54 protein-coding genes (2 of these 54 only partly in view) are annotated in these 56736 nt (G+C 70.7%); 28 read left to right on the forward strand and 26 right to left on the reverse strand.

Features of this window, described 5'->3' with window-relative positions; all coding sequences use genetic code 11:
* The 17 genes from RISW2_RS08325 to RISW2_RS08405 all read left to right on the forward strand — a co-directional run.
* On the forward strand, positions 1-1621 hold the 3' portion of the coding sequence (locus tag RISW2_RS08325; protein ID WP_043769046.1) for a PAS domain-containing protein. The gene continues 128 nt to the left of window position 1, outside the view; only the last 1621 of its 1749 coding nucleotides appear in the window; its start codon lies beyond the left edge, outside the window; it ends in the stop codon at positions 1619-1621.
* Positions 1618-2601, forward strand: a complete 984-nt coding sequence (locus tag RISW2_RS25805; protein ID WP_051491872.1) for a methyl-accepting chemotaxis protein — start codon at positions 1618-1620, stop codon at positions 2599-2601. The genes RISW2_RS08325 and RISW2_RS25805 overlap by 4 nt, the downstream gene beginning before the upstream one ends.
* Before the next feature lie 161 nt (positions 2602-2762).
* Entirely contained in the window at positions 2763-4178 is a 1416-nt protein-coding gene (locus tag RISW2_RS08335) for a chemotaxis protein CheW (RefSeq protein WP_043769049.1), read from the forward strand.
* A 100-nt stretch (positions 4179-4278) separates the two neighbouring features.
* Positions 4279-5202: an AAA family ATPase gene (locus RISW2_RS08340; protein WP_043769051.1), complete on the forward strand. Its 924-nt coding sequence runs from the start codon at positions 4279-4281 to the stop codon at positions 5200-5202.
* Positions 5203-5248: 46 nt separating this feature from the next.
* A complete protein-coding gene (locus RISW2_RS25020) occupies positions 5249-5473 on the forward strand; it encodes a hypothetical protein (protein WP_043769053.1) in 225 nt (74 codons plus the stop codon).
* 4 nt (positions 5474-5477) lie between these two features.
* Positions 5478-5786 carry a gas vesicle protein GvpO gene (gene gvpO / locus RISW2_RS08350; RefSeq protein ID WP_043769055.1) on the forward strand — a complete coding sequence of 103 codons (309 nt, stop codon included), beginning with the start codon at positions 5478-5480 and terminating at the stop codon, positions 5784-5786.
* A complete protein-coding gene (locus tag RISW2_RS08355; protein WP_043769057.1) occupies positions 5783-6103 on the forward strand; it encodes a gas vesicle protein in 321 nt (106 codons plus the stop codon). The genes gvpO and RISW2_RS08355 overlap by 4 nt, the downstream gene beginning before the upstream one ends.
* A complete protein-coding gene (locus RISW2_RS08360; protein WP_043769059.1) occupies positions 6100-6672 on the forward strand; it encodes an Hsp20/alpha crystallin family protein in 573 nt (190 codons plus the stop codon). The genes RISW2_RS08355 and RISW2_RS08360 overlap by 4 nt, the downstream gene beginning before the upstream one ends.
* A complete protein-coding gene (locus RISW2_RS08365) occupies positions 6669-7430 on the forward strand; it encodes a GvpL/GvpF family gas vesicle protein (protein ID WP_043769061.1) in 762 nt (253 codons plus the stop codon). Before RISW2_RS08360 ends, RISW2_RS08365 begins: the two co-directional genes overlap by 4 nt.
* Positions 7430-7663, forward strand: coding sequence for a gas vesicle protein GvpG (locus tag RISW2_RS08370; RefSeq protein WP_043769063.1), 234 nt, complete (start codon positions 7430-7432; stop codon positions 7661-7663). The genes RISW2_RS08365 and RISW2_RS08370 overlap by 1 nt, the downstream gene beginning before the upstream one ends.
* An 8-nt stretch (positions 7664-7671) precedes the next feature.
* On the forward strand, positions 7672-9747 hold the full coding sequence (locus RISW2_RS08375) for an AAA family ATPase (RefSeq protein ID WP_043769190.1): 2076 nt from the start codon (positions 7672-7674) through the stop codon (positions 9745-9747).
* The gene (locus tag RISW2_RS08380; RefSeq protein ID WP_051491874.1) at positions 9744-10595 is read left to right on the forward strand and encodes a GvpL/GvpF family gas vesicle protein; all 852 of its coding nucleotides are present in this window, start codon (positions 9744-9746) and stop codon (positions 10593-10595) included. Before RISW2_RS08375 ends, RISW2_RS08380 begins: the two co-directional genes overlap by 4 nt.
* Complete coding sequence (locus tag RISW2_RS23460; RefSeq protein WP_051491875.1) at positions 10592-11284, forward strand: GvpL/GvpF family gas vesicle protein; 693 nt, start codon at positions 10592-10594, stop codon at positions 11282-11284. Before RISW2_RS08380 ends, RISW2_RS23460 begins: the two co-directional genes overlap by 4 nt.
* Positions 11277-11501, forward strand: a complete 225-nt coding sequence (locus RISW2_RS08390; RefSeq protein ID WP_084615297.1) for a gas vesicle protein — start codon at positions 11277-11279, stop codon at positions 11499-11501. The genes RISW2_RS23460 and RISW2_RS08390 overlap by 8 nt, the downstream gene beginning before the upstream one ends.
* The gene (locus RISW2_RS08395) at positions 11498-12121 is read left to right on the forward strand and encodes a hypothetical protein (RefSeq protein WP_043769065.1); all 624 of its coding nucleotides are present in this window, start codon (positions 11498-11500) and stop codon (positions 12119-12121) included. Before RISW2_RS08390 ends, RISW2_RS08395 begins: the two co-directional genes overlap by 4 nt.
* Positions 12118-12450 (forward strand): gas vesicle protein K, encoded by a 333-nt coding sequence (locus tag RISW2_RS08400; RefSeq protein WP_043769067.1) that lies wholly within the window; start codon positions 12118-12120, stop codon positions 12448-12450. The genes RISW2_RS08395 and RISW2_RS08400 overlap by 4 nt, the downstream gene beginning before the upstream one ends.
* Before the next feature lie 53 nt (positions 12451-12503).
* Positions 12504-14081, forward strand: coding sequence for an HAL/PAL/TAL family ammonia-lyase (locus tag RISW2_RS08405; RefSeq protein ID WP_051491876.1), 1578 nt, complete (start codon positions 12504-12506; stop codon positions 14079-14081).
* A 199-nt stretch (positions 14082-14280) separates the two neighbouring features.
* Here the strand turns inward: RISW2_RS08405 and gvpA are convergent, their stop codons facing one another.
* Positions 14281-14493, reverse strand: a complete 213-nt coding sequence (gene gvpA, locus RISW2_RS08410; protein WP_043769069.1) for a gas vesicle structural protein GvpA — start codon at positions 14491-14493, stop codon at positions 14281-14283.
* 132 nt (positions 14494-14625) lie between these two features.
* Complete coding sequence (locus RISW2_RS24530) at positions 14626-15741, reverse strand: hypothetical protein (RefSeq protein WP_156943802.1); 1116 nt, start codon at positions 15739-15741, stop codon at positions 14626-14628.
* 173 nt (positions 15742-15914) lie between these two features.
* Between RISW2_RS24530 and RISW2_RS08420 the strand changes: the two genes are divergently transcribed.
* A complete protein-coding gene (locus tag RISW2_RS08420; RefSeq protein WP_043769073.1) occupies positions 15915-16124 on the forward strand; it encodes a hypothetical protein in 210 nt (69 codons plus the stop codon).
* Between the two features lie 10 nt (positions 16125-16134).
* Here RISW2_RS08420 and RISW2_RS08425 read toward each other — a convergent pair whose 3' ends face one another.
* From RISW2_RS08425 to minC, 6 genes are all read right to left on the reverse strand, one after another.
* Positions 16135-17343: a vWA domain-containing protein gene (locus RISW2_RS08425; RefSeq protein ID WP_043769075.1), complete on the reverse strand. Its 1209-nt coding sequence runs from the start codon at positions 17341-17343 to the stop codon at positions 16135-16137.
* Positions 17340-18446 carry an AAA family ATPase gene (locus RISW2_RS08430; RefSeq protein WP_043769077.1) on the reverse strand — a complete coding sequence of 369 codons (1107 nt, stop codon included), beginning with the start codon at positions 18444-18446 and terminating at the stop codon, positions 17340-17342. Before RISW2_RS08430 ends, RISW2_RS08425 begins: the two co-directional genes overlap by 4 nt.
* Position 18447: 1 nt before the next feature.
* Positions 18448-19155, reverse strand: coding sequence for a hypothetical protein (locus RISW2_RS08435; RefSeq protein WP_051491877.1), 708 nt, complete (start codon positions 19153-19155; stop codon positions 18448-18450).
* A 134-nt stretch (positions 19156-19289) separates the two neighbouring features.
* Complete coding sequence (gene minE / locus RISW2_RS08440; protein WP_211238684.1) at positions 19290-19559, reverse strand: cell division topological specificity factor MinE; 270 nt, start codon at positions 19557-19559, stop codon at positions 19290-19292.
* Entirely contained in the window at positions 19556-20401 is an 846-nt protein-coding gene (minD, locus tag RISW2_RS08445; RefSeq protein WP_043769079.1) for a septum site-determining protein MinD, read from the reverse strand. The genes minE and minD overlap by 4 nt, the downstream gene beginning before the upstream one ends.
* Positions 20398-21213 (reverse strand): septum site-determining protein MinC, encoded by an 816-nt coding sequence (gene minC, locus RISW2_RS08450; protein WP_244437530.1) that lies wholly within the window; start codon positions 21211-21213, stop codon positions 20398-20400. Before minC ends, minD begins: the two co-directional genes overlap by 4 nt.
* Before the next feature lie 235 nt (positions 21214-21448).
* On the opposite strand from minC, the gene pyrF reads away from it, so the two are divergent.
* From pyrF to RISW2_RS08475, 5 genes are all read left to right on the forward strand, one after another.
* Complete coding sequence (gene pyrF, locus RISW2_RS08455) at positions 21449-22261, forward strand: orotidine-5'-phosphate decarboxylase (protein ID WP_043769083.1); 813 nt, start codon at positions 21449-21451, stop codon at positions 22259-22261.
* Positions 22262-22470: 209 nt separating this feature from the next.
* Positions 22471-23484: a TRAP transporter substrate-binding protein gene (locus tag RISW2_RS08460; RefSeq protein ID WP_084615300.1), complete on the forward strand. Its 1014-nt coding sequence runs from the start codon at positions 22471-22473 to the stop codon at positions 23482-23484.
* Positions 23485-23575: 91 nt separating this feature from the next.
* Positions 23576-24226: a TRAP transporter small permease gene (locus tag RISW2_RS08465; RefSeq protein WP_084615301.1), complete on the forward strand. Its 651-nt coding sequence runs from the start codon at positions 23576-23578 to the stop codon at positions 24224-24226.
* 3 nt (positions 24227-24229) lie between these two features.
* The gene (locus RISW2_RS08470) at positions 24230-25516 is read left to right on the forward strand and encodes a TRAP transporter large permease (RefSeq protein WP_043769085.1); all 1287 of its coding nucleotides are present in this window, start codon (positions 24230-24232) and stop codon (positions 25514-25516) included.
* Between the two features lie 11 nt (positions 25517-25527).
* On the forward strand, positions 25528-25971 hold the full coding sequence (locus tag RISW2_RS08475) for a universal stress protein (protein WP_043769088.1): 444 nt from the start codon (positions 25528-25530) through the stop codon (positions 25969-25971).
* A gap of 16 nt (positions 25972-25987) precedes the next feature.
* Here RISW2_RS08475 and RISW2_RS08480 read toward each other — a convergent pair whose 3' ends face one another.
* Entirely contained in the window at positions 25988-27988 is a 2001-nt protein-coding gene (locus RISW2_RS08480) for a hypothetical protein (RefSeq protein ID WP_043769090.1), read from the reverse strand.
* Positions 27989-28027: 39 nt separating this feature from the next.
* Entirely contained in the window at positions 28028-29254 is a 1227-nt protein-coding gene (locus RISW2_RS08485; RefSeq protein WP_043769093.1) for an ATP-grasp domain-containing protein, read from the reverse strand.
* A 294-nt stretch (positions 29255-29548) separates the two neighbouring features.
* Between RISW2_RS08485 and RISW2_RS08490 the strand changes: the two genes are divergently transcribed.
* Positions 29549-30274 (forward strand): SHOCT domain-containing protein, encoded by a 726-nt coding sequence (locus tag RISW2_RS08490; RefSeq protein ID WP_043769095.1) that lies wholly within the window; start codon positions 29549-29551, stop codon positions 30272-30274.
* 45 nt (positions 30275-30319) lie between these two features.
* On the opposite strand, the gene RISW2_RS08495 is transcribed toward RISW2_RS08490, so the two are convergent.
* The 4 genes from RISW2_RS08495 to RISW2_RS08510 all read right to left on the reverse strand — a co-directional run bounded on the left by RISW2_RS08495 (position 30320) and on the right by RISW2_RS08510 (position 34651).
* Positions 30320-30619, reverse strand: a complete 300-nt coding sequence (locus RISW2_RS08495) for a hypothetical protein (RefSeq protein ID WP_043769098.1) — start codon at positions 30617-30619, stop codon at positions 30320-30322.
* An 834-nt stretch (positions 30620-31453) separates the two neighbouring features.
* The gene (locus RISW2_RS08500; RefSeq protein WP_043769100.1) at positions 31454-32983 is read right to left on the reverse strand and encodes an aldehyde dehydrogenase (NADP(+)); all 1530 of its coding nucleotides are present in this window, start codon (positions 32981-32983) and stop codon (positions 31454-31456) included.
* A gap of 41 nt (positions 32984-33024) precedes the next feature.
* Complete coding sequence (locus tag RISW2_RS08505; RefSeq protein ID WP_043769102.1) at positions 33025-33729, reverse strand: GntR family transcriptional regulator; 705 nt, start codon at positions 33727-33729, stop codon at positions 33025-33027.
* A 7-nt stretch (positions 33730-33736) separates the two neighbouring features.
* Entirely contained in the window at positions 33737-34651 is a 915-nt protein-coding gene (locus RISW2_RS08510; protein WP_043769105.1) for a dihydrodipicolinate synthase family protein, read from the reverse strand.
* Positions 34652-34965: 314 nt separating this feature from the next.
* On the opposite strand from RISW2_RS08510, the gene RISW2_RS08515 reads away from it, so the two are divergent.
* From RISW2_RS08515 to RISW2_RS08525, 3 genes are all read left to right on the forward strand, one after another.
* A complete protein-coding gene (locus RISW2_RS08515; protein WP_043769106.1) occupies positions 34966-37821 on the forward strand; it encodes a Hint domain-containing protein in 2856 nt (951 codons plus the stop codon).
* Between the two features lie 51 nt (positions 37822-37872).
* On the forward strand, positions 37873-39069 hold the full coding sequence (locus RISW2_RS08520; protein ID WP_043769108.1) for a winged helix-turn-helix domain-containing protein: 1197 nt from the start codon (positions 37873-37875) through the stop codon (positions 39067-39069).
* A gap of 301 nt (positions 39070-39370) precedes the next feature.
* On the forward strand, positions 39371-40651 hold the full coding sequence (locus RISW2_RS08525) for a DEAD/DEAH box helicase (RefSeq protein ID WP_043769110.1): 1281 nt from the start codon (positions 39371-39373) through the stop codon (positions 40649-40651).
* A gap of 55 nt (positions 40652-40706) precedes the next feature.
* Here RISW2_RS08525 and RISW2_RS08530 read toward each other — a convergent pair whose 3' ends face one another.
* The 12 genes from RISW2_RS08530 to RISW2_RS08585 form a co-directional block, all read right to left on the reverse strand.
* Positions 40707-43349 (reverse strand): TRAP transporter large permease subunit, encoded by a 2643-nt coding sequence (locus RISW2_RS08530; RefSeq protein ID WP_043769112.1) that lies wholly within the window; start codon positions 43347-43349, stop codon positions 40707-40709.
* Positions 43350-43368: 19 nt separating this feature from the next.
* Positions 43369-44337, reverse strand: a complete 969-nt coding sequence (locus RISW2_RS08535) for a TRAP transporter small permease subunit (RefSeq protein ID WP_043769114.1) — start codon at positions 44335-44337, stop codon at positions 43369-43371.
* Between the two features lie 106 nt (positions 44338-44443).
* Complete coding sequence (locus RISW2_RS08540) at positions 44444-45529, reverse strand: TRAP transporter substrate-binding protein (protein WP_043769116.1); 1086 nt, start codon at positions 45527-45529, stop codon at positions 44444-44446.
* A 259-nt stretch (positions 45530-45788) separates the two neighbouring features.
* Positions 45789-46385 (reverse strand): glutathione S-transferase family protein, encoded by a 597-nt coding sequence (locus RISW2_RS08545; protein ID WP_043769118.1) that lies wholly within the window; start codon positions 46383-46385, stop codon positions 45789-45791.
* A 61-nt stretch (positions 46386-46446) separates the two neighbouring features.
* Complete coding sequence (locus tag RISW2_RS08550) at positions 46447-47712, reverse strand: MFS transporter (protein ID WP_043769120.1); 1266 nt, start codon at positions 47710-47712, stop codon at positions 46447-46449.
* A gap of 113 nt (positions 47713-47825) precedes the next feature.
* Positions 47826-48542, reverse strand: coding sequence for a ThuA domain-containing protein (locus RISW2_RS08555; RefSeq protein ID WP_043769122.1), 717 nt, complete (start codon positions 48540-48542; stop codon positions 47826-47828).
* On the reverse strand, positions 48539-49411 hold the full coding sequence (locus RISW2_RS08560) for an NAD(P)-dependent oxidoreductase (RefSeq protein ID WP_043769124.1): 873 nt from the start codon (positions 49409-49411) through the stop codon (positions 48539-48541). Before RISW2_RS08560 ends, RISW2_RS08555 begins: the two co-directional genes overlap by 4 nt.
* Positions 49411-50922: a sugar ABC transporter ATP-binding protein gene (locus RISW2_RS08565; protein ID WP_043769126.1), complete on the reverse strand. Its 1512-nt coding sequence runs from the start codon at positions 50920-50922 to the stop codon at positions 49411-49413. The genes RISW2_RS08560 and RISW2_RS08565 overlap by 1 nt, the downstream gene beginning before the upstream one ends.
* Positions 50919-51968 (reverse strand): ABC transporter permease, encoded by a 1050-nt coding sequence (locus RISW2_RS08570; RefSeq protein ID WP_084615302.1) that lies wholly within the window; start codon positions 51966-51968, stop codon positions 50919-50921. The genes RISW2_RS08565 and RISW2_RS08570 overlap by 4 nt, the downstream gene beginning before the upstream one ends.
* A gap of 11 nt (positions 51969-51979) precedes the next feature.
* Positions 51980-52954, reverse strand: coding sequence for an ABC transporter permease (locus RISW2_RS08575; RefSeq protein ID WP_043769128.1), 975 nt, complete (start codon positions 52952-52954; stop codon positions 51980-51982).
* 33 nt (positions 52955-52987) lie between these two features.
* Positions 52988-53785, reverse strand: a complete 798-nt coding sequence (locus RISW2_RS08580) for an SDR family NAD(P)-dependent oxidoreductase (protein ID WP_043769130.1) — start codon at positions 53783-53785, stop codon at positions 52988-52990.
* Positions 53786-53899: 114 nt separating this feature from the next.
* Positions 53900-54853: a sugar ABC transporter substrate-binding protein gene (locus tag RISW2_RS08585; RefSeq protein WP_043769132.1), complete on the reverse strand. Its 954-nt coding sequence runs from the start codon at positions 54851-54853 to the stop codon at positions 53900-53902.
* A 262-nt stretch (positions 54854-55115) separates the two neighbouring features.
* On the opposite strand from RISW2_RS08585, the gene RISW2_RS08590 reads away from it, so the two are divergent.
* Positions 55116-56736 carry the 5' portion of an ABC transporter substrate-binding protein gene (locus tag RISW2_RS08590; protein ID WP_051491883.1) on the forward strand. It continues 134 nt past the right edge of the window, so 1621 of the gene's 1755 nt are visible here — the first part of the coding sequence; its start codon is at positions 55116-55118; its stop codon lies off the right edge, out of view.

Raw genomic sequence — 56736 nt, forward strand, 5'->3', positions numbered from 1 at the left:
CGAGGCGGCCCTTTTCCTCCTCGAACTTTGCGAGGACGGGCTGAGCCACTATCGCTTCGAAACCCTCTGTGCCGTCGATGGCGCGGACGCGGAAACGCTCTGGAGCGAGGTGCGCGACGGGCTCAGGATCCGCTGGCAGGGCACGCTGACCGCTGTCCTGTCGGGCGACGCGCATGCTGTCGAGATCGTCGCGGCCCGCCTGGCAGACGAGGGCAAGCCCGCGCGCGTCGCCGTGCATGCGACGCCCGGTCGCCGGGCGAGCGGACCGGCCGCGCAGGCAAGTGCCGCCTCCGGACCGTTCGACGCAATCGCCGACGTGATCGGTCTCATCGAGTACGATGCCGACGGCATCGTGACCAATGCGAACGATCGCGCCTGCATGGCGCTCGAGTTCTATGGCACCGGGATGACCGGGCGCGGCCATGACACGCTCTGGCCTCCGTCGATGAGCCAGTCGCCGGATTACGTGGCCTTCTGGGAAAAGCTGCGACAGGGCCGCATCGTCGAGGGACGTTACCTGCACGTGGGCGCCGAAGGCGGCCAGATCTGGCTGCAATCGACCTACGTGCCCGTGCGCACCGCCGACGGCCACGTCACGCGCGTGATCCAGTGCCTGATGGACGTGACCGACGACAGCGTCAGCGCCACCCGGAACCGGGCACAGGTCGAGGCGGTCTGGGCCGCGCTGCCCATCATTGAATACGATGTCGAAGGCTTCGTGCAGCGGGTCACGCCGCGCATGCTCGACCTTCTCGGCCGCAAGGAGGAGGAGGTCATCGGCAAGAATTCCCGCCGCCTCATGGATCAGGAATTCGCGCTCGGGAAGGACTTCCTGGCGACCTGGGAAGGCGCGTTGCGCGGCATCTCGACGTCGATCGACGTGCCGCATGTCGATACCCAGCGCGGCCGCCACTGGACCCGCAGCCGTTTCGTCCCGATCGTCGACGGCGCCGGCAAGGTCGACCGGGTGGCCGAGATCGCCGTCGACATCCATGCCGACCGGGAAAGCCTCGATCACCTGTCCCTGCGCTACGAGGCGATGACGCAGGACATGGCGCTTGTCGACTGGGATCTGTCCGGCAAGCTCGTCCACGCCAACAAGAACTACCTCACTCTCATGAGCATGGACCCGGCCCAGGCGGTCGGGCGCGAACATCGCACCACCGTGCCGGCCGAATTCGCGTCCTCGCGCCGGTACACGCAGTTCTGGGACCGGCTCGCCCGCGGCGAGACGATCACGGGCGAGTTCCGCCGCATCACCGACGACGGGCAGGAGGTCTGGTTGCAGAGCAGTTACGTCCCGTTGCGCAACGGAGTGGACGACGCGCTTCAGCAGATCTTTCTCTTCGCGCGGGACATCACCCGGCTCAAACGCCAACAGATCGACGCCCAGGCGCGGATCGACGCCATCGAGCGGTCGATGGCCGTTGTCGAATTCGACCGGGACGGCACCGTCCGCACGGCCAACCAGAACTTCCTCGACACGATGGGATACACCCTCGAGGAGATCAAGGGCAGGCGCCACGCCATGTTCTGCGACACCGAGATGGTGAACACCGACCAGTACCGGACCTTCTGGGAACCCCGGTCTTCGACCTGTCGGGGCAGACAAGCCGCGTGATCAAGTTCGCCACCGACATCACCCAGGAAAAGCTCCGGACGACCGAGCTTGAAGAGAAATGGGCGGCGGCGCGGCGCGCCCACGCCATCTGCGAGTTCGACATCGAGGGCAAGGTCGTCACCGCGAACGACGCCTTCCTGCGCATCGTCGGCTATTCCCTGCGCGAGATCGTCGACCAGCACCACAGCATGTTCTGCACCGCCGACCATGTACGCACGCAGGACTATCGCGGCTTCTGGCTCGAGGTCGCACGCGGGGAGGCCCGGACCGGAATCTTCCATAACGTCGGCCGCTTCGATCGCGACATCCACCTGCTGGCCCACTACGACACGTTCCGGGATACGGCGGGGCACGTGGCCGGCGTGGTGATGCTCGCCATCGACGTGACCGAGCACGTCGCGCTGCGCCGGGAAATCGAACAGCGCGCGATCGCGGTGCGGACCGAGGTCGAGAGCATTCTCGTCGCGAACGACCGGATCCGGACCGGCGCGCAGGCGCTGGACCACGCCCTCGGAGCCCACACCGCGACCCTGTCCGAGGGTGGCGCCCTGCTCTCTGCCGGGGTCGAGAGCATGTCGGGCGCGAGCCGCGCGATGGAGAAGATCTCGGAAATCGTGAAGGTCGTGGGAGAGATTGCTGTCCAGACGAACCTCCTCGCATTCAATGCCGCGATCGAGGCCGCACGCGCAGGCGAATACGGCGTGGGCTTCTCCATCGTGGCGGACGAGGTCCGCAAGCTGGCGGAGCGGAACGCCGATGCCGCGCGCGACATCGTGCGGGAACTCGAGATCGCCTCGGACAGTCTCGGGCGCACCACCGGTGGCGCCCGGCAGACGATCGACATCGTCCGCCAGACCGCGGCACAGCTCGGCGACAGCAAGGGCAGCATCTCCGGGCTTTTCGAGAACTGCGGGCTTCAGACGGTCTCCATCGACCGGATCAGTTCGGTCGTGCGGGCGATCGGGGACACTGCCACATGAGAGGTACAGCAGAACCGGCTCCCCCGCTTCTCCCACAGACCGCCCCGGACGCAGGCGCGCCTTCGGCACCCGCGCCACGTGAGGCCGGGGTCGGCCCGGACGCTTCGGAGACCGTTCCGCCGGCGCAGCCCTCGACGGAGCTGCCAGGCCCGGCTCTTCCGGTGCCGCGGCTCGATTTCGGACTGCTCGACATCGGTCGGCACCGGATCGCGATCGGCATCGAACACCTGTCCGAGGTCTGTCTCGTCCAGGGGATCGTTCCGATGCTCTGCGGCCGTCCGGAGGTGTTCGGTCTCATCAACCTGCGCGGCGCGATGATCCCGGTGCTCGACCCCCACGTCCTGTGCGGCATGCCCCGCGCGGAGCAACCGCCGACCATTGCTGCCATCCTGGAACGTGACGGGCGCGCCCTGGCTCTCGGCATCGACCGGATAAACGGGATCGCTGAGATCGCGGCGGACGACATCCAGACACTCTACCACGACGCGGACCGGGCCGGGGTCATGACGGGCGGCTTCCTGCACGAGCGCGACACGGTCAGCATCCTCGACCCCGCGCGCATCTTCGCCAGGCCAGACCTGCCCGCCTCGGGCGCCGTCCTGCGCGCGCGCCGCGTGGCCGCCAGCGAGGACGCGCGTGCCTTCCTGATCTTCGCCGTCGGCGGGGCGCAGTTCGGGCTCGAGGCGATCCGCATCTTCGGAACCGTGCCGCGGCAGGCCATCACCCGCGACGCGCTGACCTGCGGCGCCTGCCTCGGATCGATCCGGTACCACGACCGGCGCGTGCCGGTCATGGCCGCGGGCCAGGTCTTCGGCCTCGGACGGCGCGCGGTGCCGGACCGGCCCGAAGTGGTCGTCATGCGCTTTCCGGGCGAGCGGCTCGTCGGTTTTGCCGTCGACGTAATCTGCCGCATCCGGCTCGTGCGCGACGGCGAGACGCGCGGAACCGCGGGCATCTTCGGGGGCACCGGCCGCCTGTTCTCGAAGGCTCTCGTCGACCCTGACGGCGAACAGACCTTCCTGCTCGACGCCGATGCGCTCGAGCAGGACACGGACCTGCACCGCGCGGCACTGCTGTCGGACCCTCCGGTTCCGGACGCAGGCCGCGCCGCGCCGCCGGACGGCACGGTGCAGGTCGCGGGCGGGACCGTGATCCACGAGGCACTGCGGCACGTGGTCTTCCACGCCGGACGGCTGCTGGCCACACCGATCCTGCAGCTCGTGCACATCGTCGAGCCGCCGACCAAGCTGACCCCGGTCGAGGCGCACGGCAGCCCGCTTCTCGGCCTCTTCTCGGTCGACGGTCTGATCGTGCCGCTGGTCTCGCTCGCGCGTCTTATCGGCGCACGTCCCGCCGTCGATCCGCCCCGCGCCCGCGTGCTGCTCGTCGGACCCGCCGCGCGACGCATCGGCTTCCTGGTCGACAGCGTCGACGGGATCGAGACGTCGACCTGGTGGGCGGAGAAGGACACGGACCTCCTCGCGGCGCACGGCGTCGTCAAGCTGCGCTCGCCCGATCGCAAGTCGCTCGTCCCGCGGGTCGACCTGGAACGCCTGGCGACGGAGCTCGTGTTCTAGCGCCCGTATCCTTGCCCGAGATCCTGCGGGACGCGGTTAAGACGCCGGAAATCAGAATCATCCTAGGCTGACACAGCCTGCAACCTGACGGGACACGCCCTTGACCGATCCAGTATCAAACACGGCAGATGCGCCGCTCGTCACAGATGGTCCGTGGACCGGCCTCGACCGCGGCCGCCATTTCTTCGAAAATGTCGAGATCGCGTCATTGCTCGACCGGGCGCGGCGCTACGTGCGCGCCGGCGTGTGCGTGCATTTCAGCGGCCCCGCCGGGCTCGGCAAGACCTCGCTGGCACTGCGTCTCGCGCGGTCGCTCGGACGACCGGTCGCGTTCATGGCCGGAAACGACTGGTTGAACGCGCAGGATTTCATCGGCCGCAGCGTCGGCCAGTCCATGTCGACGCTCGTGGACCGGTACGTCCAGACGGTGCGGCGCACCGAGAGCGACGTGCGCGCACACTGGCGAGATTCGATCCTCGCCAGCGCCATGACGCGTGGCGACACGCTCGTCTACGACGAGTTCACCCGCGCCGCGCCCGAGGCGAACGCGATCCTCCTGTCCGTCCTCGAGGAAGGCGTGCTCGTCTCCACCGATCCCGCGAATCCGCGCACCTACCTGCAGGCGCATCCCGACTTCCGCGTCATCCTGACCTCGAACCCCCACGATTATGTCGCGGTGAACGGCGCCCCGGATGCGCTTCTCGACCGGCTCGTCACGTTCCCCCTCGACCGCCTCTCGTCCGAGACGGTCGCGGGCATCGTGGCCGCGCGGAGCGGACTGCCGCCCGCGGAGACGCGGCGCATCGTCGCTCTGGTGGATGCGCTCCGCCGCGATCGCGCCGACCGGCATGCCGCATCAATGCGCGCCGCCATCCTCATCGCGCGCATCATCGCGTCCGAGCGGACGGGCTTTCGTGGCGAGGACATCCTGCTGCAGGTCGCCACGGATGTCCTCGTCGGTCGCGGTCTCGCCGCGACGGCGGCAGAGGTCGCCGCCGCCCTGCGTCCCGGGGCGGCCGCGTGAACCCGCTCCGGCTTCCCGATCCCGTCACGACGAGGAGACGCCTGCCGTGAACCGCCCGATTTCCGCCCTGCCGAAACGCCCGGCGCGCGGCACCGCGCGTACCGCCCGCACGCGCAAGGATGCGGCGATCCACCTTGTCCGGCTCGAGTTCGACATCGGCCGCCTGGCCGACGGGATCGCTCAGGTGGAACGGCGCCGCGACCTCTATGCCGCGGAGCTCGCCGTCAAGACGCGCGAGCGCTCCCGCCTTCTCGGCATCCTCGGGGCCTGACCGCATGGTGGAGCAACCGAGGACCGATGCCTTCCGCGCCGCGGGCGCGCGCCCGCTCACGCTGGCGCAGGCCCTTGCCCGCGGGCGCGCGGCCATGGCGGAGATCACGACCGCCCCGATCGATGCCGTGACCCGGTTCGAGGCCGAATCGGACGGAGGTTGGCACGCGGTGATCGACGTGATCGAGGTGCCGGCGCGCATGGGCGACAACGACCTCCTGTGCACCTACGACATCGCCCTCGACGCCCAGGGCGACCTCGCGGGCTTCAGACGGACCGCGCGTTACCACCGCGAGGACGGGATCCCGGCATGAGCTTCCAGATGCAGAGCCCGATCCATCACGACAGCCTCGCCGACGTGCTGGAGCGCATCCTCGACAAGGGAATCGTGATCGCCGGCGACGTGTCGATCTCGCTGGTGGGAATCGAACTCCTCACGATCCGGCTGCGCCTGTTGATCGCGACGGTCGACAAGGCTCGCGAGCTCGGGATCAACTGGTGGGAGCGCGATCCCGCGCTGTGCACGAACGCCGAGGAACTTGCGACCAGGAACGCTGCGCTCGAGGACCGGATCGGGCGTCTCGAGGCGGAACTCGCGCGCCGCGATGCAGCGTCGGAGGTCGCGCGATGACCGAGGATCCGAAGCGCCGTTTCGACGAGGTGCGTCAGGAGATCGACCTGCGCCTCAATGGGCTCCTTGGGGAACTCGGCCGCTCGCTCACGGAGGTGCTGGGCCGGCTCGACGATGGTCAGGGCGAGATCCGCCGCGAACACTTTTTCCAGTCGGGAGACGGCGGCGTGCGGGCCAGCGCAGGCCTGCGCGTCCGGGTGGGCGGCCTCGCCGCGGAGCGCACCACCGCCGCGCACGCGCAGCGCTCCCCGGCACGGCAGGCCCGAGCCGCCGAGGCCGGGGACATGCCCCAAGGTCAGCCGTCGGCGCCGGCCGCACGCGACATCGCGGCGACGGTGCTCATGGAACGCGGGCTCTGGAGCCTCAGCGCCGACCTGCCAGGAATGACCGAGCGCGACGTGACGCTCTCGGAAAAGGACGGACGTCTCGTCATCACCGCGGCGTCGCGCGGCCGGCGCTACGAGGGCACGTTCGACAAGCCCGCCGGGCTTGCGCTGGATGACATCGCGCTGTCGGTCCGCAATGGCATCCTCGACCTGACGGCATCGCTGCCGGAGGACACGGAATGACCTATCTCTACGGCCTCCTGTCGCCGGACGCGGACCCGGGCCCGGCGCAGTTCGACGGGATCGAGGGCGTGACCGGCGAAGTCCGGCTGAGCCGGCTGCCACAGGGCGTGCTGATCCACGCAGACCACGACGGGTCGGACATCCGTCCGAAACGGCGCAACCTTCTCGCCCATGCCCGCATCCTCGAACGGGCACTCGGCATGGGAACGGTGCTGCCCATGCGCTTCGGGATGGTCGCGCACGACCTGCCCGCCGTGGCCGCGGCGCTCGCAGGTCAGCAGGACCGGCTCGCCGCCGAGATGATCCGCCTGCAGAATGCCGTCGAGTTCGGCATCCGCGTGGAGTTCGAGCGAGCGCCGGCCCTGCAATGCCTTGTCGACGCATCCGCCGCGTTGCAGGCGGAACGCGACCGGCTGCGCGGCGACCCGCGCACGACCGAACGGGACCGCGCCGCCTTCGGCAGCCGGCTGGCGGCGGCGCTCGACCGGGCGCGCACGGACGCGCAGCGACGTGTCCTCGCCGCGCTGCGACCACGCCTGCGCGACCATGTGATCCGGGTGCCCGACTCGGACGTGCAGGTACTCGCCCTCGACGCGCTCGTGGAGACCGGCGCCGAGACCGACCTGCCGGCCGCGATCGACGCCGCCGCGCGGACCTGCGGCTTCGCGACGGGGCTTGAACCGATCGTGCGCATGGTCGGCCCCGTGCCACCCTATACCTTCACGCGGCTCGTCCTGCCCTGCACGGAGGCCGCCTGATGGGCCTCCTGACCGGCCTCCTGTCCTTGCCCGTGCGCGGGCCGACCGGCGCCGCGCTCTGGATCGCGCGGCAGATCGCCGCCGCCGCGGAGGCGGAGCGCAACGATCCTGCGGCGCTGCGCGCGGCCCTCGCGGAGGCCGAGCGCCGCCTCGTCGCGGGCGAGCTCTCGGAGGAGGACTACGACCGGATCGAGGACGAACTGCTCGCGCGCCTGGCAGAGGCAGGCCGATGAGCGCCGCCTTGACAACCACGATCGGCGAGCGCGGCGGGCGCGGGCTCGTCCGGCTGGCGCGCTCTCGCCTCGCCCTGTTCGGCCTCGCACCGGGCGAGACGGTTCGTGTCTCGGCAGCCGCAGGAGGTGCGCGCGCGACGCACGGTCGGGTGGTGCCCGCGGCGCTGCCCGAGGACGTGGCGGAACTCGACCCGATCCTCGCGGGCAACGCGGGTCTCGGCACCGGCGACACGGTGGCGATCGCTCCGGCCTCCCTTCCGCCCCTCCAGACGCTGGCGCTCCGCATCGATGGCGGCACCGCCGCGCACGCGGACATCAAGGACGCTCTCTTCGACATGGCGCTCACCCTCGGCGACCGGATCACGCTGACCCTGCCCGCCGCCCGAGCCTCCGCCGCAGAGGTGATCGCGACGACGCCGGGACCGGCGGGTGTCGTGGATGACGCCACTGCCCTGTCGGTCGAGACGACGGCGCCCGCCTATGACGGCATCGGCGGCATGTCCGAGGAGATCGCGCGCGTTCACGAGATGGTGGCTGCCCCCCTCACGCGGCCCGACCTTTACGCAGCCCTCGGGATCGAGGCGCCGCGCGGCGTGCTGTTTGCCGGACCGCCCGGGTCCGGAAAGACGCTGCTCGCCCGCGCGGTCGCGGCGCGGACGCGCGCGGCCTTCTTCCAGATCGACGGCCCCGAGATCGTCTCGAAGCACTACGGCGACAGCGAGGCGGCGCTGCGCAGGACCTTCACCGCCGCGCAACGGGCCACGCCCGCCATCATCTTCATCGACGAGATCGACGCCATCGCGCCGGCGCGCGCCTCCCTGTCCGGCGACCGCCAGGTGGAGCGGCGCATCGTGGCGCAGCTCCTGACACTGATGGACGGCCTCTCGGATCGCGGACGGGTCATCGTGATGGCCGCGACCAACCAGCCCGATGCGCTCGATCCCGCGCTGCGCCGTCCCGGCCGCTTCGACCGAGAGATCGTCTTTCGCCCGCCGCAGCCGTCGCAGCGCCGTGACATCCTCGCGGTCCACCTCGCGCGCGCGCCGCTCGGGCCCGACGCGGACCTGGAGCGGCTCGCGGCGGTGACCCACGGCTATGTGGGGGCGGATCTCGCGTCCCTTGCGCGCGAGGCCGCGGTTGCCGCCCTCGCGCGCGCCTCCCGCGAGGCGGGCGGAGAGGCACATGTCCGCGCGGAGAACCTGCGCATCACCGCGGCCGATCTCGATCACGGCCTCGCCGTCACAGGGCCGAGCGCCCTTCGCGGTGCAGGTCCCGACCTGCCGCCGGTCGCCTGGCGGGACGTGGGCGGCCTCGACGCGGCGAAGGCCGCGCTGGAACTGGCCGTCCTGCGCCCCCTGCGGCACACCGTGCTCCATGACCGCCTGCGGGTAGCCCCCGCGCGCGGCATACTCTTGTCGGGTCCACCCGGCACCGGCAAGACGCTGCTCGCGCGCGCGCTGGCGGCGGAGGCCGGCATGAACGTGATCGCCGTGCGGCCGCCGCGCATCCTGTCGCGCTATTTCGGCGAGGCGGAACGGGCGATCGCCGAGGTCTTCGCGACCGCCCGGGCGACCGCGCCCACCCTCCTCTTCTTCGACGAGTTTGACGCCCTCGCGCCGCGCCGCGGCGGCGGTGGCGAGGTGCACGACCGCATCGTCGCGCAGCTCCTGACCGAGTTCGACGCCGTGTCCGTCACGCGCGGCGTCGTGGTGCTGGCGGCCACGAACCGCGCCGGTGCCATCGACTCCGCGCTCACACGTCCCGGTCGTTTCGACCTCGTCGTTCCCGTGCCGTTGCCCGACATGGGGGCGCGGGCCGCGATCCTTTCCGTGCACCTCAAAGACCGACCCGTGGCGCCGGACGTGAACCTGGCGGAGCTCGCCGAGATGACCGGCGGCTTCAGCGGCGCGGACCTCGCGGGCCTGGTCGACATGGCGGCGCTGGGCGCGCTCGAGCGCGCCCTTCTGTCCGGCGAGACGGAGCCCTGCCTCACGCGGGAGGACCTCGTGGCGGCCTGCGCCCGCATCGCGGCAGCCGAGGCGCTGCGCCGTCAGGATTTTATCAACGGGGAGTCCCACCGATGACCACGCGTGAGCTGATCGCCGTCCGGCACGCCGGGCTGCCCTACCCCAGAGAGGACGGGATCGAGATCCGACGCGAGGGGGCGCTCGAGGCCGTGCTGGCGCCGCCCGCGCGCCGGCTGCTCGCGGGACGCCGGGCCGCCCTCGGGGCCGCCGCGCGCCATATGCGGCGGCTCGAGGCGCTGATGGTGCACGGAACCGTCCTGCCCGCGCTGCCGGGCACCCGGCTTCCCGAAGCCCTCGTCGGCGCCACACTTTGCGGCAACGCGGCCGTGCTTTTGCCTCCGCTGGAGCGCGTCGCCGGCCGCGTCCAGTTCCAGGTGACTGTGGCCGCGCCGGACGGCCTGGCCCCGGACGACGTCCCGCCGCCCCTGCGCGCGGCGATCGCCACGCGGCTCGCGGGCCCCGGGTTCGACCGCATCGCGCTGCCTGTCGCCTCCGGCGTGATCGCGAACCACGTTCTGCTGATCAATCCGGCAGAGATCGACACGCTCGACGCGGTGCTCGAGGACATCGACCGGCTCGGAGGCGGCGCGTTGCGGATCCGCAGGATCGGCCCTGCGCCGGCCGTCTCCTTCGCCAGCGTCGGGCTCGCCCGCCTGCCCGCCCGCGCGGTGAACGCCGCATTGCGCCGCTTCGGACTGCCGCCCGATGCCCGCGCCGAGGACCTCGGGAGCGCACGTCGCGCCGCCCTCCGTGCCGATCCCGGGGCGCAGGCGGCGATCAGCACGGCCGCGGAGATCGCCGCCACCGCGCTTGCCGCGAGCTGGCGCGACGGTCCGCTGTTCTGCGCGACCCTCTGGACCGAGGCGCGCGCCGAATCCTCTGACACCGCCCGGAGGGTGGCATGAGCGCGGTCGTCCTCGTGGGGCTCGTGCCGCGGGAGGCCCCGGCGCCGACGGACGCGCCCGATCACGCCCGCCTGCCCGCGGGTGGCATGACGGCCCTGGCGCTCGGGGTCGACCGGGACGCGCTTGCGGACGAGGTGACGCTCACCGCCTGGGCGCTCCGGCAGGATCACCTGCTGTCCGCCTGCATCGCTGTCGGCGACGTCATGCCCGTGGCGCTCGGCGCCATCTTCTCGGACATGGCGGCGCTTGTCCGTCACGTGGAGAGGCATGCCGGCTCCCTTTGCGCCGGGCTCGCCAGCGTCGCGGCACGGGTCGAGTGCCGGCTCGACATCACCGACGTCGCGAAGAGCGCGGTCCGTTCGGCGGAGCCTTCCTGCAGCGGCAGCGAGTTCCTGCACCGACGGGCGCGCCACCGTTCCCGCGCGTCGGACCTGGATGCGCGCAGGTCCGAGCTCCTGGCCGCGCTCGACATTCGTCTCGGAGGGATCGTGGAGGCGCGGCACGACCTGCCGGGCCGCGCCGGCGCGGCCCGCCGTACCGCGCTTCTCCTGCGACGGGACCGCGTCCGCGACCTCGTCGCCCTGGTGGCCGGTGTCGCCGGCGACGCGGCGGCGCTCGGCGCACGGATCGCCCTCGTCGGCCCGCTCCCCCCGCATTCCTTCCTGAGAGAGGAGCCGTGTCATGGCTGAACCGCTCGATGTCGCCCTCCTCGACCCGGAGGACATGGGCGCGGATCACCGGGATCGGCTGGTGGATCTTGTCGACAGCCTCCTCGACCATGGCGTGGTCATCCGGGGCGAGGCGTGGCTCACGGTGGCGGGCGTCGATCTCGTGTTCCTCGGCATCGACCTCGTGCTCTCTACGCCCGACAGGATGAACGCGGCGCGCGCAGGGGCTGCCGCATGATCGCGCTCGGATGGACGGACCGCGCGTCGATCCCGCCGGAGCCGTGTGCGGCGTTGCCCGGACCGGCCGGCACGCTTGTGACGGCGCCGGCCCGGCACGCGGCCACATCCGCCGCACGGCTTCGCCTCCAGTCCGCCTGCGCGGTCTCCTGCGCCGCGTTCCTGCCGCTTGCCCCGACGCTCGAGCGCTCGCCGGACGCCGCACATGCCTGGGCCACGGCGGAGGGGCACGCCCTGCCGGACCGGATCGACGCTGTGCGCGGCATGGCGCAGGCAACCTTGCTCGCCGTCGCTCCGCCCGACCCTGCGCCCGCATCCGAGGCCACGTCGGGGGCCGCGTGGCTTTCGCTCCGGACCCGCGTGCAGGCGGACCGCGCCCGCCGCCGCGCTGCTGCGGCACAGGCACTGCGCGGGCGCGCGGGGCAGGACATCTCCGTGCGAGCATGGCCGAGGGGCCTCGCGCTGGACCTCGTGGCGCGGCGCGACATCCTGCAGGCGCAGATGGTCGAGCTGCTGGCGCACCTCCGGCAGGCAGACGAGCCTGCCCTCGCCGGCTGGCGGCTCACGCTCGCAGGGCCGCTCCCCGTGTTTGCGCTCTCCTTCGCGGACCGTGCGGCATGATCGCGAACCAGGGCCTGTCCGCCGCGGACGCAGTCCTCGATCTTCTCGCACGTTCTGGCGACGCCGATGGCCGCGTCAGGATCGACCCCGAGACGGTGGAACAGGATCTCGCCCGCCTCCTTCTCGGGCTGATGGAATTCCTGCGGCAGCTGATGGAGCTGCAGGCGATCCGCCGGCTGGAGGCCGGGCAGTTGAGTGAGGAGGAGCAGGAGCGTCTCGGCAAGACGCTCATGCGGGCCGAGACGGCGATCCACACCCTCGCCGATCGGTTCGGCCTGTCGCCCGGGGACCTCTCGCTCGATCTCGGCCCCCTCGGGCGCACCATCTGACGACTTGTTCTCCGCCAAGGGCGGCACCGAAACCCGGCACGCGGGAGGCCAGAATGGCGCGCGACCTCGACCCCGACCCCCCCGTCTTCGACTTTTCCGTGCCGCTTGATCTCGCGCTGGCGAATGCCATCGCAGAAGGTCGGCTGCGACCGGTCTTCGGCGCGGCGGCGACGGCCCGGTGTCGTGCGGCCGAGGCGCGCCTCGAACGCGTGATTGCCGAGCGCCGGCACGTCTACGGGTTGACCACCGGCTACGGCCCCCTCGCGGACCGCCTTGTCGCACCGGCAGATGCAATGGCGCTGCAGCAGAACCTCGTGCATCACCTGGCCACCGGCACCGGCGCGCCCTTCGACTGGGCGACCGGCCGCGCGGTGGTCCTAGCACGGCTCGCCTCGATCGCGCGGGGGATGTCGGGCGCCTCGACGCGCACCATCGCCGCACTTCTCGCGGTGCTGGGTTCGGACCTCGCGCCGGCCATCCCGGAACGCGGCACTGTCGGCGCCTCGGGCGACCTGACGCCGCTCGCCCACATGGTGCTCTGCCTGCAGGGGCGCGGCGCGTTTCTCGACCGCTGCGGCACGGTCGTGCCGCCCGACGCGGCGCTTGCCCGGATCGGCATGGCGCCCCTCGACCTCGGCGGACGGGACGGGCTCGCGCTCGTCAATGGAACCTCGGCGATGACAGCGCTTGCCCTGCGCAGCGCGCAGACGTCGCGTCGCCTCGTGCTCTGGGCGCTCGCCCTCACCGCCGCACTGGCCGAGGTGCTGGGAGGGAGGTCCGAGGCATGGCATCCTGCCTTCGCCGAGCTTCGTCCGCACGAGGGCCAGCGGCTTGCCGCCAGCGTGCTGCGCGCCCGTCTCGGCGGCAGCCGCCGGGTGGTCGAGGTGCCGATCGCCGCGCGCCGGCTCGACACCGCGCCCGAGAGGCCGCCCGAGGGTATCGCGCAGGACGCCTACACCCTGCGCTGCGCGCCGCAGGTGATCGGCGCCGTGCTCGACAGCCTCGCCTGGCATGACCGCCTCGTCGAGACCGAGCTCAATTCGGTGACCGACAACCCGATCTTTCCCGAAACCGGCGAGGCGCCGGCACTGCATGGCGGGAACTTCATGGGCCAGCACGTGGGCCTCGCCTCGGACGCGCTCGCCAATGCGCTGAGGGTGCTCGCGGGCCTCGCGGAGCGGCAGATGGCGCGGCTGACCGACGAACGGCTGAACGGCGGCTTGCCGGCCTTCCTGCACCGGGGGCGGGCAGGTCTCAACTCGGGGTTCATGGGGGCGCAGGTCAGCGCGACGGCGCTCGTCGCGGAGATGCGCAGCGTGGGCGCAGCCAGCCCGCAGTCGATCTCGACCAACGGGGCGAACCAGGACGTGGTATCCATGGGCACCATCGCCGCGCGCCATGCGCGCGATGCAAGCAACCGCGCGGCAGAGGTCGTGGCGATCCTGTCGCTCGCGGTGGCACAGGCGATCGAGCTCTGCCGCGACGCAGGCACGGACGGGTTCTCGCCGGCGGCAGAGGCGCTCCGGCGCAGGGTGCGCGGGATCAGCCCGGCCCTGGTAACCGACCGGCCGCTCGCCACCGACATCGCGGACATGGCACACCACATCCTCGAGACCGAGGCGCCCGCCTGATCGCCAGCCGCATCGCGGCACGTGGCGGGACGCGATCCGGAAAACTCTCGTCAAAGTTGTATCTTTGGAGCCGTGACTGCGTTGTTGCACCCCGGCCACGCCCTGCCGCACCGCCTGTGCGGCGCCGCGTGCAGGCGGCCGCGCCCCGTGCCGGGCAGGTCTGCCCGGCCGGTCGGCCGGGCACCCGGGCGTCGCAGGATCAGGCCGTCGCGGGATCGACCGTGAGGCCCACGGCCTCGGCGTATTTGAGCCAGCTTTCGATCGACGCGACGACCGCGCGCACCTCGATCGCGATCAGTTCGATGCCGACCAGCGAGACCCGCACGAAGGCGTCGATCACGACGCCCTTGTCGAGGATACGGTCGACCACTTCGGCGATGGAGGCCGAGGCGACGCTTTTTTCGATTGCCATGAACAGGTTCCTTCTGTGAATGCAGGGCCGCCCCTGCGGCAGCCCGCCCAGATTAGTGCGAAACCCTTTAAGCCGGCGTGAACCGAGTCAGGATCGGCAGGGAATTTTCCAACAATCCGAACGTCTTCCGCGTCATTCCGCGTGTCGCACCGCGTCGGCGAGCGCCTCGGCCAGATCGCAGCGCAGCGTGCGCAGGGCCGCGTCCATCCGGCGATCGTGATCGGCGGGCGCGCCCTGTGCGAGCGCGGCCAGGCGGGCATTCGCATCGGCCAGTGCCGCGAGCGACGTCAGGAGCGCCGCGGGCGGAGCGTCGGTCGCGGCCTCCGGGTCACCGATCGTCTGAACCGGGGCCGCAGCCTCCTCGATCCGCGCGGCGAGCCGGACATATTCGCCTGCGAGGCTCGCCACGAGCGCCTCGAGGCGGCGCAGGAAGATGCCCGCGGCGGCGTTGAAGCGGGCGAAGCCCTGCCGTTGCGCGGTGAGGTCCAGCACCGGGTCGGGCCGCGTCGCAAGCCGGTCGATGCGTCCCGAGAGGGCGCCGAGCGCGGCCTCGACCCTGTCCCCGAGGGCGGGCAGCGCCGCCGCCGACATGTCGGAAAGAGCGCTTGCGAGGGCCGCCGACCAGGCCGGCTCCGCGTCGCCCTGCCGCTCGCGCAATGCCGCGATGTCGCCCCGCAGATCATTGATATCGCGTGAAACCTCCTGGAACCGGCAGGCCAGTGCCCCGGGCAGCTCGTCGACCGCGTCGCGCAGCGCGACGATCGCCGGCCCGTGATCCGCAGGGTGCGCCGGCAGGTCCGCCAACGCGAGGCGCAGGGACGCGACGAGACGATCGGCCTCGGCCACCCCGTCCTCCTGCCGGGTCACCAGAAGGCGCGCGGCGTCGCGGTCGGCAGCGAGCGCCTGCAGCGCGGCCGCGAGCGGCGCGGCATCCGGGGCGATCCGGCGCGCGGCTGCCATCGCCTCGAGCTGGCGTTCGAGCCGGCCCATCCGGTCGTCGAGGTGGGCGAGCATCTCGGCCACCTCGTCGCGCGGCGGACCCGCCTGCAGCAGCGAGAATTCGAGCCGCTCGAACCGGTCACCGAGCCGTTCGATGCGATCGGCGAGATCCGCGGCCGACGCCGCGTCCGGGGACAGGCTCCGCGCGAACGGATCCGCCCGGCGGTCCGGACCGGCCTGGCCCGCGCCGAAAAGCCCCGGCAGGTCGTTCCCGTGATGGTCCTGCACCCCCTGAGAGCCTGTCTGCACGTCCCGCTCCTCTGGCCAGAAAGTGCCACCGGATTAGCCCATCTGCCTTAACAGACCGCTTATCCCGGAACGCTTTGCCGCGCGGCCCGTTTTGCTGCCATGCAGCGTGACTCCGCGCGCCGTTGCACGTAATAGTTGCAGCGGAGCCCCTGCACGAATCTCGGAGAGACGACATGATCCAGAAGACTGCGGAAGCGCGCGCCCGGCTGAACGAACTTGTCGAGGCACGTCTCGGCGCCGACGAGGCGGGCACGTTCATGTCGACGCCACATGCCCTGCTGGGCTGGCAGACCCCCGAGGAGATCGCGGCGACCGGTCACCTCGGGCTGATGAAGGTGACGGTCCTCGTGACCTCGCTCACCTCGTCCGGCCTGGCCGCCTGACCGGGATCCGTCACAGCGGATCGAGGCGCAGCACGCGGCCATAGGGCGGCGCCGGCGGATCCCCTGGCACCGCCCACAGGACCGGGCACCCCGGCGGCGGACCGAAGGTGCCGTCGAGATCGGTCAGAACGACCAGCACCGACGGCCGCAGCGCGCCGGCGCGCAGGCCGAGATCAACGAAGGATGTCCCCCCGCCCGTCCGCAGGTCGAGGTCGCGCAACAGCGCATCCGCGCCATGGTCGAGGCGGCGTGCGGCGTGCACCTCCTCGTCGAAGGCCAGAAGGTGTGCCTCGGCCCCCGTGCGCCGCGCGATCCCCGACGCCTCGGACAGGAACAGCTGCAGGGTATGCGGGTCGATCGAGGCCGAAGTGTCGAGGCCGACGACGACCCGCGGTCGGCGGGTGCGACGCTGGCGGCCGGGCTCGAAGACGGGCACCGGGCCGCCGCGCGCAACCGCGTCGGTCTCGGCCGCGACCCAGCGCCCCGCGGGCCTGCGGAAGGTGCGCGCGGGCCGTCGCGCGAGCGCGGTCGCGAGTGCCCCGCGCAGGCGGCGCTCCCACGGCACCCGCGGCGGTGCGAGGTCCGCGAGGATCGTCGAGAGCGTGCCGATCCCCTCGCCCGCGCGACGCCCTGCCCCCATCGCACGCACGAGATGGCCGCGCCATTCGGCCGCGCTGTGGCGCGGCGCTCCCTCCTCCGGCACGAGGTCGACAGTGAACTGCCGCTCGGCGCCGTACGCGCGCGCGGCACGCCCCGTCGCGGCGTCGCGGTGAAGCCGCATGGCCAGACGGTCGGCGTCCCACTCGGCCAAGCCGCTTCGCGCCTCGCCCGGACCCTCACCCATGCGCTCCAGCAGCTCGACAAGCCGCACGCAGGGCCGCGGCAGCGCGTGCCCCGCGAGGATGAGCGCGTCATTCACGATGGCGTCGGCCGCAAGCGCGTACAGGTCGGGGCGGAAAGCCGGGCCGAGCCGCTCGGCCAGCGCCTCGGCCCGTGCCGCGTGACGCAGGGCCACGTGCAGGACGTGGTGCGCAGCCAGGCCCGCCTGCTCGTGCACCGGCAGCGCCGCGAATTCGGGGCCGTAGCGGATGGTCTCGCCCGCGGTGGCGGTCGGCCCCGCGCCGTCGCGGTGCTGGCACCAGAGCGCGAGCGCGCCGAGCGCCGGGTCGGTCTCGGCCAGCCGGGCGAGCGCGTGCCGGGCCCGGTCCGAATGGCTCACGGCAGGCCCGCCGCCTGCCGCGCGCGGGCATGATCGGCATAGGCCTCGGACCGGGCGAACGCCTCCTGCCAGCCATGGTCCAGCGCCTTGCGGATCAGGAGCTCGAACCCGAAGGTGGCGAGTTCCGCCAGCGGCAGCGCGGCCTGCGCGGGGCTGTCGAGACGGCGGATGTCGGCCATGACCTCGATCGCCGCGTCGAGCCGACGGGCGTCGGCGGCACCGACCAGCGCATAGACCAGCGCGGTCAGCCCGTGCAGCGTGTCCGGGTAGAGGGTGCGCCGGTCGCGCCGCGACGCCGCCAGCATCTCGTCGACCGCGACGGAGGCCGCGATGTCGTCGGCCACGAGGGCGAATTCCGCTGCGGCCGCCTCTCCGACCGTGCCCGCGACCATGGTGTCGCGCAGGCGCCGGTCCCTCACCGCGCCGACGATGGCGCTCACACGCTCCCAGGACCGGGGCGTGCAGGCGATGGTCTCGCCCCGCCGGAGCGCCGCCTCCCCGGTTTCGAAGAGGTCCGGCCGGGCACGCAGGAACGCGCAGACTGCCGGGTGGATGCCGGCCTCGACCGCGTAGCCGGTCAGCCAGTCGTCCGCATCGGCACGCAGGTTCAGGTGGATTAGCCGGTCGGAAAGCGCGCTGCCCATCTCGTAGGCGACCGCGCCGTCCTCGACCGTGTTGCCCGCGGCGACGACGAAGCAGCCGTCGGGCAGCACGTGCCGGCCCACGCGGCGTTCCTGCAGCAGCCCGTAGACGGTGGGCTGAAGGGCGGGATCGGCCGCGGTCAGCTCGTCGAGGAACAGAAGCGTCGGGCGGTCGGGATCGTCGGGCAGGTCCTCGGGCCGGTACCAGACGGTCCGCCGCGCGTCATGGTCGTAATAGGGCAGCCCGCGCAGGTCCTGCGGCTCGATCGTCGTGAGCCGCAGGTCGAAGAGGCGCGCGCCCCGGCGCCCAGCCAGCGTCTGCACGATCTGCGTCTTGCCGATGCCGGGCCGGCCGTGCAGCATCCACGACGCGGTCATCACCCCCGCCGCCTGCGCGTCCCAGCCGGCCGCAAGCGTCGCGAGCGCCTCGCCGGCCGAGACGGGGGGCGCGTTGACGCCCATGTCAGGCCCCCTCCGCCGCGGGCGCTGCGCGCGCGCCCTCGCGGTCGATCCAGGCCGCGAGGCGGGCATGGGCGGACACCGACCGCGCCTCGAGCGGCACCTCGCGCAGGAACGCGCCCTCGCGCAGGTGCACCGCATGCAGGTCGCGCTCGGTCAGGTCGGCATCGAAGAGCCCGGCCAGCACCGCCCGGTCGGCGTCATCGAGATCGAGAAGCCGCGGCGCGGGATGCGCCGCCTGCACGCTGACGAGCGTCAGCGGCGGCACGCGGGCCAGTTCCGACTGCTCGACCACGAGGTGCAGCCGCCCCTCCTCAAGCCCCTGCCGCGCGGCGATCCGGCGCAGGCAGGCACGCGCGCGCCAGGCGAAGAGGTCGGAGCGCCGCGCCGCCTCGTCCGCCGGGATCAGCGTCGCGCGGCGCACGTCCGACAGCCGCAGCACCTTCATCTCGACCGCCGCCAACACGACCACCATGGCGAGCGGCGCCTGTGCGATGGGCATGGCCAGCGACGGCCAGACCAGCATCGGCGCCACGAACGGCAGGAGCGCGCCGACATAGCGCAGGAACTGCGCCTCGAAGAGAAGCCGCGCCCACAGACCCGCCCCGCCCCGGCGCGGCAGCGGCATCGCGCGCCCGAGGAACCGGCGCGGCAGGCTGCGCGTCTCGAGCACGGCGGGGTTCAGAAGCGTGGCACGCGTGACGACGAACATGATCCCTGGCGATCGCGACCCCGACGGGGGCCTCAAACGCTGAGGATAACGCGCGGACGCGGCGCGTCCACAGCGGGACGGCGCGGCATTGCGCATGTGCGCCGGCCCCGGGGTCGGGGCCGGACGCGGACCGCTCAGCGCGCCGCGGCGCGCTTCGGCAGCTCTATGTTGATCTCGAGGCTCGAGAGGTCCGCATCGCGTTCCATGCGGATGTCGACCGCGTCGCGGTCGACCTTCACGTGGCGGGCGATCGCCTCGAGGATGTCGCGCTGCAGCAGCGGCAGGTAGTCGGGCCCGGGCGCCCCGCTGCCGCGCTCGTGCGCGAGAAGGATCTGGAGGCGCTCCTTCGCGGTGTCCGCGGACGAGGACTTGCGCGCGCCGAAATTGAAGCCGAACACCTTCATGCCGTCCGTCCGAAGAGCCGCTGGAACAGGCCGGGCTTTTCGTCGCCCGCGATCTTCATCTCGACGCTGTCGCCGGCCAGCCGCGCCACGGCGTCGCGGTAGGCCCGGCCCGCGCCCGAGGTCTCGTCGTGCACGACCGGCGTGCCGGTATTCGAGGCGCGCAGGACCGCCGTGCTCTCGGGCACGATGCCGAGAAGCGGGATCGCCAGGATCTCGAGCACGTCCTCCACCTTCATCATCTCGCCGCTCTCGATGCGCTTGGCGTCGTAGCGGGTGAGCAGGAGGTGCGCCGGGATCGTGCCGTCCTCCTCGGCCTTGCGGGTGCGGCTGTTCAGCAGCCCGAGCACGCGGTCGCTGTCGCGCACCGACGAGACCTCGGGGTTGGTGACCACGATCGCCTCGTCGGCGAAGTACATGGCCAGCTGCGCACCGCGCTCGATGCCGGCGGGGCTGTCGCAGACGATGTAGTCGAACTCCTCGCGCAGCTCGCCCAGCACCTTCTCCACGCCCTCCTGCGTCAGCGCATCCTTGTCGCGCGTCTGCGAGGTCGGCAGGATCGACAGCGTGTCCACGCGGCGGTCCTTGATCAGCGCCTGCTTGAGCTTGGCGTCGCCCTGGATCACGTTGATGAAATCGAACACCACGCGGCGCTCGCATCCCATGATCATGTCGAGGTTGCGAAGGCCCACGTCGAAGTCGATCACGACCGTCTTGTGGCCGCGCAGCGCGAGACCCGCGCCGATGGCAGCGGCCGACGTGGTCTTGCCCACGCCGCCCTTGCCGGATGTGACAACGATGACTTTGCTCACTTGTGGCTGCTCCTGTTGCTGTCCCGGCCTCATCCCAGACGCTCCACGCACAGGCGCTCGCCGTCGAGGAAGACCGTGACGGATGACTTGCGAAGCTCGGGGCCCAGCGTGTCGCTGGTCCGGTAGAGCCCGGCGATGGCCAGTAGCTCGGCGTCGAGGCTCTGGCAGAAGATGCGCGCCTCGAGATCGCCGTTGATCCCGGCCATGGCGCGGCCGCGCATCTGTCCGTAGACATGCACGTTGCCGGCGGCGATCAGCTCGGCGCCCGACGACACCGGACCGACGATCGTCAGGTCGCCGTGCTCGGCCACGACGGTCTGGCCGGACCGCACGGGCCGCGTGATCAGGCGGTTCACCTGCGGTGCAGGCTCGGGCTCGGGGGCCGGGGCCGGTTCCAGCTGCAGGGCCGGCGCGAGGTCGACAGGCGGGCGCGCGGTGCGCGCGGCCGGCGCGGCGGCCTCGGGCTTGAACGCCCCGCGCAGGGGCGCGTCGCGGCCGCCCGCGAGCGCGATCAGGCCCGCCTCGGCCGCGGCCTTTTCCTGCGCGGCGGTGCCGTTCTGCACGCCGAAGACCGACAGGCGGCGCTGACGGAGCGCGTCGGCCAACGCCGCGATGTCCGCGGCCGTCGCCAGGCCCTCAGCGCCCTCGAGGTCGACCACGAGGGGCGCACCGGCGAAGAAGTTCGGTGTCTGCTCGAGCCGCGCGTCGAGCGCGGCGTAGAAGCCCTGATCGGGCGCGCCCCCGAGCCGGAGCGCCACCGCGGTGAAGAACCGCCCGCGGATCTGTAGGGGCCGCCGGGCGATATCCGCCCGCGCGTCCCACCCGGTCGCCACCTGTGGTTCCAAGAGAAGTCCTGCCTTTGCCGCCTGTCGCGCACGGATTCGCGTCCGCGCGTCGCTGTCCCTCTCGTTAATCCGGGAGCGCGGCGGCGTCCACCGTCCCGCGGCGTCGGCCCCGGATTGAGCGGCGCGGCGCCGCATCATCTGCCGCAGGAACGTGCGCCGGGACTTGCGCGCACGCGCGTGCTGGGGCACCGCAGGGCGGCCCGACCCCGCAGCGCATCACAGAGGAGACGCCGCCATGACCACCGGATTCCGCGACACCGTGCTGGCCAGCGCCACCGACCGGCCGTCCTTCTGCGTGGGAATCGATCCCTCGACTGCGCTGCTGCAGGCGTGGGGCCTGCCCGACGATGCCGGCGGCGCGCTCGATTTCGCGCGCGCGCTCCTCGCCGCGTCCGAGGGGCTCGTTCCGGTGGTGAAGCCGCAGGTCGCCTATTTCGAACGCTTCGGCGCGGACGGGTTCGCCGCGCTCACCCGGGTTCTGGCCGAAGCGCGCGACCGCGGGCTCAAGGTGATCGCCGACGCCAAGCGCGGCGACATCGGCACCTCCTGCGAGGCCTACGCGGCCGCGTGGTTCGGACCCCGCGCGCCGATGCGGGCCGACGCGCTGACCGTGGCGCCCTATCTGGGCGTCGGCAGCCTCGTCCCGGTCTTCGAGGCGGCGGCGGCGGACGGCGCCTATGTCTTCGTGGTCGCGCGGTCCTCCAATCCCGAGGGCGAGCGGCTGCAGCAGGCGGGCGCGGGCCCGGTCTGGCGCGACGTTCTCGACGCCATCGCCGAGTGGGAAGCGGGCGCCGGCACGCCCCGCACCGTCGGCGCCGTGGTGGGCGCCACCGCGCCCGGCGACCTGAGACAGGCGGTCGCGGCACTTCCCGAGGCGCTGTTTCTCGCCCCGGGCATCGGCGCACAGGGCGCCTCGGCGGGCGACCTTGCCGCGGAGGGCCTGTCCACGCCCAACATCCTTCTGTCCTCGAGCCGCGCGATCGCCCGGCTCGGGCCCGATCGCGGCGCCCTCCGCGCGGGCATCGAGGAGGCGCTCGCGGGCCTCTGAGCCCGCGGTCCGCATCGTCCCGAATCGCGTGCGGACGAGCCCCGCGCGGCGCCGGCCCCGGGGGTCCGGGGCGATTTCAAGTTGACATCGACTCATCCCCCCCGGACCTTTGGGGGGTCTTTCCGCTCGGAAAGGTCCCAAAATTCATGCCGGTTGTCCGGGCGCGATCCACGCGACCCCGGGCGGGCGGAACCAGGGAGATGAAAGAAATGACCCGCAAACTGTTCATGCTGACGAGCGCCTTCGCCCTTGCGACGGGGGTGAACGCGGCCGGTGCCGATACCTGGCGCTATGCCTTCGAGGAAGCCCTCGACGAGGTTCAGGGCAAGTTCGCCCAGAAGTTCAAGGAAGAGATCGAGGCGAACTCCGACCACGAGGTGCAGCTCTTCCCGTTCGGCACGCTTGGCGAATCCGCGGACATCATGGAGCAGGCCCAATCGGGGATCCTGCAGTTCGTGGACCAGTCGCCCGGCTTCACCGGCGCGCTGATCCCCGAAGCGCAGGTCTTCTTCGTGCCCTACCTGCTGCCGCAGGACGAGGAGACGCTGGCGGAGTTCTTCCGCACCTCGACCGCGATCAACGAGATGTTCCCGCCGCTCTACGAGGAACAGGGGCTGAAGCTGCTGACCATGTTCCCCGAGGGCGAGGTCATGATGACCACCGCCGAACCGGTGACGGGGCCCGCGGACCTCAACGAGGTGAAGTTCCGCGTCATGACGAACCCGCTTCTCGTGGAGAGCTACCAGGCCTTCGGCGCGACGCCGACGCCGCTGCCCTGGGGCGAGGTCTACGGCGCGCTGCAGACCGGCATCATCCAGGGCCAGGAAAACCCGGCCTTCTTCATCGAGTCGACCAAGATGTACGAGGTGACCGACCACATCACGCGGGCCGGGCACAACAACTTCACCACCGCGGTGATGGCGAACCTCGACTTCTTCGAAGGTCTTCCGGAGGAGGAGCAGACGCTGATCAACGACGCCATCGACACGGCCTTCGAGTACATCATCGAGTACCAGGAAGGCCTGACCGAGGAATCGCTCGAGAAGATCAAGGAAGCCAAGCCCTCGATCACCATCACCACGCTGTCCGAGGAGGAGCGCCAGCCCTTCATGGACACCGCTGAGGCCGTGGAGCAGGAGTTCCTCGAGATCGGCGGCGACCAGGCGCAGGAGATCCTCGACCAGTTAAAGGCGGATCTCGAGGCGGTCGGCGCGGAAAGCTGACGTCCCGCCCCGCGTGACCGGTGCCGGGCCGCCCCCGCGGCGGCCCGGCACCCCTTGCCGGCACGCACCTTCCCCTCCCGAGGACAGTCCCATGACGACACGCAACGAAGAGGTGTCCGCGCGCGACACCGACATCGCCCCCACCGGCGCGGCCCCCGCCGCCGATGCCGACATCGACGATTCCGCCTATGTCTCCGGCCTGCCCGGCATCCTGGGCGTCGTCGATGTCGCCATCGCGCGGATCGAGGCGATCCTCCTCGCCGTCGGCGTGCTCCTGATGGCCCTCAACACCGTGGCGAACGTGGTGGGACGGTTCCTGCTCGGCCGCAGCATCTTCTTCTCGGAGGAGCTGAACCAGGCGCTCATCATCCTCATCACCTTCGCGGGCATCTCCTACGCCGCGCGGCACGGGCGGCACATCCGCATGTCGGCGATCTTCGACGCGCTGACGCCCGCCCTGCGCAAGCCGCTGATGGTGATCATCGCGGCGGTGACGGCGGCGGCGATGTTCCTGCTCGCGTGGTACTCGGTCGAGTACGTGACGACCCAGGCCTCGCGCGGGCGGCTCCTGCCGGCGCTGCAGGTTCCCGTCTGGTGGATCATCGTCTGGGCGCCGCTCGGCTTCTTCCTGACCGGCCTGCAATACAGCCTGACCGCGATCAAGAACGTGATCCACAAGGACATCTGGCTGTCGACGAGCACCATGGAAGGCTACGACGACACCGGCCGGGAGGAGGTCTGAGCCATGAGCCTGATGATCTTCGGCAGCATGATCGTGCTGCTCCTGCTCGGTTTTCCCATGATGATCCCGCTGATCGCGGGCTCGCTCATCGGCTTCGTGTCGCTCTTCGGCGGGGTCGGGCAACTCGACACCATGGTGCAGCAGATCCTCGCGGGCATCCGCCCCGCGAGCCTGATCGCCGTGCCCATGTTCATCTTCGCCGCCGACATAATGACGCGCGGACAATCTGCCGCGCGCCTCATCGACCTCGTCATGGCCTTCGTCGGCCACCTCAAGGGCGGGCTCGCGGTGTCGACCGCCACCGCCTGCACGCTTTTCGGCGCGGTGTCGGGATCGACGCAGGCGACCGTGGTCGCGGTGGGCGGCCCGCTGCGCCCGCGCATGCTCAAGGCCGGCTACAACGACAGCTTCGTGCTGGCGCTCATCGTGAACGCGTCGGACATCGCGTTCCTGATCCCGCCGTCGATCGGCATGATCATCTACGGCGTCGTCTCGGGCACCTCGATCTCGGAACTCTTCATCGCGGGGATCGGGCCGGGGCTGCTGATCCTCTTCATGTTCTCGGTCTACTCCTACATCTACGCGCGGCGGCACAACGTGCCGACCGAGGAAAAGTCGACCTGGTCGGAGAGGATGTCGGCCATGCGCCGCGCGCTCTGGCCGCTCGGCTTCCCGGTCATCATCGTCGGCGGCATCTACGGCGGCATCTTCTCGCCCACCGAGGCGGCGGCGGCCTGCGTGCTCTACGCGCTCATCCTCGAGATGGTCGTGTTCCGCGAGATGAGCCTGCGCGAACTCTACGCCACGGCGAAGTCGACGGGCCTCATCACGGCGGTCGTGTTCATCCTCGTGGGCGCGGGCGCGGCGTTCTCCTATGTGATCAGCTTCGCGCAGATCCCGCAGCAGGTGCTGGGGTCGATCGGCATCGACGAGATGGGCCCCTACGCGATCCTCTTCACCATCTCGATCGCGTTCTTCGTGGGCTGCATGTTCGTGGACCCGATCGTGGTCATCCTGATCCTCGTGCCGATCTTCGCGCCGGTGGTCGATTCCGCCGGGCTCGACCCGGTGCTCGTGGGCACGATCATCACCCTGCAGGTCGCCATCGGCAGCGCGACTCCGCCCTTCGGCTGCGACATCTTCACCGCCATCGCGGTGTTCAAGCGACCCTATGCCGAGGTGATCCGCGGCACGCCGCCCTTCATCGTGATGCTGCTGACGGTGGCCGTGCTGCTGATCTTCTTCCCCCAGATCGCGCTGTTCCTGCGTGACATCGCCTTCGCGGACTGAGGAGAGGCCCGATGTTCCAGACGATTCTCGCCGCCTACGACGGATCGAAGGGGGCGCTGCAGGCGCTCGACAAGGCCGCGGGCCTCGCGCGGCTGACCGGGGCCGAGGTCAAGGTGCTGACCGTCTACCGCCACCATTCCATGCTCGAGGCGTCGCTCTCGATGGTGCGCGGGATTTCCGACACGCGCGGCAACCTCGACGACGTGATGCGCGGCATCGCGCGCGAGACCGCCGAGGACGCGAAGGCGCACCTGAAGGGCGCCGGCGTCGAACGCGCCGCCGCCTATATCCAGGGCGGGCCCTCGGCGCGCACGATCGTTTCCTTCGCGCGCGAGAACGCCTGCGACCTGATCGTGCTGGGGTCGCGCGGGCTCGGATCGTCCGAGGGTTACCTGCTGGGCTCGGTCAGCCACAAAGTGACGAGCCTGACCGACATCCCCGTCCTCGTCGTCTGAACCCCGGGCGCGGGCATCAGCCCTGCGCGGGGACCGGCGCGCGCGCCCCCGTGCGGTCGCGTGCCCAGGATCCCACTGCCATGTCCCGCACCCGCGCGATGGCCTCGGCCGGGACCGGGCGCACGCCCGCGGGCCGCACCGCGTGGTCGTGGAACAGGTAGATGCGCGACAGGAACGCCTCGAACGGCAGCGAGCCCTCGCCATGCCGTTCGCCGTGGCCGCCGGTGGTGACGACGACGCCGTTGCCCCAGTCCTGCGCGCTGTCGTTGTTCGGATTGTAGAAGAACACCCGCATCTCGCCCGACCGCCCCGGCGCGACGCGCAGGATGGTGATGGCGTGCCATCCCACGAAGCTGCCCGTCGGGTCGGTATAGGCGATGCCCGCGGGCTGCGGATGGATGAGCGGCCGGCCCCCGTTGTAGTCGGGATGGTAGCTCTGGTGGAAACCCGTCAGGAAATCGTCGTAGTCGGCGAGCGCGCCGGTTGCGATGTCGACCGCCACACGGCAGTCGCGGCGGACCCACCAGCCGTGGAACTCGGGGTTGATCCAGCGGTGCGGGTCGCCGTCGCGGCCCGCGCAGAGGCGCCCCATCTCGGCATAGATGCGGTCGAGATGCGGCACGAGCAGCACCGATACCGGGTCCGCGTCGATGGGACCCGCCCCGGCAAGCCCGCTCGGCAGGTCCGCGGACACGATGGGCGTGCCCTCGAAATGCATATTGATGGTGTCGGCCTCGGCCGCCTCGACGACGAGGTGCAGGAGGTAGTCGGGATCGTTCAACGCCCACATGGACAGCGCACGCGCCGACTGGCAGGTGGGATTCGCCCCCTGCCCCACGCCGAGCGGCTGCCCGAGGATGACGAGCGCGCCCGCGACGAGCAGCGTCTCGGCCGGCACCGCGGGCCCGAAGGCCAGTTCGAGCCGCGCGCGCACGCCCGGATCGAGGTCGAGCGCCAGCACCCGCTGCAACGCCGGCACGATGGGCGCGCCGTGCATCACGCCACGGTCCATCATCGCCGAGAGGCCGTAGATCGCCTGCGGCGTGAAGGGCGTGACCGCCCGCCGCACGAGGTCCTCCACGAGCCCGCTGTAGCAGCGCCAGCAGTCGAGCCCGGTCGTCCCGAGCCCCAGTGCCTCGGGCACGAGCTGCCGGTCGCCGAAATCGAGCGCCCAGGTCAGGAACGTCGCGTGGTAGTCCGACACGAGGCCCGTGTCGTGCATCGACCGCGCGAACCCCATCGCCTCGCGCGACAGGCCGTTCTCGTCGAGCGTGTCGAGCCGCTCGGCGTAGACCGCAACGCCCGGATCGTCGAGCGTCTCGGCCGTCGGACCGAACAGCGCGCTGACCAGCCGTTCGGCGCCCAGCCGCTCCGCGCCGGGTTCGGCGCCGTGGCGATTGAGGGCGATGGCGATCTGCGCGATCATCTCACGCACCGGCGCCACCTGCACGGGTCGCTGCTCGAGCAGCCGCCAGATCTCGGCGACGAGCACGCCCAGCACGTCGCGCAGACCGATCCGGTCCGCGACGAAGCGCAGGAGTGCCGCGCTTTCGGCGTCCCGGTCGCCGCGGGCCCGCGAGGCCTCGTCCGAAAAGCTGAAGAAGCGCCGCAGGTTCAGCGCAAGGACCTGGGTCAGGAAATGGCGCGCATGGTCGGTGCCGAGCGTCGGGTGCTGCTCGACGCGGCCCGTCGCCACGGCGAGAAAACGCATGAGGCTTGCCGTCTCGAGCGCCGCGCGCCGGGGATCGGCGGCGTCGAGCGATCCCGCCACCAGCTGCGGCAGGAGCACCGTCGGCCGGTCCCAGTCCGAGCCCGCGAAGAGGCCCGCCGCTTCCATGCGCCCCGCCCGGTCGAGCACGGCCTCCGCGCCGCCCGCGACGCGCATGAGGCGCGCCACGAGGTCGAAGACCAGCCCCTGGTGGCGCCCCTTGGCGAAGGGGCGCGACTGTTCCAGCCGGACGATGGCCTGGTCGAGCGTGGCGCTCAGCCGGTCGAGGTCTGGCGATGTCTGGTCCATCTGGCATCCCGCCTGGGCAAGATCGTCTGCCTGCCGTGGTCAGACATAGAAATCAAGCTCTTCCTGCGCCTTCAAGAGGTCGCGCAGCTTGTGCGGATCGTCGCCGAAGAAATAGGCGAGCCCCCAATGGGTGCCGAAGGCGGTGCGCTTGGCGACCTTCTGCTCCATCGGGTCCGACAGCTGGTGGAACTCGAAGTACGGGTGGTTCTCGGTCTCCTCGGGCACCTGCAGGCGGCTGACGACGCGCCGGCGCGGATAGACGCCGAAGCAGCCCGCATGGCCCTTTGCGCCGGTCACCTCCTCGGGGAAGAAGGCATCGATCTCGTCCTGCGTAGTCTTCGGATCGAACATCAGCACCATCGCCTGGTAGCCGTTGAAGCCGTAGGCGCGCTCGATCAGTTCAAGCGCGTTGAAGCCCGGCGGACGGTAGGCGACCTCGCCGAAGTAGAGCTTGTTGTCGCTCGTCAGGAAGTACTCGGGGTGGATGAAGCCGAAGTCGATGTCGAAGGCCTCGATCAGCTTCTCGATCTCCTCGGTGATGCGCGCGCGATGCGCCTCGAGCTCCGGCGTCGCCGGCACGAAGACCGAGTAGCCGAGCGTCACGTATTCCGAGATGTTGAGGAAATGGACCTTGCGGTCCTTGATCCACGCCTCCACCGCGAATTCCCAGCCGTCGAGATGGCTCTCGAGCAGCGCGGGAAATTCGTCGTCGGGAATGTTGTCCACGTCCTCGGGCGTCCGGATCACCCGGTGGCCGGCCGTGCCCGACTTGTCGAACGCCTTGAAATGGATCGGATCGTTCGGGTCGCCGTCGAGCTTGAGCAGCGTCTGGTTCACCCGCTTGAGGAACCGGATCACGTCGACGCGGTCATGCGCCTCCTCGAACACGCCGACGCGGATGCCGCCGAGCTGCGCGCGCCGCTTCATCAGCGACTTGTCACGGAACAGCATCGACTGGCCCAGCAGCCGCGGGTTGTCCATGAGGACGGCGTTGATGGCCCCCGCCCATTCCACGGTCTCCTCGAAGAGAGGAATGGCGACGTCGACGCCATCCTCCTTCAGCCGCTGGGCAAGCTCGTGCGACCGCTCGTTGAGCCGGGTGAAGTCCCAGGGAATGAACGGGATCTCGTTCTGTGTGCAGTACTCCTCGGCCCAGGGCGGTGCGACCACCACGTAGCGCCGGTCGAACCGGTCCACGGCGTCGATCGCGTTGAGGCTCCAGCCAAGGATGGCAATGTAGCCCTTTTCCGGGTTCCTGTCGGTCATGTATCCTCCGTTCTGGCCGGGTCTCTGCGCCCGGTCGCGCGCGCCGTTGAAAGGTCCGGACGGACTGTGCGCGCAGGCGGAGTGGCGGTCGCGCGAGAGCCGCGGACCTGCCTGCAAACCGCCGTTTCGGTACATCTACCTATTGCGATGTGGCCCCGGGACAACCCGCAGCGGTCGACAGAGTGGCGCGCGGGGCCGATCGTGACGGAACAATCGGCCCGGCCCGGGCTTGATCCGTTGACGGCGCGCCGGGTGGTCCGGCGCGTTCCCGTCCCCGTCGAAAGGATCGCCGCCATGACCCTCACCACACAGGGTGAAGACCTCGCTTCGCGGCTCGCCGAACGTCACGGCACGAGCGTGGACGCCGTGCGCACGCTGATCGCGGCCGTCGTGGCCGGGAACGGCCGGCAGGCGCAGTTCTCGCACCCCGATCTTGGCGGCATGGGCCAGTGGTCCTCGGGCGGCATGACCATGGTGGGCGACATGTTCAACACGCGCCTGCAGGCGCTGGTCGCGGCGCTCTGCGCGGACATCGCGCAGGCCGCCGGGGACGCGTCGCTGGTCGCGCGCCCGGCACCGGGGTCCGGTGGTACCGGGCAGTCCCGCAGCGGCGCGTGGTGGCCCGAAACGCTCGGCATTCCCACATCGACCGGATCGCAGAACGACACCGCCTATGCTGTCTTTCCCGACAGCCGCCGGCTCGCCACCCGCATCGGCGGGCGCGTCACCGTCCACGACACCCGCGACCACGTGATCGGCGGCGTCGGCCAGCAGCAATCGGGCGGCGCCGACATGACCTTTACCAGCCAGTTCGGCATCGTCCGGCTGCGTGACCTGCCGGTCGTTTCGGGCGAGGAGGCGAAGGCAACCGAGTCCCCGTCCGACGCCGGGCGGCCCGAGACGGGCGGCACGGACGACGTCTTTGCCGCGCTCGAGAAGCTCGGCGCGCTGAGGGACAAGGGCATCCTGTCGGAGGAGGAGTTCGCCCGGAAGAAGGCCGAGCTCCTGGCGCGGATCTGAGCCGCGTATGGGGGCGCCCGCGCACGGGCGCCACCGGGACGTCGCTCAGGCCGGCTGGCCGTTCAGACGCGCATCGAACCAGTCGAAGATCAGCTCTGCGCAGCGCTGCATGCGGCGGATTTCCTGATCGTTCAGAGCATCGCCGCGCACCACGCGCGAACTGAGCCGCGTGAACTCGACCTGGATGGTGCGGGGCATTTCCAGGTCGCTGCGGGTGGCCCGCGCCCAGCGGGGCAGGTCCTGCAGGCGTTTCATCGCGTCACGCACGATCTTGCGGCCAAGCTTGTCGGTTTCGACCGACGCGACGAGTGCCGCGTCTCTTTTCAGGAGCTGGACTGTGTCCATGGAACCCTCACGGTTGTCAGGTTGCGATTTGCGGGAAACCACTCGGCAAACGAACCAAAGGCGAAAGTTACCAACACCCCACAATCATGGGCGGCATTTGGGGCGGGAGTTTGACAGGCTTTACAGCCACTTTCCCGCCGCAAGCGCCAATCCGCCGACGCTCCGAATCATTGTCCACGGGCCGCAATCGGAGCGAAGAAATCATTGGTTAACGAAGGATTAACCACGGGCCGCGCAAGCAATAGGTACGCGCCGCGCTCGTCATTCGGGGCGGACCCGCCGGCGGCGTCCTTTTTCGTGCACGGTTCGGCCACAAATTCGTCTCATCCCGGCACAATCTTGCATCCGAAGTCGCGCATCGCGCAGCTCGCCGCACACGGCGCCCCGCCGGCCCCGCCCATGGCACGTCGTGCGAGGGGACCGGGACGCGATTCGGAGGCGTTCAACCTGCAAGCTGCTCCCTCTCCTGCGTTATTCCCACGTGAATTGAGCGGATCACCGCCTGCCACCGCAGATCGCGAGATTTAGCTGTTGATTTGCAGGGAGTTGTGTCTTTTCTGCATGTTGGCAAAAATTTCACGCATCCTGAGTGGCCTTCCTGTGGTAGAAGAAGGCGTCGTCCGGCGCCGGCACGCGGATTGTTAGCAAGTATCGTTTTATGCGTCGGGTCCGAAGAATTTCGGACGGACTGTCTTGCACCGATGACGAGTGGTCGCGGTACCGGTTCAGATTGCAGGCAAGTCTATTCAAAGCTGCCGGATTCAGAGCGAGAACCGCCCGGCGCCTTCCCGCAGTTGGCGCCGGGCACCCGTGTCTGGATCCGGGCTCCCCGGATCAGGCCAGGTCGCCCGCCAGCAGGGCCTCAGGCATGTTCTGGAAGCAGACCGGCCGGAGGAAGCGGCGGATCGACAGGGTCCCCACGCTCGTCGCGCCGAAGTTGGTCGATGCCGGATAAGGCCCACCGTGCACCATGGCATCCGCAACCTCGACCCCGGTGGGAAAGCCGTTCACAATCAGCCGCCCGGCCTTGCGCTCGAGGACCGGCAGCAGGTCGCGGGCGAGATCGGTGTCGCCCTCGTCCATGTGCAGCGTCGCAGTCAGCTGGCCCTCGAAGCCGCGGGCGAGCTCCGCCATCTCCGCCTTGTCCGAGACCCGCACGACCAGTCCGAGCGGCCCGAACACCTCCTCGCCCAGCGCCGCGTCCTGCAGGTAGGCGGCGGCGTCGGTCTCGAAGAGGTTGGGCGTCGCACTGCGCCCCTCGCTCTCGGTGGACAGCACCGCGCGCACAGCATTGCGCCCGCCAAAGCGTGCCTTGCCCGCGCGGTAGGCGTCGGCGATGCCGTCGGTCAGCATGGTCTGCGCGGGGCTTTCTGCAAGCGCCGCCCGGGCGGCCTCGACGAAGGCATCGCCGTCGGCTCCGGTGCCCACGACCGCGATCCCCGGGTTCGTGCAGAACTGCCCCGCCCCCATGGTGAGCGACCCGGCCCAGCCGCGCCCGATTTCGGGCCCGCGCGCGCCCGCGGCGGCCGGCAGCACGAACATCGGGTTCACCGATCCAAGCTCGCCGAAGAACGGGATCGGCTCCGGCCGCGCCATGGCGAGGTCGAACAGCGCCCGCCCCCCGGCGAGCGAGCCGGTGAAGCCCACCGCGCGCACGAGCGGATGCTGCACCAGCGTCTGCCCCACCTCGCGCGCGCCGCCGTGCACGAGCGAGAAGACCCCCGGATGCAGGCCGCAGCGCGTCACCGCCGCGCCGATCGCCTCGGCGACGATCTCGGCCGTTCCGGGATGCGCCTCGTGTCCCTTGACCACGACCGGGCAACCCGCGGCGAGCGCGGCGGCGGTGTCGCCGCCCGCGGTCGAGAAGGCGAGCGGGAAATTGGACGCGCCGAAGACCGCGACCGGCCCGATCGGCCGCTGGATCATGCGCAGTTCGGGGCGCGGCAGCGGCTGGCGGTCGGGCAGCGCCGCGTCGTGGCGGCGGTCAAGGTAGGCGCCGTCCCTCACATGCGTCGCGAAGAGCCGCAGCTGCCCCGTGGTGCGCCCGCGCTCGCCCTCGAGCCGCGCCGCCGGAAGGCCGGTCTCGGCGGTGCCGATGGCGGTGATCGCGGCGCAGCGCGCGTCGATCTCCTCGGCGATCGCGTCGAGGAAATCCGCCCGCGCGGCGCGCGTCGTCCAGCCGTAGGAGGCGAACGCCTCCTCCGCCGCGCGCACCGCGCGGTCGACATGATCCGGCGTGCCGGCCGAGAACGCGTGGCCCGCGCCCGAGACGGGATGCGAAGGGAACGTGGGCTCCGCCGACACGCGCTCGCCAGCGATGAGGTGGGCGCCGTGGGGCGTGTACTCTTCGGATGTTGCGGCCATGGGGTCGCTCCTTTTCACAGGTGAAAGCTGCGGGCGGACCGTCAGTCCTCGCCCGGATCGTGGCGCGCCGCGGCGACGTTGTCCGCCGCGGTGCCGAGATGGGTGCGCAGGGCGGCCGCGCTCGCCGCCGCGTCGCGGGCGGACAGCGCCGCCGCGATGTCGAGATGTTCCTCGAGCGTCCGCGCGCGCTTCAGCCGGCGGCGCGACGAGATGAAGCGCGCGCGCCAGAGCCGCGCGTTGAACTGGGCGTGCGCCCGGAGGAGCGGCGGGTTGCGCGCGGCCTCGACGATCCCACTGTGGAACGCCATGTCCCGGCGGAAGAAGGCGAGCGGCTCGTCGCTGTCGGACCGCTCGGCCATCTCCCGCGCGGCCGCCGCGAGCGCGGCCAGCTCTGCATCGGTGGCCTGCGCGCAGGCCTCCTCGCCCGCGAGCGCCTCGAGCGCGCCCAGCACCCGCAGGTTCTGCGCCAGCGTCGTGACGTCGGGATCGGCGACCATGGGCCGGCGCGTGGCCGAATAGGTCACCAGTTCGTCCATCTCGAGGATGCGCAGCGCCTCGCGCAGGGGCGTGCGGCTGATGCCCAGAGCCTCGGCCAGGTCGCGTTCGCGGATGGGCGCACCGGGTGCGAGCCGCTCGAGCAGGATGAGGTCGCGCAGCCGGTCCGCGATCTCGGCCGCGAGCGTGCGGCGGCCCTCGATCGGGCCGAGCTCGGCCAGGCTTTCTGCGAGGGGAGACCGGTCGGTCATGACGCGCCTACCGGCCCCAGCGCAGCGCGACGGGATCGAGCGGACGCAGGAGGCCCAGCAGTTCCGCCCGCGTCTCGGGCGCCAGCGGCGGCACGGGATGGCGGCAGAAATCCGACGCGATGACGCCCCCTTCCCGCATCGCGGCCTTGGCGGCGCGGAAGCCGCATTGCCGGTTCTCGTGGTTGATCGCCGGCAGGATGCGTGCGTAGCCGGCGACCGCCGCCTCCCGGTCCCCCGCGGCATGGTCGGTCACCACGCGGCGCACGTGCTCGGGGATCATGGCCGAGCACATCGTGCCGGTCGCCCCCGCATCGAGATCGGCGAGCATGGTGATGCCCTCCTCGCCGTCGAGCGGGCTCACCACGTGCTCGCCCCCCTCGGCCACGAGCGCGCGCAGCTTGCCGGCGGCACCGGAGCACTCGATCTTGAAATGCCGCACCATGGGTATCTCGCGCGCCATGCGCACGAGGAGCGGAACGGGCAGGTCCACGCCGGACAGGGGCGCGTCCTGGATCATGATGGGAATGCCCACCTCGCCCACGCGTGCCACCTGCTCGAAGGTCTGCTCGGCCGTGCCCTTCAGGAGAGCGCCGTGATAGGGCGGCATCATCATCACCGCCGCGGCCCCCAGCGCCTGCGCCTGCCGCGCCCGCGCGACGGCGATGGACGTGGCATAATGCGAGATCGTGACGATCACCGGCAGCCGGCCGTCCACATGGGTCAGGCAGAGCCGGGTCAGCCGCTCGCGCTCCTCGTCGGACAGCAGGAACTGCTCGGAGAAGTTGGCGAGGATACAGAGTCCGTCGACGCCCTGGTCGACGATGCAGTCGAGCACCCGCCGCATCCCGTCGAGATCGAGCGTACCGTCGTCGTGAAACGGCGTCGGCGCGACCGGCCAGGCCCCTCTCAGCGTGTCATCCATGTCCTCTGCGCCCTCCCCGGCAAGCGGCGCACCTCAAGGCGCCTTCGGACCTCCGCCTAGCACGGGCGTTTCGGAATGTCGATATTTTGGCATGCCAAAATGATCCGTTAACCACGGCATCACGAAACCGCCGCACTTCGGGCGCGACGCCACGGTTTCGCCACGATGCGACACAATGCTCTGCCTCCGTCCCGTTCTGTTTCGCGGTCGTGGACGCTGCCCCCGGGGTGGCCCTGAGACATGTGCTCCGGCGCCGGAACGGCCGCGGCGGGACCGCGAGTGCGTGTGTTCTAGGTATCAGGTCCGGTCGCATCATGGCCGTCTTCGTCATCTCCTCGTCGAACTACGACGACCCGGCCTTCTGGTCGGCGATCAGCGTGTCGGGCCCGGGCCACACGCTGGATTTCCGCGGGCTGCCCGCGTCGTGGACCGTTACGGTGGACCCGCCCGCGGGCCTGATCGTCATTCACGACGGCACCCGCAGCGTCACCGTGGGCGAGGAGGGCGCGACCGGCACCGACGCGATCTTCGGCCCGCGCACCGATCTCGACGACTTCACCACCGTCCTCGCGGGGGACGGCAACGACCGGATCGACGCCGGCACGGGCCTCGGCAGCGTCGAGGGCGGCGCGGGGAACGACACCATCACGGGCGGACCGGACGGCGCGGCGCCCCCGCCCTGGCGCGATTTCGGCGTGAACGACGACGTGACCGGCACCTTCGGCCAGGACCATTTCCGCTATGCCGCAGGCGAGATGTCGAACGCCGACGTCACGCTCGACGACCGCTCGGGCACGAGCACCGACGGCGACCGCCAGCAGGACTGGCTGCTGATCGACAGCACGAACCAGACGGGCATCCTGCATGTGCGGGGGTTCGATCACGGGCTCGACCGGATCGTGCTGCGCGAAATGCCGGTCAGCGTCAGCCCGAGCGTGAACCCGGGCATCCTGAACGTCACGATCACCTACGCCAACGGCAATTCGCAATCATTCGAGATCCTGCATTCGGGCGGCGACACGCCCTTCGCGTTCGACGACTTCTTCACCACCGAGATGCCGGGCGGCGGCGACGACGTGCTGTCGGGCGGCACGGGGTCCGACCGCTTCATCTTCGCCGACGGCTGGGGCGACGACACGGTGTCGGGCGGCGACGGCGCGGGCGACGTGGACGAGATCCGCCTCGACCGCCTTGCCGCCCCGGTCAGCGTCACGCAGTCGGGCAGCGGCGCGGGCACGATCACGAGCGGCACGAACACCATCACCTATTCCGGGATCGAGCAGCTGACCCTGACCGACCAGGCCGACGCGCAGAACGCGCAGGCCGCGACGTCCGGCGTGTGGATCGACGGCCGGGACGGCAACGACACGCTGCTCGGGAGCCGCGGGGCCGACACGCTCGCGGGGGGCGGCGGCGACGACTACATCGAGGGCGGCGACGGCGACGACCTGCTGAGCACGGGTCTCGGCCAGGACACGCTCTCAGGCGGGGCGGGCAACGACACGCTGCGGAACGCGGCCGGCGACGATTCCCTCGTAGGCGGCGCGGGAGACGATTCCATCGTCGCGACGGAGGGCGACGACACGCTCGACGGCGGCGACGGCAACGACACGCTGATCGGCGGCGGCGACGAGGACAGCCTCCTGGGCGGCGCCGGGTCGGACCTCCTGTTGCCCGGCGCGGGCGACGACGTGGCCGATGGCGGTGCAGATGCCGACAGGTTCGTGTTCGAGGACGATTTCGACGACGACACGGTCTCGGGCGGCGAGGCCGGGACCGATGTCGACACGGTCGACCTGAGCGCGCTGTCCGAGGCGGTGACGGTCGACCATTTCGGCACCGAGCAGGGCCTGATCGAGGAGGGCAGCGACAGCATCCGCTTCTTCGGGATCGAGAAGTTCGTCCTGACGGATTTCGCCGACTTCCAGACAAGCGGCGCGGACACCGCCGGGTTCCAGACCGATGCCGGCCTCGGCAACGACACGGTCTATGGCGGGCTCGGCGACGACACGATCCTGGGCGGCGGGGGCCGCGACGAGATCTTCGCCGATGCGGGCGACGACCTCGTGACGGGCGGTGCCGGCAACGACGACCTCGGCGGCGACGACGGCAACGACACCGTCGAGGGCGGCGACGGCAACGACTACGTGCAGGGCATGGGCGGCGCCGACCGGGTGGCGGGCGACGCGGGCGCGGACACCCTGCTCGGCGGCAGTGGCGACGACACGCTGGCGGGCGGTTCCGGCAACGACGTGATGACCGGCGGCGACGGCGACGACGTCTTCGTCTATGCCCCCGGCGACGGCGCGGACACCATCGCCGACTTCAACGCGGGCACGACCGGCACGGCGCGCGACGGCCTTGCCGGCAACAACGATTTCATCGACCTCTCGGCCTTCTACGACACGCTCGTGGAGGTGCGGGCGGACCAGGCCGACGACGGCATCCTGAACCAGTCGAACTCGGTCGCGCGCGGCGGGACGGCGGACTATTCGGACAATGCGAGCTTCGGCAACGGCAGCCTGACCTTCACCGGGGCGAGCGCCGAGCGCGCTTTCTTCACGACCGAGAACACGGGCGTCGTCTGCTTCACCCCCGGAACCGGCATCCTGACGCCCCGGGGCGAGGTTCCGGTGGAGAAACTGCGCCGGGGCGATGCCGTGGTGACGCGCGACAACGGGGTGCAGCGGATCGTCATGATCGCGGCGCGGCGGGTGGGCGCGACGGCCCTTGCGGCGCGACCGGGCCTCCGGCCGGTCGCGATCGGGGCCGGCACTTTCGGCGGGCACCGCGGTCTCGTGGTCTCGCCGCAGCACGGCGTGCTCGTGCGCGTGGACGGCGAGGAGCGGCTGGTGCGCGCGACGCATCTCGCGGGGCTGGCCGGCGGATCGGTGCGGCGCCTCGAAGCCTGCCGGCAGACCGTCTACGTGCATCTCGTCTTCGAGCGGCACCAGATCGTCTTTGCCAACGGCCTCGCCTGCGAAAGCCTCTATCCGGGACCGATGGCTCTGGGCGGGCTCCGGGCGGGGGCGCGCGCGCGCCTCGCGGCCCTCCTGCCGGACCTCGGACGCGCGCCGGTGACCGAGGTCTACGGCGCCCCCGCCCGGCACTTCCTCGCGCGCCGCGACCTGCCCGGCAGCCTCGCCGCGCTCGCACCTGCGGGCCGCTGAGCGCCGCATTTCGCGCTGGCGGGCAGCGGCACCGACGCTAGGCTGCGAGCCATGGCACGTCTCCGTCTCGACAACCGCACCGCCCGACGGCTCTTTCTCGACCGCCACATGCTGCTGCGGCCCGGCGGCGGCAGCGGACGGGGCCGCGACCTCGACGACGTGCTCTACGCGCTGGGCTTCGTTCAGGTGGACAGCGTCAACACGCTCGCACGGGCGCACGACCTGATCCTCTGGGCGCGGCGGGGACGCTACCGTCCGGCGGCGCTCGATTCCTGCGTCGCCACGCGGCGCGCGGGGTTCGAGCACTGGACGCACGACGCATCGGTCATCCCGATGGCGTTCTACCCGATGTGGCGGCTCAAGTTCGCCCGCGACGAGGCGCGCATGCGCGCGCGCTGGCCGCGCTGGCAGGGCAGCGGCTGGACGGACGAGGTCGAGGGCGTGCTGCGCCACGTCCACGACCATGGTGCGGTGACCACGCGCGACATGGACGACGGCGCGCCGCGCGGCGCCACGGGCTGGTGGGACTGGCATCCCTCGAAGACCGCGCTCGAATTCCTCTGGCGCTCGGGTCGGCTGGCGATCTGCCACCGCGAGGGCTTCCGCAAGGTCTACGACCTGAGCGAGCGGGTCATTCCCGAGGCCGCGCGCGCGGCCCGCCTCGACACCGCCGAGATCGTCGACTGGGCCATGAGCGCGGCTCTGGCGCGGCTCGGCTTCGCCACGAGCGGGGAGCTCGCGGCGTTCTTCGACATCGTCACGCGCGACGAGGCGAAGGCATGGTGCGCCGAGGCGCTGGCCGCGGGCCGGGTGCGCGAGGTCGACGTGGAACTGGCGGACGGCACGCACCGGCGCAGCCTGACCACCGAGGCGATCCTCGACGCGGGCACCGCCCTGCCCGCGCCCTCGGGCCGGGTGCGGATCCTGTCGCCCTTCGACCCGGCGCTGCGCGACCGCGCGCGGGCCGAGCGGCTCTTCGGCTTTCACTACCGGATCGAGATCTTCGTGCCCGAGGCGCAGCGCCGCTTCGGGTACTACGTGTTCCCGGTGATGCAGGGCGACAGCGCGATCGGGCGGCTCGACGCGCGGCGCGCGGGCGCCGCGATCGAGGTCCGCGCGTTCTGGCACGAGCGCGGCGTGCGCATGGGCGCCGGCCGGCAGGCGGCCCTCCTTTCCGAGCTCGAACGGCTGCGCGGACTCACGGGGGCGGAGCGCGTCGATTTCGCCGAGGACTGGCTCCGGGCCTGACATGTCCCGTGCCGAAACCGGCCGGCCCCAAGCTCGGCGCGCTTGACACCTGCGCGCGAGAGCGTACATGCAGGAGCGTGCGCTGCGCTGCCGCGTGAGCAAGCCCTGGCCCGGACGGGCCGTCGGCGCACACGATCCTCCGGTTCCCCATCACGCAGGGTTCTAGACGCGACGGCCGGATGGCGCGGGACACGCCCGTGCATCCCGAGGCCGCGTGGACCCTCTGCTGTCGCCCCCCGGGCGGCACCTTGACACGGCCGCGGCCGGGCCTGACGTCCGCGCGGTCCATGAAGGACACGACTTGTTCGATTTCGACATGCTGGGCCTCGGCCCCAGCCTCAATTCCGCGCTGGAACGCGCAGGGTTCAAGGAACCCACCCCCATCCAGAACCAGGCGATCCCGCTTGCGCTGGACGGACACGACATCCTGGGCCTCGCCCAGACCGGCACCGGCAAGACGCTGGCCTTCGGCCTGCCGCTGATCGAGCACCTGCTGGCCGCGCCCGGCAAGCCCGCGCCCAAGACGGTCAAGGCACTGATCCTCGCGCCGACCCGCGAGCTGGTGAACCAGATCGCCGACAACCTGCGTCCGCTGACCGAGGGCTCGAAGCTGCGCGTCGCGACCGTTGTGGGCGGACAGTCCATCAACCGCCAGATCGGCGTACTGGCGCGCGGAACCGACGTCCTCGTGGCGACGCCCGGCCGGCTCATCGACCTGATGGATCGCGGCGCCGTGGACCTGGGCCAGGTGCGTCACCTCGTCCTCGACGAGGCGGACCAGATGCTCGACCTCGGGTTCATCCACGCGCTGCGCAAGATCGCGCCGCGGCTCGGCACGCCGCGCCAGACCATGCTGTTCTCGGCCACCATGCCCAAGCAGATGGAGGAGCTGTCGCGCGCCTACCTCAACGATCCGCGCCGCGTTCAGGTCTCGCCCCCGGGCAAGGCCGCCGACAAGGTCACGCAGTCGGTGCATTTCGTCGCCAAGGCGGACAAGCCCGCCAAGCTGCGCGAGATCCTGTCGCGGGACCCCGACGCGCTGACGCTGGTCTTCTCGCGCACGAAGCACGGCGCCGAGAAGCTGATGAAGGGGCTCGTCGCCGACGGCTTCAACGCCGCCTCGATCCACGGCAACAAGAGCCAGGGCCAGCGGGACCGCGCGATCCGCGACTTCCGCGCCGGCACCACGACCATCCTCGTGGCGACCGACGTGGCCGCGCGCGGCATCGACATTCCCGGCGTCGCCTACGTCATCAACTTCGACCTTCCCGAGGTGCCCGACAACTACGTGCACCGCATCGGGCGGACGGCGCGCGCAGGCCGCGAGGGCGAGGCCATCGCCTTCTGCGCGCCGGACGAGGGCGACCTTCTGCGCCAGATCCAGAAGCTCATGAAGATCGAGATCCCGGTGGCGAGCGGCACGAGCCCCCTGCCCGGCGACGACGACGAGCGCGGCAACCGCCGCTCGGGCGGCCCGCGGCGTCGCGGCCAGCGCTCCGGCGGCGGCGGTGGCGGGGGCGGTGCCAAGGCGCCCGCCCCGGCCGGCAAGGGCCGCCGCCCGCGCCGGCGTCGGCAGGCCTGAGACGACCGATCCCGGGCGGCCCTGACGGCCGCCCGGGGACATGCGCCGCCGCCGCTCAGAAATTGAGCGAGATGTCGCGGTGGACCGCGTTGCAGGACGCCACGTAGAGCGCCTGCGCGCGCGGCAGCCGCGGCTGCTGGCGCAAGCCGATGGTTCCGGCGATGGCATCCTCGTAGGCGCGCAGCTCGGGCAGAAGCTCTGACGCCGCGCGCGCGCGCCACGCGACCTCCCCGGCGAAAAGGGCCTGTGCCTCCTCCACATGGTCCTGCGCGCGCTCCTGATCGGGCGTGCGAGCGTCGATCTCGCGCCGCGCATCCGCCAGAAGGCTGCGGATCTCGCCTGCGCCCGCCACCTCGCCCAGCATCCGCTCGACATCGCCGAACCGGGCATCCGCCGTCGCGCCGTCCATGCCGGGCGCGTCCGCGGCGAGCGCCGCGATCTCGTCCCCGAGCGCCGACAGCGCGTCGGCGGCGGCGATGGTGTCGATCAGTTCCCCGACGGGCTGGTAGGCCTGGTCGACCGTGCGACGGTAGAGGTTGCGCGCGGCCCGGTCGGCCGAGGCGATCTCGGTATAGGCGGCCTCGATCGCCTCCCAGTCGGCCGGCACCCGGTCGAGCAGCGCCTGCCGCTCCGCCTCGAGCGTTGCGACCCGGGCCTGCAGCGTCTCGCTGTCACCGAAGCCGCGGCTGATCGCGGTGCGCAGGTCCTCGAGCTGCGCCTCGATCCGCCGCGCGTCGGATTCCAGCCGGCGCACCTCGGTGTGCAGCGGGCGGTACGTCACCGCGCCTTCGGCCAGGCGATCCTGCACGGCGCCGATCTCGTCCATGAGCACGAAGGACTGCGCGGCCTTGTCGATGCCGTCGAGGAAATCCTCGCGCGGCGCGCGCGGGAGGTAGGAGAGGTCGAGCCCGCGCGCCCGGTCGATGGCCGTGCGGATGTCCGCGCCGTTCTCGGCAAACTCCGCGGCCACGTAGGTCTCGAGGCAGTATTGCAGCGCGGGATTGATCGGCGGCGGCGCCGTCTCGGCGGTGAGCGAGCTGCGCATGGGCAGGTAGTTCACCAGCGGCGGGTAGGCGGCGACGATCAGCAGCGACAGGATCTGCAGGCCGATGAAGGGCAGCACGCCGACATAGATCTCGATGGTCCGCACGGCCTTGGACGCGACACCCCGCAGGTAGAACAGCGCGAACCCGAAGGGCGGCGTCAGGAACGAGGTCTGGATGTTGAGCCCGATCATGACGCCGAGCCAGACCGCGGTCACGTTCGCCTCGGGGTCGGCCAGCAGGATGGGCGCCACGATGGGGACCACGACCACCGCGATCTCGATGAAGTCGAGGAAGAAGCCCAGCACGAAGATCACGATCATCACGATCAGGAACTTGGTCCAGAACCCGCCCGGCAGCCCCTCGAGGAAGTGCTTGACCAGTTCCTCGCCGCCGAAAGCGCGGAAGGCCGCGGTCAGCATCGCCGCGCCGAGAAGGATGATGAAGACGAGCGACGTGGTCTTGGCCGTCTCGATCATCACGCCCCTGAGCGCGTCCTCGGTCACGTAGGCGCGGTAGCCGCTCCACGCGATGGCGAGCACGAGCAGGACGACCCCGGCGACCGCGAGCCGCACGCCGAAGCGGTCCTCGTCGGTCTGGATGTTCTGCACGTTGGTGTCGTAGGCCGAGAGCACGTAGGTCAGGAGCGCGAGGCTCGCGAGCGCGAGGAGCGCGGGCACGAACCGCAGCCGCCCCCCCGGGTGCAGCCTGTAGCCGGCCATCACCAGCGCGCCCACCGCGCCGATCGCGCCGGCCTGGTTCACCGTGGCGATGCCGCCGATGATCGAGCCCAGAACCAACACGATCAGCGCGAGCGGCGGCACCATGGCGACCAGCACGCTGCCGAGGAACCGCAGGTCGTAGGACCCCTCGAACGGCACCGCGGGGGCAAGCCGCGGCCGCAGGATGGCGACCGCGAGGATGAAGAGGATGTAGAGCCCGACAAGCAGGAGCCCCGGTACCATGGCGCCGAGGAACATGTCGCCCGCGCTCGTCGAGACCACCGCGTACTCGGAGGGCATCACCGGCTCGCCGGTCACCGCGCGGTAGAGCGTCTGCCGCTCCTGCCCGGCCTGGTCCACCGCGGAGGCCAGCTGGTCGGCGAGGATGATGAGAACGATCGACGGCGGGATGATCTGCCCGAGCGTGCCCGAGGAGGCGATGATCCCGGTCGAGAGCTTGTTGGAATAGCCGTTGCGCATCATCGCGGGCAGCGAGATCAGGCCCATCGCCACCACGGTCGCGCCGACGATGCCCGTCGTCGCGGCGAGGAGCGCGCCCACCACCACCACCGAGATGCCGAGACCCCCCGGCACCGGGCCGAAGAGCTGCGCCATGGTGACGAGCAGGTCCTCGGCGATCTTCGAGCGCTGGAGCATGATGCCCATGAAGATGAAGAGCGGGATCGCGATCAGCGTGTCGCGCTCGGGCTCCCAGTAGACTCCGCGCAGGTTGGTGACCCCCGCGCTCAGCCATTGCGCGGGACCGCCCGAGTGGAAGTAGGCATCGGTGCTGCCGGCAAAGATGTAGCCCGCGCCCGCCGCCAGCAGGACCGTGAGGATCGCCGCGCCCGGCAGCGAGAACGCCACCGGGTACCCCGACCCGAGCGCCGCACCCATGATGAGGATGAGCAGAAGCAGGAAGAAGAGTTCCATCCGGTACCGTCCCCCCTGCCTACGTCATCTCGGCGTGCGTCTGGCGCGCGCCGGCCTCGCCGCGCGCATCGGCGACGGCCTCGAAGAACTGTGCGACGAACTGCACCATCATCGTCACGGCGAAGACGCCGAGAAACCCGGCCATGAAGTATTTCACGTACATGCCGAACCCCGATTGCGTGACCTCGAAGACGAGGATCGGCCCGACGATCACGCTCGAGGACGAGGCGAAGCCCAGGACGAGGATCGTCCAGCAGAGCAGCATCCCGAGGATCACCGCGCCGACGGCGTTCACGCGGCCCTGCCGGTCGCGGCGCAGGCTCGCGTAGAGCAGGTCGACACGGACATGCCCGTCCTCGAGAAGCGTGTAGGCCGAGGCGAAGAGGAAGAGCGCGCCGTACCAGAACCGCACGAGGTCGGCCATGAAGGCCTGCTCGTAGGAGAACACGAAGCGGCTCAGGACGATCAGAAGCTCGGCCGCGACCACGAGAAGCGAGAGCCACAGGAAGCCGATCCCGCGGGTCACCGCGCCGATCAGGATGCCCAGCACGACGAGCGGGACGTGGAAGCAGACGCCGCGCGTCTCGGCCCGGCCGAGGATGCCCGCGGCGGTCTCGCCCGCCACCTGGGCGAGCTGCCCGTTGACCCGCAGGAAAGACACCGCCGCGTCACCCACCCCCACCAGCAGCACGACCCAGAACGCCGCGCGCACGAGCAAGGCGTTGATCGCGGTCACGAGTTCGGCGTCCGTGCGCAGCGACCGCCCGCCCGTGCGTTGCACGACCACGAGGGCGCCGCCGATGCACGCCGCGTAGAGCAGGACCTGCAGGACCGCGCGCGCGCCGCCGCCCGACAGCGCCGCGCCCGCGCCGGGAAAGCCGAACCAGAACGTCAGGATCGCGTTTGCGAGAAAGGCCGCCATCGCGGCCAGCATCGCCCAGCCGAACATGCGCACGCCCGGCGCCGGCGCGCCGTAGATCTCTGCCATCGGGCAGTCCCCCCCGTCGTTCGGGGCCTGCGGCGGCACGCGGCCGGCGGCCCGTTGTGATGCCGGCCGGCATGTCCTGCGCCGGCCGGAACGCCCTGCGCCGTGGTCAGATGCGCAGGAAGCGGTTGCGCTTGGCCACGTAGGGGGCGTCGGAGAGGTTCGACCAGACGCCGGCGTTGTCGCGGACCTCGATGAAGCTGTCGATGATCTCGGCGGCGAGCGGGCTGTGGTCGCGCGTCTCCTCGATCACCTCGGACGCGGCCTCGCCGAAGGCGTCGTAGACGTCGTCGTTGAACTCGCGCAGCTCGACCCCGTACTCGTCGATGAGCCGGTTGAGGTAGATGCCGTTCTGGTAGTTTGTCTCGGCCGGCTGCATCGCGTTCTCCTCGGCGCAGCAGAGCGTGATGATCCGCTTGTCGTTGTCCGAGAGCTGCGACCACCAGTCGGCGTTCATGCCGAGACTGACCTGGCTCGCCGGCTCGTGCATGCCCGGCCAGTAATAGTACTGCGCCGCCTCGTAGAGCTTGAGGAAGAAGTCGTTCCACGGCCCGACCCATTCGGTCGCGTCGATGGCGCCCGAGACGAGGTTCTCGTAGATCTGCCCGCCGGGCAGCGACACGGGCGATGCGCCGACCTTGGCCATGACGTCGCCGCCCAGCCCCGGGATCCGCATCTTGAGGCCGCGCAGATCCTCGGGCGCGTTGATCTCCTTGTTGAACCAGCCGCCCATCTGCAGGCCGGTATTGCCACAGGGGATGCCCTTGATGCCGAACTCGGCGCCGATCTTGTCGAGAAGCGCCTGGCCGTTGCCGAACTTCATCCAGGCGTCGATCTCGGGATAGGTCAGACCGAACGGCACGGCGGTGAAGGGCGCCCAGCCGGGATGCTTGCCCTTCCAGTAATAGTCGGTGCCGATATAGGCCTGCGCGTTCCCAGACGCGACCTCGTCGAAGCTGTCGAACGCGCCGACGCGCTCTCCTGCGGCGAAGTACTGGACGGCGATGCGGCCCTCGGTCGCCTCCTCGATCCGGGCCGCCACGCGCTGCGCGCTGGTGCCGAGGCCGGGGAAGTCGCGCCCCCAGGTCGACACGATCGCCATGTCGATCCTCTCCTGCGCGACAGCCGGCGCGGCGAGCGTCGCGGACGCGGCCGCACCGCCTGTCGCGACCTTGAGAAACGTGCGTCTTTCCATCTGTTTCCTCCTCCTGTCGGACCCAAGGCCGAAATCGAAGCTTTATGTCGCCGCGACACGTTCGGGCGTTCCGATTGTTACCGCGGCGTCCGCGGCCGAAGGCACAGGGCCGCCCGGGCAGCAAAGTCAGTTCGGGGGAATGTCTACAGTCCCGCGTCCCCGATTCCGCACCGTCACCCGGCCGATGCCCGCCTGCGCGGCACAATCGGGGGAAACGCCCAAGAGGCGTGCAGGTCTCGGACGGACGGGTGCCGCTGCGTCAGAGGACAGGCAGCGTCGCCTCGACCGACGCGCGCCCGCTCTGGCGCGCGCGCCAAGCGGCAAGCCTGGGCAGCCCCGCGCACCAGTCGCGGCCGGGAAAGCGGAAGAGGACGTAGTCAAGCGCGGTGACCGTGGCGAGCGCCGCGATGTCGGGTCCGTCGACGAGGTCCCGCGGCGGCGCGGCGTCGAGCCGCGCGAGCCCGTCCGCCATGGCGCGCACCCGCTTGGCCCCGATCGGGTCGGCGTCGAAGCCCGGCACGGATTTACGTCCGACGACGAGGGCGACCGCCGCCTCCATCGTGCCGAGCGCCAGGGCGGCGGTGGCGAGCGTCCGGGCGGCCTCCCGCGCCGGGAAGAGGTCCGGCCCAGCGAGGGCGTCGAGATGGCGCAGGATCAGCTGCGTCTCGGCGATGGCATGCCCGTCGGCGGTGACGAGCACCGGCACCCGCCCCGTCGGGTTCGCGGCGAGGAGCGCGGGCGGGTCGGCCCAGGGGTCAACGATCTCGGTCCTGACCCGGGGCGAGAGCCCCTTCTCCATCACGGCGAGCCGCACGAGGCGGGCAAAGGGCGAGGTCGTGTTGACGAAGAGCTGCATGGCGCCGGTCCTTTCCGCCCCACCATGCACGGGCCAGCCGGCATGTGCCAGCCGCGCCCGCCTAGGGGCTGCGGACCTCCTGGGCGTCCGCGTCGCCCTGGTCCGACGCCCAGGTGGTGGCGGCCTCGACCGCGACCGAGGTCGCGCTGGGCGGCACGGTGACGAAGCTCTCGGTCGCGCCGACCGGCACCGGCGCGCGCCGCGTCATGCGGTAGAGCGCGTAGAGCGCGATGGCGAGGAATGTCGCGCAGAGGACGAGCCAGAACGCGCCGGGGCCCGCACGCTCCATCGCCCAGCCCGTCGCCATGGGCCCGAGGATCGCGCCGAGCCCGAAGGTGAAGACGAGCCCGCCCGACGCCGCCGGCATGTCTTCGGCCGAGAGGTAGTCGTTCGTATAGGCGAGAAAGAGCGCGTAGAGCGGCGTCGTCACCCCGCCCGCGAGGAAGGCCGCGGCGAGGAGCCCGCCATATCCGTCCCCGGCGAGCCAGCCCAGCGCGCAGGACCCGGCCCCGAGCGCCGAGGCCGCGAAGATCAGCCAGCGGCGGTCCATGCGGTCGGACAGCCAGCCGACCGGGAATTGCAGCAGCAGCGCGCCGGCGAAGAGCATCGCCACGAAGAGCGCGATGTCGTTCGAACCCATGCCGATCTGCGTGCCGAAGACCGCGCCCATGCCCGATTGCGTCGCGTAGACGCCCCCGAGGAGGAAGATGCCCACCGTGCCGAGGGGCGAGTTGCCGAAGAGCCGCCCGAGCGGCATGGGCCGCGTCACCTCGGCCGACGGGGTGGGCACGACGCTCAGGAGGATCGGCGCGAAGGACACAGACACGAGGATGGACGCGGTGATGAACAGAACGGAGGTGCCCGCGTCGCCGAGCGTCAGGATCCCCTGCGCGCCGATGATGCCGAGCGTCTGCGCGATCATGTAGGCCGCGAGCACCTTGCCGCGCGTCTCGTTCGTGGCCGACCCGTTCAGCCAGCTCTCGGCGGTGACGTAGATGCCCGACATGCAGAAGCCCACGAGCAGGCGGAACGCGGTCCAGGCCCAGGGTTCGACGAGCAGCGGAAAGGCGATGAGCCCCGCCGACATGAAGCTGCCGAGCGCCGCGAAGACGCGCACGTGCCCGACCCGGCGGATCATCGCGGGGGCGAGCCGCGCCCCCGACAGGAAGCCCATGAAGTAGCCCGAGGTCACGACTGCGAGCTCGACCGCCGAGAACCCCTCGATCCCGCCGCGCAGGCCGATGAGGGTGAAATGCATGCCGTTGCCCAGCATGATGAGAACGACGCCCACCAGCAGGGCCCAAACGCTCGAGAGGACGGGGATCACGGGGGGCGGACCTTTCAGCGACGCGGGGCCGCGGGGCCCCCTGCCCGGCAGCTAACCGCCGGGCAGGGGGCCCCGCCGTCGCACCTGCGTCCCATCATGGGCCGGATGCGACCTCAGGCGGCCGCGCGGCGCCCCTCCGCCGCCCAGAGCGCGCCGCGGCGGATCATCTCGGTCACCTGCGGCACCTTCAGGTCGTCGAGCTCGTGCCCGATCGAGCAGTAGAACACCCGGCCCCGGTCCCAGCGGCGCGTCCATGTCACCGGGATCACCGTGCCCTCGATCCACCACAGGTGGTCGCCCGAGAAGGTCGTGGTGGCCAGCACCTCGTTCGAGGGATCGACCAGCATGTAGTACTGCTCGGACCGCAGGCGGAAGCTGCCGATGCCCTCGACCAGCGGGTGCGCCGGCCGGCAGATCGTCACGTCGTAGTCGATGTAGTCCTCGGCCGGCTGCAGGTTGTCGGGCCAGCCCGGGGGATGGGCCACGAACTGGCCGCCGATCAGGAAATGGTAGGTCGGGCGGTCGCGGAACGCGTCGCCCATGTGCCCGTGCCAGCCGGCCAGCCCGCAGCCGTTCGCGACGAGCTGCAGGAGCCCGTCCTCCTGCGGCTTCGTCATGTTGCCGAACTCCTCGCGGTGGCCCGAGCGGGCCGAGGACCAGATGGGCGTGATCAGATCCACGTCCGCCATCTCCTCGGGCCGCTCGAGCGGCTCGAGCGTGTCGTGCACCACCACGTCGAAGCCGTTCCGGCGCAACAGGTCCTCGTACCAGTCGGCGAACCGGATCGGCGCGTGGCCTTCCCAGCCGCCCACGAACAATGCCGCCTTCATCTGCGTGCCTCTCTCATGAAATTCAGGATGGATGCCATGTCGCGGTCGCCGAAGCCCCGGGCCTCGGCCGCCCGCAGCCGGTCGAGCGTCACATGTCCCTGCGGCATCTCGGTGCCGAGGCTCTCGGCGAGCGCCGTGGTGACCTCCATGTCCTTGCGCGCGAGCGCCACGGTGAAGGTCACGTCGTGCGCCGCCTCGTCGAGGTAGAGCGGCCTGCGGTAGGACAGCATCGGCGCCGCAGCCGCGCTGTTCTCGATCACGTCGAAGGCCGCCTCGGGGGCGATGCCCGCCGCCTCGGCCAGCGTCAGCGCCTCGGCCAGCGTCTGGTTCAGCCCGTGGATCAGCGCGTTCACCGCGAGCTTCATCACCGCGCCGGCGCCCGGCCGCCCGAGGCACATGGTCGCGCGCCCCATCGCGTCGAGAAGCGGCCGGATCGGGCCCGCCTCCTCGGCAGTGCAGCCCGCCATGATCAGGAGGCCCGCGTTGCGCGCGGCCTCCGTCGCGCCCGAGACCGGCGCGTCGACGACCTTCATGCCGACCGCGGCGCCGGCCTCGACCAGGTCCGCCACGTGGGCGGGGCTCATGGTCCCCATCTCGACGAGCACGCGGGCGCCCTGCCCGGCGAACAGCCCGTCGGGCCCCGAATGCACCGCGTCCGAGGACGGGTCGTCCGCCAGCATGGTCACCACGGCCTCGGTCGCATCGGCGAGCTGGCGCGGCGTCCCCGCGACGGCGCAGCCGGTCTCGGCCGCGAAGGCGCGCGACTTGTCGGGCGAGCGGTTCCAGACGGTGACCTCGTGGCCCGCGCGCACGAGGTTCAGCGCCATGGGCGCACCCATGCGCCCCAGTCCTGCAAACCCGACCCGCATCACGCCACCTTCTCCGGCTCGAGCCCCGAGATCGCCTGGATGAGGCTGTCCTCGGTGACCTCCTCGGCGGCGAAGGTGCGCATGATGCGCCCCGAATACATGGCCGCGATCCGGTCCGAGACGTGCAGCACCTCGGGCATCTCGGAACTGATGACGATGACCGCGTAGCCCTGGGCGGCGAGGTCGCGGATCAGGTTGTGGATCTCGGATTTCGAGCCCACGTCGATGCCGCGCGTCGGTTCGTCCACGATCAGCACCTGCGGCCGCATGGACAGCCACTTGCCGATGACGATCTTCTGCTGGTTGCCGCCCGAGAGGTTGCCCACGATCTGCCGCCAGCCCGGCGTGCGGATGTCGAGCCGGTCGCGGTACTGGTCGAAGATCGCCACCTCCGCCCCGTCCGACACGAAGGGACCGGTGGACAGGTCGTCGACCTGCGGCAGGGTCATGTTGTCGCGGCAGTTCATGCCGAGGACGAGCCCCTGCCCCTTGCGGTCCTCGGGCACGAGCCCGATGCCGTGGCGGATGGCGTCGACCGGCGAGCCGATGCGCACCTCGTCGCCGTTGACGCGGATGCTGCCCGCCGACGGCGTGCGCAGGCCGAAAAGCGTCTCGGCGATCTCGGTCCGGCCGGCGCCGACGAGACCGTAGAACCCCAGTACCTCGCCCTCGCGCACGGAAAAGCTCACGTCGCGGTAGAGGTGGCCGCATGAGAGGCCGCGCACCTCGAGCGCTACCTTTCCCAGCGCGTGCCGGACGGGGCTGCGCGACAGGTCGAGGCTGCGTCCGATCATGAGCTGCGTCACCTCGTCCTCGGTGGTCTCGGCGGTCCGCAGCGTGCCCCGGTACTGGCCGTCGCGCAGCACGCTGATGCGGTCGGTGATGCGGAAGATCTCCTCCATCCGGTGGGAGATGTAGATGATGCCGACACCCTTCGCCTTGAGGTCCTCGATCACGTCGAACAGCACGACCTTCTCGGCGTCGGTCAGCGACGCGGTCGGCTCGTCGAAGATCACGGCACGCGGCGACACCGTCAGCGCGCGGGCGATCTCGACCATCTGCTGGTTGGCGATGGAGAGGTCTCCCACCCGCGTGCGGGCATCGAAGCGCACGTTCAGCGTCTTCAGGATCGCGTCGGTCGTGGCGTAGAGACGCGTCCAGTCCACGCGGCCGAACCGCTTGCGGGGCAGTTCCCCGAGAAAGATGTTCTCGGCCACAGACAGTTCGTCCGCGAGGCTCAGCTCCTGGTGGATGAAGACGACGCCCTTGCCCTTCGCCTCGAGCGGCGAGGTCATGACGACGGGGGCCTCGTCGATCAGGATGCGGCCCTCGTTGGGCTGCAGGATGCCGCCCAGCACCTTCATCAGCGTGGACTTCCCCGCGCCGTTCTCTCCCATCAGGGCGTGGACCTCGCCCGGGCGCAGCTCGAGGTCCACGCCGTCGAGCGCGCGCACGCCGGGAAACGTCTTCACGATGCCCTCGAGGCGCAGGACGGGTGTCGCGTCGGTCATGTCTTCAGCTCCTCGCTGCCCTTGCGGTTGAGTTGCCGGTCGAGGAACAGCACAGCGATCAGGATGAGCCCGATCACGAGGTTCACCGTCTCGGTGTCGGCGCCGATATAGCCGAGCCCCTTGCGCAGGAGCTGGATCGCGACGACCCCGCCCAGCGTCGAGATGATCGAGCCGTAGCCGCCCGCGAGCTTGGTGCCGCCGAGGACAACGGCGGTGATCGCCCAGAGCTCGTAGAGCATGCCGTCGTTGGGATTGACCGACCCGCTCTCGGAATAGAACACCACTGCCGAGAGCGCCGCGAGAAAGCCGATCAGCATGAAGTTCAGCAGGAAATGCGGGCCCACGCGGATGCCGGCATTCACCGCCGCTTCGCGATTGTTGCCGATGGCGTAGGCGTTGCGGCCATGGACGGTGCGCGTCATCACCAGCCAGAGCACCAGCGCCGTGCCGAGGAGGAACCAGGTCGCGGTGTGCAGGCCCAGGAACTGCGCCTCGGCGAAATCCACGAGGGTCCAGTTCAGGTGGCTCGTCGGCTGCTCGCCGTTGTACATGAAGACGAGCCCGCGGTAGCCCAGCATCGACCCCAGGGTGACGATGAAGGCATCGACGCCGGTCTTCCACACCACGAGCCCGTTGACGAAGCCGAGCGCGGTGCCCGTGGCCAGCGCGAAGATCCAGGCGAGCGGGATCGCCCAGTCGCCCAGCGCCTGCATGAACGGCCATGTCATGCTGTCGAGGAGCACGATCGCCGACAGCGCGAAGGTCGCCCCCACCGACAGGTCGATGTTGCCGTTGATCATGACGATCGTCATGCCGAGCGCGATGATCCCGATCGGCGCCGACTGCTTGAGCAGCAGCAGCATGTTGTCGAGATCGAGGAAGGCGGTGTCGGAATTCGACAGGAACCGCCCCGCGACGCTGAAGAAGATCAGCTCGAGGACCACGAACCCCCAGATCGCCCCCTGCACCACCAGCTGCGAGCGCGGCTTGCGGACCGGCGCGTCGTCCGGGGGCGCCGCCGCGGTGAAAGTCGTCGTCTGTGCCATGTTGTCCTCCCTCACGCGATCGGCGACCAGAGGCGGCTGCGCTTGGCCGCGATGTCGAGCCAGACCGCGAGGATGATGATCACCCAGGTCACGACGTACTGGACGTAGAACTCGAGCCCCATGAGCAGGAGGCCGTTCTGGATGAAGCCGAGGATCAGCACGCCGATCACGGTCTTGAAGATCGTGCCCGCCCCGCCGAGGAGCGACGCGCCCCCGAGGATCACCGCCGCGAGCACCTCGAGTTCCATGCCCTGCCCCACGGTGTTCTGCGAGCCGAGCGAGCGGCTGGCCTGCATGAGGCCCGCGATCGCCACGCAGAACGCCGACAGGATGTAGGTCAGGAACACGACCCGCGCCCGAGGCACGCCCGAGAACGTCGCCGCCGTGCCGTTGCCGCCGACGGCGTAGACCTTGCGCCCGAACGGCGTGCGCGACAGCACGACGCTCAGGACCACGGCGAGCAGCGCGAAGATCAGGATGGGCACCGGGATGCCCAGCACGTCGCCCCGGCCGAAGATGCCGAACCAGGTGCCCGCCTTGTCGGCGATGTCCATGTTCTTGCCGCCCGACCACATGAGCGTCAGGCCGTGGATCGCCGACAGCATCCCGAGCGTCACGATCAGGGAGTTGAGCTTCAGGTACCCGACGAGGATGCCGATGAACGCCCCGAGGCAGAGCGTCAGCGCGAACATCGCCGGGATGGCGAGCGCCGGGCCGAGCGTGTCGTGCAGGTCGAGCACCACGATGGTCGAGAAGGACATCATCGAGCCCACGGACAGGTCGAGGTTGCCGCCGATCACCACGAAGGTGACTCCCAGCGCCATGACGCCGAGGATTGCCGACGAGCGGATCACCCCCGCCACGTTGCCGATGTCGATGAAGCGCGGGTTGGCCAGCGCGAAGACCACCATGAACACCGCGAATGCCACGAGGATCCCCTGGCGCGCCAATAGGCGGCCCGCGGCCTCTCTTGTCAGTGCTGCCATGCTCTCCTCCCCAGCTGGCTCGATTTCCGGTCTTCAGACGAGCGTCATGCCCCCGTCGATCATCACGATCTGGCCCGTCATGTAATCGCTGTCGCGCGACGCGAGGAACGTGGTCGTCCCGGTGATGTCGGCGGGCGTGGCGACGCGGCCCTTGAGGATGGTCGCCGCGAACTCCTCCATCGCCTGGCCCGGGCGTGCCGCGGCGCCGATCTCCATCAGGTCGCGGTCCACCTGTTCCCACATCTCGGTCGCCACCACGCCCGGCGCGAAGCCGGTGACCGTGATGCCATGCTTGGCGAGGTCGCGCGCGCCCGACTGGGTCAGCGCCACCACCGCCCACTTGCTCGCGCAATAGGGCGCCACGTTGTCGAAGCCCTGCCGGCTCGCGATCGACGCGGTATTGACGATCTTGCCGCCGGTGCCCTGCGCGATCATCTGGCGCGCGGCCTCCTGCATGCCGATCATGCAGCCGAGCCCGTTCACGCCCATGATGAAGTTCCAGTTGTCCTCGGTCACGTCGAGAAAGTTCATCGGGCGGTTCACGCCCGCATTGTTGAACTTCACGTCGAGCCTGCCGAAGGTCGCCACGACGTGGTCGATCATGGCGCGCACGGCGTCGCGGTCGGTGACGTCGACGCCCGCATGCGTCACGCGTCCGCCGCCCGCCTCGGCGCGCCCGGCATTGGCGCCGGCGACCGCCGCGACCTTGTCGGCGTTGATGTCCGCGAAGCAGACATCGGCGCCCTCGTCGAGGAGGGCCTCGCCGATGGCGCGCCCGATGCCCTGTGCTGCGCCCGTGACGATGCACGCGCGTCCCGAGACCCGGCCCATCCCGTCTCTCCTGCCTGTAGTGCGATTGGTCGTTGCGGCCCACCCGGTCGGTGCGGGGCACGCGCGGCGCACACGCTGCGTCGCCCCGCGTGCCCCGCACCTACCGGGAGGAGCTCAGAACACGGGCTTGGTGAACTCGCCCATGTTGTCCTGCGTGATCTTCGGCGTGTCGAAGTAGTTGAGGAACGGAACGTCCTCGCCGTTCAGCACGTCGATCGCGGTCTGCAGCGCCGCCTCGGCGTCGTCGACCGGCGACTGGTAGATCGAGCCCCAGTAGTCGCCCGCCTCCATGGCCTCGTATCCCACGGCGAAGTTGGTGGCGCCGACGAAGGTGATGTCGCCCGCGCGGCCCGCGGCCTTGGCGGCGTTCAGCGCGCCCACGCCCATGTTGTCGTCGCCGGCATAGACGCCGTCGATGCTGTCATACTTGACGAGGAACGCCTCCATCACCTGCTGCGACTTCTCGCGGTTCCAGTCGCCCGGCTGCGTCTCGAGCAGCGTGACCTCCGGGCAGACCTCGGGCAGACGGTCCTCGAAGCCCTTCGCGCGTTCGATGGCGGTGGTGTAGCCGGGCTGGCCGCTGATCTGGACGATCTCGGCCTCGGTCTCGATGCCGAGCGCCTTGAAGCGATCGCACATGATCTCGGCCGCGCGCGCGCCCTGCGTGATGTTGTCGGGGCCGGAGAAGGACGCGACGAAGTCGAAGCCCTGCTCGGCGATGTTCGAGTTGGTCACGATGACCGGGATGCCCGCCTGGCTGGCCTTGCGGACGGCGGGGATCACGGCCTCGCCGTTGGTCGGCCAGATGATGATGGCGTCGACCTGCTGCTGGATCAGGTCCTCCACCTGCGCGATCTGCCGCGCCACGTCGCCACCTGCATCGAGCACCACCGTCTCGACCGCGTCATTGGCGGCGGCCGCGTCGATGAAGGCGCTCTCGTAGGTGGTCTGGTAGCTGTCGACGCCCACGTTGTTCTGCGTGATGCCGATGGTCATCGTGTCCTGCGCCATGGCGGGGCCGGCCAGCGCCGTGCCTGCGACCAGTGCTGCGGTCAGCTTGCGTGTCATTCGTTTTCCTCCCTGAGACGTGTCCCTGCGGGGCGCGCGGCGGCGGTTCCGACGGTCGCGGAATCGTCCGCTGCGTCCCGTCACCATCCATCGCCGCTCGCGGCATCCGGGGCCGCCGCAAAAGTATCCGTTATGGATATAATGTCATCCATAACGGACAATCCCGCTGTGTTCCCGCACCGCCATTCCGGACAAAGAAGGAGCTGCGACCTTGGCCAAGCGCCCTGACCGCCCCCAGATGCCGAACCCCGACAGCGAGAAGATGCCACAGATCGCCGAAACCATCCGTTCCGGACATTCCATACCGGCCGCACCCGATGCGCAGGCCGGCGCGGAACTGGAACGCGTCGTCGGTTTCCTGAGCGATCTGTGCCTCGAACTCGATACCTCGCTGGACCCCACCACGCCGAACCCCCACCTGAACATGATCCTGCACCTGCTGCGCGGTCATTTCGAGGGCCGCCTTGTGTCGGCCTCGTCCATGGTGGACGCGGCGCAGGTTCCCTACGCCACCGGCATGCGCAAGCTCGGCCACCTGCAGGAGGCGGGCCTCGTCGAGCAGCGCCCGCGCACGCGCACCGGCAAGAGCTTCTCGCTGCATCCGAGCGAGCGGCTGCTGTCGGGGTTCAACCAGCTTGCCGTGCGCATCGACCGCCTCGGCCGGGCGACCTTCGGCGCGGGCGCGCGCAAGGCCGCGCCGGACGACTACTATTTCGGCGATTCCTACGTGCCCGGCCAGACGATGATCCCGCCGCTCGCGGCGCTGCCGCGCCCGCTGAAACTGGCCGGCGGCCTGCGCATCCTCGTGCACGGCGACCCGACCTTCATGGTCATGGGCAACCTCAAGCGCCAGTTCGAGCAGCTCGTCGGCACCAACATCCAGCAGCGCGCGTTCTCGATCGACCGGCTGCGCGAGGAGGCACTGCGCAACGCCCAGCGCACCCGCAGCCAGTACGACCTGATCGCGGTCGACCTTCCCTGGCTCGGCGAGTTCGTCGACCGCGGCGTGATCCGTCCGCTGCCCTCGGTCATGGACGTCTCGCGGCTCGACCCGGGCGACTTCCACACCGCGGGCTGGCGCGCGGCGCACTGGGATGGCGTGCCCTACGGCGTCCCGAGCCAGACCACGCCCGAGCTCATGTTCTACCGCAAGGACTGGTTCGCCCGCGACGGGCTCGAGCCGCCCACCACCACGGCGCGCGTGCTGGAGGCGGCGGCGCGCTACCACGACCCGCGCGCGGGCCGGTACGGGGTCGCGTGGAACGCCGCCCGCGGCACCGCGCTCGGGCACACCTTCATGATGACGAGCGCGGCCTTCGGCCAGCCGATGCTCGACCTCGACGAGATCGCGGGCGGCTACGATGCCGACCGGCTGGCGCACCGCCGCTTCCGCCCGATGCTCGACACGCCCCGCGCGCTCGACGCCGCGCGCTACCTCGTGGAGCTCATGCGCTATTCGCCGCCCGACATCCTGTCGATGTCCTGGTACGAGCGCATCCGCCCCTATGCCGCGGGCAAGGTCGCGATGGCCTACGGCTACACCCTGCTCGCCCCCTATTTCGAGCTCGACGAGACCTGCCCCGCGCACGGCAATTCGGGCTACCTGCCGCATCCGCACGGGCCCGAGGGCGCGCCCATCGCGCCGGTCGGGGGCTACGTGCTGTGCGTGCCCTCGAACCTCTCGCCCGAGCGCATCGACGACGCCGTCGACGCGCTCTGCGTCTTCACCTCGCCCGCGGCGCAGAAGCTTTATGCCCAGAACGGCAGCCGCACCTCGCCGCGCTACTCGGTCGGCGCCGATCCCGAGGTGCGCCGGCTGTCGCCGATCTTCGAGCTCGTGGACCAGATGTCGTGGCGCGACGAGCTGCAGTTCTGGCCGCGCC

This window comes from Roseivivax isoporae LMG 25204 (assembly GCF_000521865.1).
Lineage (GTDB): Bacteria > Pseudomonadota > Alphaproteobacteria > Rhodobacterales > Rhodobacteraceae > Roseivivax > Roseivivax isoporae.

Coding starts and splice junctions, on each gene's coding strand:
- gvpO (WP_043769055.1), top strand. CDS start 5,478: ATGGTGGAGCAACCGAGGACCGATGCCTTCCGCGCCGCGGGCGCGCGC.
- RISW2_RS08355 (WP_043769057.1), top strand. CDS start 5,783: ATGAGCTTCCAGATGCAGAGCCCGATCCATCACGACAGCCTCGCCGAC.
- RISW2_RS08360 (WP_043769059.1), top strand. CDS start 6,100: ATGACCGAGGATCCGAAGCGCCGTTTCGACGAGGTGCGTCAGGAGATC.
- RISW2_RS08365 (WP_043769061.1), top strand. CDS start 6,669: ATGACCTATCTCTACGGCCTCCTGTCGCCGGACGCGGACCCGGGCCCG.
- RISW2_RS08370 (WP_043769063.1), top strand. CDS start 7,430: ATGGGCCTCCTGACCGGCCTCCTGTCCTTGCCCGTGCGCGGGCCGACC.
- RISW2_RS08380 (WP_051491874.1), top strand. CDS start 9,744: ATGACCACGCGTGAGCTGATCGCCGTCCGGCACGCCGGGCTGCCCTAC.
- RISW2_RS23460 (WP_051491875.1), top strand. CDS start 10,592: ATGAGCGCGGTCGTCCTCGTGGGGCTCGTGCCGCGGGAGGCCCCGGCG.
- RISW2_RS08390 (WP_084615297.1), top strand. CDS start 11,277: ATGGCTGAACCGCTCGATGTCGCCCTCCTCGACCCGGAGGACATGGGC.
- RISW2_RS08395 (WP_043769065.1), top strand. CDS start 11,498: ATGATCGCGCTCGGATGGACGGACCGCGCGTCGATCCCGCCGGAGCCG.
- RISW2_RS08400 (WP_043769067.1), top strand. CDS start 12,118: ATGATCGCGAACCAGGGCCTGTCCGCCGCGGACGCAGTCCTCGATCTT.
- RISW2_RS08405 (WP_051491876.1), top strand. CDS start 12,504: ATGGCGCGCGACCTCGACCCCGACCCCCCCGTCTTCGACTTTTCCGTG.
- gvpA (WP_043769069.1), bottom strand. CDS start 14,493: ATGGCAATCGAAAAAAGCGTCGCCTCGGCCTCCATCGCCGAAGTGGTC.
- RISW2_RS08420 (WP_043769073.1), top strand. CDS start 15,915: ATGATCCAGAAGACTGCGGAAGCGCGCGCCCGGCTGAACGAACTTGTC.
- RISW2_RS08430 (WP_043769077.1), bottom strand. CDS start 18,446: ATGGGCGTCAACGCGCCCCCCGTCTCGGCCGGCGAGGCGCTCGCGACG.
- RISW2_RS08435 (WP_051491877.1), bottom strand. CDS start 19,155: ATGTTCGTCGTCACGCGTGCCACGCTTCTGAACCCCGCCGTGCTCGAG.
- minE (WP_211238684.1), bottom strand. CDS start 19,559: ATGAAGGTGTTCGGCTTCAATTTCGGCGCGCGCAAGTCCTCGTCCGCG.
- minD (WP_043769079.1), bottom strand. CDS start 20,401: ATGAGGCCGGGACAGCAACAGGAGCAGCCACAAGTGAGCAAAGTCATC.
- pyrF (WP_043769083.1), top strand. CDS start 21,449: ATGACCACCGGATTCCGCGACACCGTGCTGGCCAGCGCCACCGACCGG.
- RISW2_RS08460 (WP_084615300.1), top strand. CDS start 22,471: ATGACCCGCAAACTGTTCATGCTGACGAGCGCCTTCGCCCTTGCGACG.
- RISW2_RS08465 (WP_084615301.1), top strand. CDS start 23,576: ATGACGACACGCAACGAAGAGGTGTCCGCGCGCGACACCGACATCGCC.
- RISW2_RS08470 (WP_043769085.1), top strand. CDS start 24,230: ATGAGCCTGATGATCTTCGGCAGCATGATCGTGCTGCTCCTGCTCGGT.
- RISW2_RS08475 (WP_043769088.1), top strand. CDS start 25,528: ATGTTCCAGACGATTCTCGCCGCCTACGACGGATCGAAGGGGGCGCTG.
- RISW2_RS08480 (WP_043769090.1), bottom strand. CDS start 27,988: ATGGACCAGACATCGCCAGACCTCGACCGGCTGAGCGCCACGCTCGAC.
- RISW2_RS08485 (WP_043769093.1), bottom strand. CDS start 29,254: ATGACCGACAGGAACCCGGAAAAGGGCTACATTGCCATCCTTGGCTGG.
- RISW2_RS08490 (WP_043769095.1), top strand. CDS start 29,549: ATGACCCTCACCACACAGGGTGAAGACCTCGCTTCGCGGCTCGCCGAA.
- RISW2_RS08495 (WP_043769098.1), bottom strand. CDS start 30,619: ATGGACACAGTCCAGCTCCTGAAAAGAGACGCGGCACTCGTCGCGTCG.
- RISW2_RS08500 (WP_043769100.1), bottom strand. CDS start 32,983: ATGGCCGCAACATCCGAAGAGTACACGCCCCACGGCGCCCACCTCATC.
- RISW2_RS08505 (WP_043769102.1), bottom strand. CDS start 33,729: ATGACCGACCGGTCTCCCCTCGCAGAAAGCCTGGCCGAGCTCGGCCCG.
- RISW2_RS08510 (WP_043769105.1), bottom strand. CDS start 34,651: ATGGATGACACGCTGAGAGGGGCCTGGCCGGTCGCGCCGACGCCGTTT.
- RISW2_RS08515 (WP_043769106.1), top strand. CDS start 34,966: ATGGCCGTCTTCGTCATCTCCTCGTCGAACTACGACGACCCGGCCTTC.
- RISW2_RS08520 (WP_043769108.1), top strand. CDS start 37,873: ATGGCACGTCTCCGTCTCGACAACCGCACCGCCCGACGGCTCTTTCTC.
- RISW2_RS08530 (WP_043769112.1), bottom strand. CDS start 43,349: ATGGAACTCTTCTTCCTGCTTCTGCTCATCCTCATCATGGGTGCGGCG.
- RISW2_RS08535 (WP_043769114.1), bottom strand. CDS start 44,337: ATGGCAGAGATCTACGGCGCGCCGGCGCCGGGCGTGCGCATGTTCGGC.
- RISW2_RS08540 (WP_043769116.1), bottom strand. CDS start 45,529: ATGGAAAGACGCACGTTTCTCAAGGTCGCGACAGGCGGTGCGGCCGCG.
- RISW2_RS08545 (WP_043769118.1), bottom strand. CDS start 46,385: ATGCAGCTCTTCGTCAACACGACCTCGCCCTTTGCCCGCCTCGTGCGG.
- RISW2_RS08555 (WP_043769122.1), bottom strand. CDS start 48,542: ATGAAGGCGGCATTGTTCGTGGGCGGCTGGGAAGGCCACGCGCCGATC.
- RISW2_RS08560 (WP_043769124.1), bottom strand. CDS start 49,411: ATGCGGGTCGGGTTTGCAGGACTGGGGCGCATGGGTGCGCCCATGGCG.
- RISW2_RS08565 (WP_043769126.1), bottom strand. CDS start 50,922: ATGACCGACGCGACACCCGTCCTGCGCCTCGAGGGCATCGTGAAGACG.
- RISW2_RS08570 (WP_084615302.1), bottom strand. CDS start 51,968: ATGGCACAGACGACGACTTTCACCGCGGCGGCGCCCCCGGACGACGCG.
- RISW2_RS08575 (WP_043769128.1), bottom strand. CDS start 52,954: ATGGCAGCACTGACAAGAGAGGCCGCGGGCCGCCTATTGGCGCGCCAG.
- RISW2_RS08580 (WP_043769130.1), bottom strand. CDS start 53,785: ATGGGCCGGGTCTCGGGACGCGCGTGCATCGTCACGGGCGCAGCACAG.
- RISW2_RS08585 (WP_043769132.1), bottom strand. CDS start 54,853: ATGACACGCAAGCTGACCGCAGCACTGGTCGCAGGCACGGCGCTGGCC.